Annotated in this window: 51 protein-coding genes (2 of these 51 running past the window's edge); 21 read left to right on the top strand and 30 right to left on the bottom strand. The window is 65.4% G+C overall.

Annotation, left to right across the window (positions count from 1 at the left end):
* Window positions 1-755, bottom strand: partial view of an ATP-binding protein gene (locus JQ617_RS11225; RefSeq protein WP_212026364.1) — the 5' end (the start) only. It extends 2,089 nt beyond the left edge of the window; only the first 755 of its 2,844 coding nucleotides appear in the window; the start codon lies at window positions 753-755; its stop codon lies off the left edge, out of view.
* Window positions 756-1,051: 296 nt separating this feature from the next.
* On the opposite strand from JQ617_RS11225, the gene JQ617_RS11220 reads away from it, so the two are divergent.
* Window positions 1,052-2,041 carry a Bug family tripartite tricarboxylate transporter substrate binding protein gene (locus tag JQ617_RS11220; protein ID WP_212026363.1) on the top strand — a complete coding sequence of 330 codons (990 nt, stop codon included), beginning with the start codon at window positions 1,052-1,054 and terminating at the stop codon, window positions 2,039-2,041.
* An 11-nt stretch (window positions 2,042-2,052) separates the two neighbouring features.
* Here the strand turns inward: JQ617_RS11220 and JQ617_RS11215 are convergent, their stop codons facing one another.
* From JQ617_RS11215 to JQ617_RS11205, 3 genes are all read right to left on the bottom strand, one after another.
* Window positions 2,053-3,192 (bottom strand): MFS transporter, encoded by a 1,140-nt coding sequence (locus tag JQ617_RS11215; protein WP_145661960.1) that lies wholly within the window; start codon window positions 3,190-3,192, stop codon window positions 2,053-2,055.
* Between the two features lie 1,401 nt (window positions 3,193-4,593).
* A complete protein-coding gene (locus tag JQ617_RS11210) occupies window positions 4,594-6,771 on the bottom strand; it encodes a TonB-dependent siderophore receptor (protein ID WP_249156948.1) in 2,178 nt (725 codons plus the stop codon).
* A 423-nt stretch (window positions 6,772-7,194) separates the two neighbouring features.
* Window positions 7,195-7,563, bottom strand: coding sequence for a hypothetical protein (locus tag JQ617_RS11205; protein ID WP_212026362.1), 369 nt, complete (start codon window positions 7,561-7,563; stop codon window positions 7,195-7,197).
* 333 nt (window positions 7,564-7,896) lie between these two features.
* On the opposite strand from JQ617_RS11205, the gene bamA reads away from it, so the two are divergent.
* Together bamA and JQ617_RS11195 are read left to right on the top strand one after the other, a co-directional pair.
* Window positions 7,897-10,371: an outer membrane protein assembly factor BamA gene (gene bamA, locus JQ617_RS11200; RefSeq protein ID WP_502754879.1), complete on the top strand. Its 2,475-nt coding sequence runs from the start codon at window positions 7,897-7,899 to the stop codon at window positions 10,369-10,371.
* 190 nt (window positions 10,372-10,561) lie between these two features.
* Entirely contained in the window at window positions 10,562-11,494 is a 933-nt protein-coding gene (locus JQ617_RS11195) for a helix-turn-helix domain-containing protein (protein ID WP_212026360.1), read from the top strand.
* Window positions 11,495-11,504: 10 nt separating this feature from the next.
* Here the strand turns inward: JQ617_RS11195 and JQ617_RS11190 are convergent, their stop codons facing one another.
* The 7 genes from JQ617_RS11190 to JQ617_RS11160 all read right to left on the bottom strand — a co-directional run bounded on the left by JQ617_RS11190 (window position 11,505) and on the right by JQ617_RS11160 (window position 18,554).
* Window positions 11,505-12,425 (bottom strand): catalase family peroxidase, encoded by a 921-nt coding sequence (locus JQ617_RS11190; RefSeq protein WP_212026359.1) that lies wholly within the window; start codon window positions 12,423-12,425, stop codon window positions 11,505-11,507.
* 144 nt (window positions 12,426-12,569) lie between these two features.
* The gene (locus JQ617_RS11185) at window positions 12,570-13,802 is read right to left on the bottom strand and encodes a Zn-dependent hydrolase (protein WP_212026358.1); all 1,233 of its coding nucleotides are present in this window, start codon (window positions 13,800-13,802) and stop codon (window positions 12,570-12,572) included.
* Window positions 13,795-14,580 (bottom strand): ABC transporter ATP-binding protein, encoded by a 786-nt coding sequence (locus JQ617_RS11180; RefSeq protein ID WP_212026357.1) that lies wholly within the window; start codon window positions 14,578-14,580, stop codon window positions 13,795-13,797. Before JQ617_RS11180 ends, JQ617_RS11185 begins: the two co-directional genes overlap by 8 nt.
* Window positions 14,577-15,350, bottom strand: coding sequence for an ABC transporter permease (locus tag JQ617_RS11175; protein WP_212026356.1), 774 nt, complete (start codon window positions 15,348-15,350; stop codon window positions 14,577-14,579). Before JQ617_RS11175 ends, JQ617_RS11180 begins: the two co-directional genes overlap by 4 nt.
* A gap of 72 nt (window positions 15,351-15,422) precedes the next feature.
* A complete protein-coding gene (locus tag JQ617_RS11170) occupies window positions 15,423-16,367 on the bottom strand; it encodes an ABC transporter substrate-binding protein (RefSeq protein ID WP_212026355.1) in 945 nt (314 codons plus the stop codon).
* Window positions 16,368-16,470: 103 nt separating this feature from the next.
* Window positions 16,471-17,199 (bottom strand): histidine utilization transcriptional repressor HutC, encoded by a 729-nt coding sequence (gene hutC / locus JQ617_RS11165; RefSeq protein ID WP_063688625.1) that lies wholly within the window; start codon window positions 17,197-17,199, stop codon window positions 16,471-16,473.
* Window positions 17,196-18,554, bottom strand: a complete 1,359-nt coding sequence (locus JQ617_RS11160; protein WP_212026354.1) for a formimidoylglutamate deiminase — start codon at window positions 18,552-18,554, stop codon at window positions 17,196-17,198. The genes hutC and JQ617_RS11160 overlap by 4 nt, the downstream gene beginning before the upstream one ends.
* Before the next feature lie 87 nt (window positions 18,555-18,641).
* On the opposite strand from JQ617_RS11160, the gene hutI reads away from it, so the two are divergent.
* The 3 genes from hutI to hutU are packed head-to-tail and all read left to right on the top strand — an operon-like array spanning window position 18,642 to window position 23,095.
* The gene (hutI, locus tag JQ617_RS11155; RefSeq protein ID WP_212026353.1) at window positions 18,642-19,856 is read left to right on the top strand and encodes an imidazolonepropionase; all 1,215 of its coding nucleotides are present in this window, start codon (window positions 18,642-18,644) and stop codon (window positions 19,854-19,856) included.
* Window positions 19,853-21,412 carry a histidine ammonia-lyase gene (gene hutH, locus JQ617_RS11150; RefSeq protein ID WP_212026352.1) on the top strand — a complete coding sequence of 520 codons (1,560 nt, stop codon included), beginning with the start codon at window positions 19,853-19,855 and terminating at the stop codon, window positions 21,410-21,412. The genes hutI and hutH overlap by 4 nt, the downstream gene beginning before the upstream one ends.
* 12 nt (window positions 21,413-21,424) lie before the next feature.
* Window positions 21,425-23,095: a urocanate hydratase gene (gene hutU / locus JQ617_RS11145; RefSeq protein WP_212026351.1), complete on the top strand. Its 1,671-nt coding sequence runs from the start codon at window positions 21,425-21,427 to the stop codon at window positions 23,093-23,095.
* Window positions 23,096-23,308: 213 nt separating this feature from the next.
* Here the strand turns inward: hutU and JQ617_RS11140 are convergent, their stop codons facing one another.
* Complete coding sequence (locus JQ617_RS11140; RefSeq protein WP_212026350.1) at window positions 23,309-23,929, bottom strand: TetR/AcrR family transcriptional regulator; 621 nt, start codon at window positions 23,927-23,929, stop codon at window positions 23,309-23,311.
* 254 nt (window positions 23,930-24,183) lie between these two features.
* Between JQ617_RS11140 and JQ617_RS11135 the strand changes: the two genes are divergently transcribed.
* Genes JQ617_RS11135 through JQ617_RS11100 form a run of 8 tightly spaced genes read left to right on the top strand, consistent with a single transcriptional unit; the run spans window position 24,184 to window position 32,547 of the window.
* Entirely contained in the window at window positions 24,184-25,044 is an 861-nt protein-coding gene (locus JQ617_RS11135) for an FAD binding domain-containing protein (RefSeq protein ID WP_212026349.1), read from the top strand.
* Window positions 25,041-25,565, top strand: a complete 525-nt coding sequence (locus JQ617_RS11130) for a (2Fe-2S)-binding protein (RefSeq protein ID WP_212026348.1) — start codon at window positions 25,041-25,043, stop codon at window positions 25,563-25,565. The genes JQ617_RS11135 and JQ617_RS11130 overlap by 4 nt, the downstream gene beginning before the upstream one ends.
* On the top strand, window positions 25,562-27,937 hold the full coding sequence (locus JQ617_RS11125; RefSeq protein WP_212026347.1) for a xanthine dehydrogenase family protein molybdopterin-binding subunit: 2,376 nt from the start codon (window positions 25,562-25,564) through the stop codon (window positions 27,935-27,937). Before JQ617_RS11130 ends, JQ617_RS11125 begins: the two co-directional genes overlap by 4 nt.
* Before the next feature lie 23 nt (window positions 27,938-27,960).
* Window positions 27,961-29,202 (top strand): ABC transporter substrate-binding protein, encoded by a 1,242-nt coding sequence (locus tag JQ617_RS11120; RefSeq protein WP_063690688.1) that lies wholly within the window; start codon window positions 27,961-27,963, stop codon window positions 29,200-29,202.
* A gap of 10 nt (window positions 29,203-29,212) precedes the next feature.
* The gene (locus tag JQ617_RS11115) at window positions 29,213-30,088 is read left to right on the top strand and encodes a branched-chain amino acid ABC transporter permease (protein ID WP_063688599.1); all 876 of its coding nucleotides are present in this window, start codon (window positions 29,213-29,215) and stop codon (window positions 30,086-30,088) included.
* A complete protein-coding gene (locus JQ617_RS11110) occupies window positions 30,085-31,083 on the top strand; it encodes a branched-chain amino acid ABC transporter permease (protein ID WP_212026346.1) in 999 nt (332 codons plus the stop codon). The genes JQ617_RS11115 and JQ617_RS11110 overlap by 4 nt, the downstream gene beginning before the upstream one ends.
* Window positions 31,080-31,835: an ABC transporter ATP-binding protein gene (locus JQ617_RS11105; protein WP_212026345.1), complete on the top strand. Its 756-nt coding sequence runs from the start codon at window positions 31,080-31,082 to the stop codon at window positions 31,833-31,835. The genes JQ617_RS11110 and JQ617_RS11105 overlap by 4 nt, the downstream gene beginning before the upstream one ends.
* Window positions 31,828-32,547 carry an ABC transporter ATP-binding protein gene (locus tag JQ617_RS11100; protein WP_212026344.1) on the top strand — a complete coding sequence of 240 codons (720 nt, stop codon included), beginning with the start codon at window positions 31,828-31,830 and terminating at the stop codon, window positions 32,545-32,547. Before JQ617_RS11105 ends, JQ617_RS11100 begins: the two co-directional genes overlap by 8 nt.
* A 7-nt stretch (window positions 32,548-32,554) precedes the next feature.
* Here JQ617_RS11100 and JQ617_RS11095 read toward each other — a convergent pair whose 3' ends face one another.
* The gene (locus JQ617_RS11095; protein ID WP_212026343.1) at window positions 32,555-34,564 is read right to left on the bottom strand and encodes a putative bifunctional diguanylate cyclase/phosphodiesterase; all 2,010 of its coding nucleotides are present in this window, start codon (window positions 34,562-34,564) and stop codon (window positions 32,555-32,557) included.
* Between the two features lie 296 nt (window positions 34,565-34,860).
* Window positions 34,861-35,748 carry a BJP family subclass B3 metallo-beta-lactamase gene (gene blaBJP / locus JQ617_RS11090; RefSeq protein ID WP_212026342.1) on the bottom strand — a complete coding sequence of 296 codons (888 nt, stop codon included), beginning with the start codon at window positions 35,746-35,748 and terminating at the stop codon, window positions 34,861-34,863.
* Window positions 35,749-36,016: 268 nt separating this feature from the next.
* Between blaBJP and JQ617_RS11085 the strand changes: the two genes are divergently transcribed.
* Window positions 36,017-37,330 carry an alpha/beta hydrolase gene (locus JQ617_RS11085; protein ID WP_212026341.1) on the top strand — a complete coding sequence of 438 codons (1,314 nt, stop codon included), beginning with the start codon at window positions 36,017-36,019 and terminating at the stop codon, window positions 37,328-37,330.
* A 14-nt stretch (window positions 37,331-37,344) separates the two neighbouring features.
* On the opposite strand, the gene JQ617_RS11080 is transcribed toward JQ617_RS11085, so the two are convergent.
* From JQ617_RS11080 to JQ617_RS11070, 3 genes are all read right to left on the bottom strand, one after another.
* Window positions 37,345-37,629, bottom strand: coding sequence for a TonB-dependent receptor plug domain-containing protein (locus tag JQ617_RS11080; RefSeq protein ID WP_212026340.1), 285 nt, complete (start codon window positions 37,627-37,629; stop codon window positions 37,345-37,347).
* Between the two features lie 60 nt (window positions 37,630-37,689).
* On the bottom strand, window positions 37,690-39,015 hold the full coding sequence (locus tag JQ617_RS11075) for a hypothetical protein (RefSeq protein WP_349630607.1): 1,326 nt from the start codon (window positions 39,013-39,015) through the stop codon (window positions 37,690-37,692).
* Window positions 39,016-39,191: 176 nt separating this feature from the next.
* Window positions 39,192-39,464 carry a hypothetical protein gene (locus JQ617_RS11070; RefSeq protein WP_212026339.1) on the bottom strand — a complete coding sequence of 91 codons (273 nt, stop codon included), beginning with the start codon at window positions 39,462-39,464 and terminating at the stop codon, window positions 39,192-39,194.
* Between the two features lie 176 nt (window positions 39,465-39,640).
* Between JQ617_RS11070 and JQ617_RS11065 the strand changes: the two genes are divergently transcribed.
* Entirely contained in the window at window positions 39,641-40,450 is an 810-nt protein-coding gene (locus JQ617_RS11065; RefSeq protein ID WP_212026338.1) for an ABC transporter substrate-binding protein, read from the top strand.
* Here JQ617_RS11065 and JQ617_RS11060 read toward each other — a convergent pair.
* The 8 genes from JQ617_RS11060 to hisC form a co-directional block, all read right to left on the bottom strand.
* Window positions 40,424-41,122, bottom strand: a complete 699-nt coding sequence (locus JQ617_RS11060; protein ID WP_212026337.1) for an ABC transporter permease — start codon at window positions 41,120-41,122, stop codon at window positions 40,424-40,426. The genes JQ617_RS11065 and JQ617_RS11060 overlap by 27 nt on opposite strands.
* 208 nt (window positions 41,123-41,330) lie before the next feature.
* Window positions 41,331-42,023, bottom strand: coding sequence for an aquaporin (locus JQ617_RS11055; protein WP_212026336.1), 693 nt, complete (start codon window positions 42,021-42,023; stop codon window positions 41,331-41,333).
* Window positions 42,023-42,433, bottom strand: coding sequence for an arsenate reductase (glutaredoxin) (arsC, locus tag JQ617_RS11050; RefSeq protein WP_212026335.1), 411 nt, complete (start codon window positions 42,431-42,433; stop codon window positions 42,023-42,025). Before arsC ends, JQ617_RS11055 begins: the two co-directional genes overlap by 1 nt.
* A gap of 10 nt (window positions 42,434-42,443) precedes the next feature.
* Window positions 42,444-42,926, bottom strand: a complete 483-nt coding sequence (locus JQ617_RS11045) for an ArsI/CadI family heavy metal resistance metalloenzyme (protein ID WP_212026334.1) — start codon at window positions 42,924-42,926, stop codon at window positions 42,444-42,446.
* 11 nt (window positions 42,927-42,937) lie between these two features.
* A complete protein-coding gene (locus JQ617_RS11040) occupies window positions 42,938-43,282 on the bottom strand; it encodes an ArsR/SmtB family transcription factor (protein ID WP_212026333.1) in 345 nt (114 codons plus the stop codon).
* Between the two features lie 91 nt (window positions 43,283-43,373).
* A complete protein-coding gene (gene pstS / locus JQ617_RS11035; protein ID WP_212026332.1) occupies window positions 43,374-44,426 on the bottom strand; it encodes a phosphate ABC transporter substrate-binding protein PstS in 1,053 nt (350 codons plus the stop codon).
* Between the two features lie 83 nt (window positions 44,427-44,509).
* Complete coding sequence (locus JQ617_RS11030; protein WP_063688546.1) at window positions 44,510-44,734, bottom strand: DUF3551 domain-containing protein; 225 nt, start codon at window positions 44,732-44,734, stop codon at window positions 44,510-44,512.
* Window positions 44,735-44,878: 144 nt separating this feature from the next.
* Window positions 44,879-45,931, bottom strand: a complete 1,053-nt coding sequence (gene hisC, locus JQ617_RS11025) for a histidinol-phosphate transaminase (RefSeq protein ID WP_212026331.1) — start codon at window positions 45,929-45,931, stop codon at window positions 44,879-44,881.
* Between the two features lie 232 nt (window positions 45,932-46,163).
* Here hisC and JQ617_RS11020 point away from each other — a divergent pair, with 232 nt between their 5' ends.
* The 5 genes from JQ617_RS11020 (at window position 46,164) to JQ617_RS11000 (ending at window position 52,243) form a co-directional block, all read left to right on the top strand.
* Window positions 46,164-47,642 carry an FAD-binding oxidoreductase gene (locus JQ617_RS11020; protein ID WP_212026330.1) on the top strand — a complete coding sequence of 493 codons (1,479 nt, stop codon included), beginning with the start codon at window positions 46,164-46,166 and terminating at the stop codon, window positions 47,640-47,642.
* Between the two features lie 260 nt (window positions 47,643-47,902).
* A complete protein-coding gene (locus JQ617_RS11015; RefSeq protein WP_145661887.1) occupies window positions 47,903-48,754 on the top strand; it encodes a 3-hydroxybutyryl-CoA dehydrogenase in 852 nt (283 codons plus the stop codon).
* A gap of 269 nt (window positions 48,755-49,023) precedes the next feature.
* A complete protein-coding gene (locus JQ617_RS11010) occupies window positions 49,024-49,488 on the top strand; it encodes a group III truncated hemoglobin (RefSeq protein WP_212026329.1) in 465 nt (154 codons plus the stop codon).
* Window positions 49,489-49,731: 243 nt separating this feature from the next.
* Window positions 49,732-50,385 carry a QcrA and Rieske domain-containing protein gene (locus JQ617_RS11005; protein WP_212026328.1) on the top strand — a complete coding sequence of 218 codons (654 nt, stop codon included), beginning with the start codon at window positions 49,732-49,734 and terminating at the stop codon, window positions 50,383-50,385.
* A gap of 130 nt (window positions 50,386-50,515) precedes the next feature.
* Complete coding sequence (locus JQ617_RS11000) at window positions 50,516-52,243, top strand: methanol/ethanol family PQQ-dependent dehydrogenase (RefSeq protein ID WP_212026805.1); 1,728 nt, start codon at window positions 50,516-50,518, stop codon at window positions 52,241-52,243.
* Between the two features lie 226 nt (window positions 52,244-52,469).
* Here JQ617_RS11000 and JQ617_RS10995 read toward each other — a convergent pair whose 3' ends face one another.
* The 5 genes from JQ617_RS10995 to JQ617_RS10975 all read right to left on the bottom strand — a co-directional run.
* Window positions 52,470-52,733: a hypothetical protein gene (locus JQ617_RS10995; protein ID WP_212026327.1), complete on the bottom strand. Its 264-nt coding sequence runs from the start codon at window positions 52,731-52,733 to the stop codon at window positions 52,470-52,472.
* A gap of 57 nt (window positions 52,734-52,790) precedes the next feature.
* Entirely contained in the window at window positions 52,791-55,103 is a 2,313-nt protein-coding gene (locus tag JQ617_RS10990; RefSeq protein ID WP_212026326.1) for a xanthine dehydrogenase family protein molybdopterin-binding subunit, read from the bottom strand.
* Window position 55,104: 1 nt separating this feature from the next.
* A complete protein-coding gene (locus JQ617_RS10985) occupies window positions 55,105-55,557 on the bottom strand; it encodes a (2Fe-2S)-binding protein (protein WP_085405661.1) in 453 nt (150 codons plus the stop codon).
* A gap of 647 nt (window positions 55,558-56,204) precedes the next feature.
* Window positions 56,205-56,768 carry an S-(hydroxymethyl)glutathione synthase gene (gfa, locus tag JQ617_RS10980; RefSeq protein ID WP_063688526.1) on the bottom strand — a complete coding sequence of 188 codons (564 nt, stop codon included), beginning with the start codon at window positions 56,766-56,768 and terminating at the stop codon, window positions 56,205-56,207.
* A 32-nt stretch (window positions 56,769-56,800) separates the two neighbouring features.
* Window positions 56,801-56,898, bottom strand: the 3' end of a protein-coding gene (locus JQ617_RS10975) for an S-(hydroxymethyl)glutathione dehydrogenase/class III alcohol dehydrogenase (RefSeq protein WP_063688523.1). Its footprint extends 1,012 nt past the window's final position; the window shows 98 of its 1,110 coding nt (coding positions 1,013-1,110); its start codon lies beyond the right edge, outside the window — the gene reads right to left on this strand; it ends in the stop codon at window positions 56,801-56,803.

Raw genomic sequence — 56,898 nt, 5'->3', positions numbered from 1 at the left:
TCGCGGACGATGCGCTCGACCAGCGGCGCCAGATGGTCGAGCACGTGCTCGCAGCTGTCGAAGATCAGCAGGGCCGGGCTGGCCTTCAGGAAGGTCAGCAGCGCCGGCGTCGGATCCTCCGCGCTGATGGTGAGCCCGAGCGCGGAGGCAATGGTGGTGGCGATGTGGCTGGCGTCCCGCAGCGGGCCGAAATCGACGAAGAACACGCGCCCGCCGAAATCCTGGGAGCGGCGATGGCCGACGGTAACGGCGACCGCGGTCTTGCCGATCCCGCCCGGGCCGACGATCGTCATGAAGCGGTGAAGCGAAAGTCCGTTCGATATCTTGTCGACGATCTCTTCCCGTCCGACCATCTTCGAGAGCGGAGCAGGAAGGGAGCGGGGCGGCAGGATGTCCACGGTCGGCTGCTGCGCGGCAGGCGCGGCCGGCTGGGCGAGCGAGGCGACGAAGCAATAGCCGCGGCCGGGCACGTTGACGACGTAGCGGGCCGACTTGCCGGTATCGCCGAGCGCCTTGCGGAGCGCCGCGACGTGGAAGCGCAGACTGCCCTCGTCGACATTGACGTCGGCCCAGATGCGCTTGACCAGCTCTCGCTTGTCGACGACCTCGCCGGGGCGCTCGGCGAGATAGATGAGAATATCCAGCGCACGGCCGCCGACATGGAGCGGCGCGCCCTCCTTCTGCAGGAGCCGGGACTTCGGGAAAAGTCGGAAGGGCCCGAACGAAATGGCCGAGTCTTCGCTACGATCTGGCACGCGCCATTGCCCCCGCAACGGGAGTCAAAAGGTATACGTTTTCTGCTCTATCAGAACGATACGTACAGTAAACTGGCCGAAAGCAGCATGGGTGGCAGACCTGCGCAGATCGCGTGGGTCGGTCTGGGCCTGCCGAAATATTCCTTCAAAAGGAACGAGTTAGGCGTTCATGACAGAACGATGACAAAGCCGCCTGGGGCGGACGGAGCATTGACGGTGGTCGCCCGTTGCTGCGATGGGATGCTTCGGGAGCCGGTCCCGCCGCCACATTGACTGCCGACTTCCGGAATCAGGACATGCTTTCCTCCTCGCGCCGACGTTTCGTCCTCGGATTATCGGGCGCAGCGGCACTGGCCGCTCTCCCGCGTAGCGGGCAAACCGCCGATTATCCAACCCGCCCGATCCGGCTGGTGCTGCCCTATGGGGCCGGCGGAGCGGGCGACCAGATCGGTCGTCCCTGGGTCGACAAGATGTCGTCGCTGCTCGGGCCGACCGTCGTCGACTATATCGGCGGCGCGGGCGGCGCGATCGGGGCTGCCTCGGTCGCGCGCGATGAGCCCGACGGCTATTCGCTGCTGCTCGGCAACGGCAGCACGCAGGTCATCATTCCCCTGACCGCGGCAAACCCCGGCTATTCCGTCGGCGATTTCCGCGCCATCTACCGCCTCATCAGCAGTGCGCTGGTCTTTGCCGTCCATCCCTCGGTGCCGGCGGCTAATCTGCGCGAGCTGATCGCCCATGCGAAGGCCAATCCGGGCAAGCTGTCCTACGGGACGCCCGGCATCGCCACCGGGAATCATCTGGTCGGCGAATCCTTCAAGCAGCAGGCGGGCGGGCTGGACATCGTGCATGTGCCGTATCGGGGCATCGCGCAGGCGACCAACGACCTCGTCAGCGGCCAGATATCGCTCGTCATCGGCGTGATGTCCGTTCAATTGCAGGAGCTGGGCCGGGCCGGGAAGGTGCGGCTGCTCGCGGTCACCCCGGAAAAGCGGCTGAGCGGCGCGCCCGAGATTCCGACCGCCGTCGAATCCGGCATGCCGGATCTCCGCTATGAGGGATGGTTCGGCATCTTTGCGCCCCGAGCCACCGACGATGCGATCATCGAGCGGATCGCGCAGGCGACGCGCCTTGCCATGGCCGATCCGGCGCTGCAGGCGGCCTATCGTGCCCAGGGCATGGAGCCGGATAGCGATTCCGGTCCCGACCAGTTCCAGCGCATCGTCGAAGCGACGACGGCAAGCCTCGCGCCCGTGATCAAGTCGATCGGGCTGAGCAATCTGTAAGGTAAGACCGCTCAGGCGGTCTTGCGCGTCACGACGCCCGCCGACAGGGTGACGAGCCCCATCAGCGCGGCGAGCAGCCAGAACGCCGCCGGCAGTCCACCGATCCGGGCGACGAAGCCGACGCCGGCGGGACCGATCAGGATGCCGGCATAGCCTGCGGTGGTGATCGCGGCGACGGCGAGGCCGGTCGGCATCACCGTCTGCCACGCCGCGCGGCGGAACAGCACCGGCACGAGGTTCGACGCGCCGAGGCCGATCAGCAGGAAGCCGGCGATCGCAACCGCCGCGACGGGCGCCGTGAGCAGCACCACGAAGCCCCCGATCGCAATCAGGCTGCCCCAGAGCAATGTCGCGCGATCTCCGATGCGCGCAACCACGGCGTCGCCGCCGAGCCGGCCGATCGTCATCGCGATCGAGAACACGATGTAGCCGGTGCCGCCCTGCGCCTCGGAGACGAGGCCCGCGCCGATCACCAGCAGTGCGCCCCAATCCAGCATCGCGCCTTCGACGAGGAACGTGATGGCGCCGAGCAGCGCCAGCAGCAGCACCGAGCCATGCGGCAGCACGAACAGCGGCCCGTCCTGCACCTGCACCGAGCGAAGCAGGCGCGGCGAGGTCACTGTCATTGCGGCCAGCATCAGGGCGGAGCAGATCAGCGTGCAGGCGAGTGCTCCTGTTTGCAGCGAGAGCAGCGCCGTCATCAGCGCCGCTCCAATGAAGCCGCCGATGCTGAACAAGGCGTGGAACCCGGACATCAGCGGAATCTTGGCCGCGCGCTCGACCTCCACCGCGTGGATGTTCATGGCGACGTCGATGGAGCCGAGCGCGGCGCCGAATGCGAACAGGGCCAGCGCCAGCGTCGCTGGCGTGCTCGCGACGGCGAGCAGCGGCAAGACCAGCGCGAGGCCGAGCCCGCCGGCAATGATGATCGGCCTGCTGCCGTAGCGCGCGCTCATGATGCCGGTCAGAAGCATCGCGACGACCGAGCCGATGCCGAGGCTGAGCAGCAGCAGCCCGAGCACGCCGTCGTCGACGCCGAGCCGCGCCTTCGCGAACGGCACCAGCGGCGCCCAGCATGCGATGCCGAAGCCCGCGACGAGAAAGGCAAGCCGCGTCGCAAGGCGTGTCGCCGGCCGGTCGGCAGAAGACATGGGAACTCCGGGAGGCTGGATGAAGGGCGAGGAGGCCGATAAGCCCGAGGATTGCCGCGACTTTATGTCAGCGACGCGCTCGAATTGTCGCGGCCGGATCTTGCGAGCGAGGTCGGCGCCGCGAAGGGCTTGCCTTGGAGCATTCGCGCCCTGTGTCGCCATCTGTCAATCGGCGGCGTCAAAAATATTCCACTTTACCGAAATTCGGAAACGGCGTATGTGTCGCCCATCCCGGCTCATCCTTGAGGGGCGATCATGAGGTCGTCGTTTTCGCGAGCCGGGCTTGCGGTGGACGCGGCAGCGTCGGGCGCGAATGGCCGGGGCAGGGCGGATTGCTCTCCGTGAGCTCCTGGGCATCGCGCGGACGAACGGCGCTGACAGGTTCGTCTCGCCTGCAGGTTTCCGGCTTTGTCGACAGGGCCAGGAAAACTGCGGCGAATAGGGCGAGCCGCGCGTACGGCAAAACCGTGTGGTCCTGGCCGTCGTTGCTACGGCCAAGCTCTTGCGGAGGCGGTGATCGCGTCAACCGGCGCGGTGCCGGTGAATTTCGCAAGGACGAGGGAGGCCAGAGGGAATTCGGCTCCCGGGAGAGCACGGCATAAGCCGTCCGACCATCGCGCAGGGAAGGCCGAGTGATTGGCTCCACCTGTATGCTGCTGTGCGGTTCTTCCTGCGCGTGCCTTTTGCGCAGCGGACCGCGGGTGCGAGGTCAGCACCCGGCCTTCCCTGCGCCCTCTTGGATCGAGAGGGTGGAGTGACCAGGCAAAGCTCGGGCGAATTGCGCCGCGGGGACGGGAACGCATGTCTGTGAGGCCGTAGGATGGGTAGAGCACTTGCGAAACCCATCGTGCATCGGCGCACAGAAAGCGATGGGTTTCGCTGCGCTCTACCCATCCTACGAGAGTCGTGCTGGGCGGGGAATGAGCGGTGTTTGGAGGACGACGCCATCGCCTCCTACTCCGTCATTGCGAGGAGCTCTTGCGACGAAGCAATCCAGAATCCTTCCGCGGAAAGACTCTGGATTGCTTCGCTGCGCTCGCAATGACGAGGAGGAAGCGGCTTGCCACAAACTCAGGCATCGTAGGGTGGGCAAAGCGAAGCGTGCCCACGACAATGCGCATCGTGACGGGATTCGTGGGCACGGCGCTTTGCGCCTTTGCCCACCCTACGGCACTGCCGCCGCGGAAAGACTCTGGATTGCTTCGCTACGCTCGCAATGACGAGGAGGAAAGTGTCGCGACCCATTCTGCTCTCGTGCCCCGGACGCAGCGCATCACGAAGTGGTGCGCTGCAGAGCCGGGGCCCACGTCTCCGCCTCATCCCGTGCCGCCGTGGGTCCCGGCTCTGCGCAGCAGCGTTACACGCCGCAGCGCGTCCGGGACACGTGAGCAGGCGATGGCGCTACCACCGATAGCTCAACGTTCCGATCACCTGGCGCCGCGCGCCGGCATAGCAATAACCGGCCTGGCACGTGTCGTACTTCCTGTCGAACAGGTTGGTGGCGTTCACGCGCATATAGGCGCCTCGAAAGTTGCGGTCGAGCTTGCCGAGATCGTAGTCGACCACGGCGTCGAACAGCGTCGTCGCCGCGTTCTCGAACGTATTCTGGTCATTGCCGAAGTTCGCGCCGATGTAGCGCACGCCGAGGCCCAGTCCGAGCCCTTCCACCGGCGTGCCCGACTGGAACGTGTACTTTCCGAACGCCGCGACCGAGTTCCTGGGAATGCCGGAATATTCGTTGCCGGTCGTATCGGCATTGCCCCGCGTGATCACGACGTCGAGGTGGGTATAGGCCGCCGTGAGGTCGAAGCCCGGGATCAGTCCCAGCTTGGCCTCGAGCTCCAGTCCCTTGGACTCGATCTGTCCGGTGGCGGCCTGGAATGCAATCGCACTGGGGTCGGTGCGCAGGACGTTGTCCTGCTTGATGTCGAACACGGCGCCGGTCAGCAGCAGCGGAACGTTCGGCATCTGATACTTGACGCCGACCTCCGTTTGCTCCCCGGTGGTCGGCTTGAACGTGGCTCCCGTCACGTCGACGCCGCTTTGCGGGCTGAACGAGGTGGCGTAGCTGACATAGGGCGCAACACCGTTGTCGAAGACGTAGCTGAGTCCCGCGCGGCCAGTGAAGGCCGAAGGCTTCGAGGTCACCGGCGTGCCGTCCAGCGTCGTGGTCGTGCTCTGCGAGACCCAGCTCTGGCGGCCGTTGAGCGTCAGGATGAACCCGCCGAGCCTCGCCTGCTCCTGCGCATAGACTCCCACCTCGTTGGTCGACTGCTTGGTGAAGATCGAGAATGCCGGCGTGGCGATCGCCTGCGTGCCGTAGTTCATGGTCGCAAGATTGAGGTTGGGCGCCGGCCCGAACCCGATCTTGTCGTCGTAATAGGAGTTGCCGTAGTCGACGCCGAACAGCACGGTGTTCTTGACTGCGCCGACCATGAATTTCGCTTCGGCCTGGTTGTCGAGGGTGGCGGTCTTGAAATTGTCCAGGATGCGCCAGGCCGAGCGCGTCGCGGTCTGGGTCGCGAAGTCGAGATTGTCGATCTGGGTGTACTTCGCGTCGGTGTTGACCTGATAGAACCGGAAATTCTGCCGGACGGTCCAGGTGTCGTTGACGTTGTGCTCGAACGCATAGCCGATGCGGAACTGCTTCTGGTCCATGGCGCTGAAGGCCGGATCGTTCGAATAGATGTTGGTCAGCTTGCCGTCGGCGGTACGGGCGTTTCCGATGCTCGCAGCCGTGCGGCTGGTCTGATACTCACTGAGGATCGTGAACGTGGTGTCGAGATCCGGCTTCCAGGTCAGGGCAGGCGCGATATAGGCGCGGTCGTCGTCATTGCCCGGAAACCAGGTCTTGGAATCGCGCAGCAAGCCCGTCAGCCGGTAGTACAATTGATCGCTGCCGGGTACCGGGCCGCCGACGTCGAAGCTGCCCTGGTAACGATCGTAATTGCCGGTCTGCAACTGCACCTCGCCGAACGCCGTCTGTGGCGGCCGCTTTGTGGTGACATCGACGATGCCGCCGGGAGAGCCGAGGCCATAGAGGCCCGAGGCCGGTCCGCGAAGGATCGCCACGCTCTCGAGACCATAGGGCTCGATCTTGGGAATGGCGAAATTGCCGCCGCCCTGCCGGAGGCCGTCGCGATAGATGCCCGTGTAGGTCACGTCGAAGCCGCGGATGGAAAAGGCGTCGAAACGCGGATCGTAGCCGAATGCCGTGGTCGTGACGCCGGGCGTGTAGTTGACGGCATCCTTGAGCGTCTGGACATTGCGGTCCTCCAGCTCCTTCCGCGTCACGATCGAGAGCGATTGCGGCGTCGCGATCAGCGGCGTGTTGGTCTTGGTGCCTGCCGTGCCGCTGGTCGCGACGTAACCGATTGTCGTGCCGCCGCTCGCGCCTGCGGCCGCCTGCGGCGTGCTGTTCTGGTTGGCTGCCGAATTGCCCCGGCGGTTCGCAATGGCTGTGCGTTGAGATCGCGTGCGTTGATTGGAGGCGGCGCTGCTGCGCGTCTTCGGCGCGCTCGGCGCTTCGACGGTGACCGGCGGCAGGTTGCTGCTCTGGGCCTCTGCCCGGGTGGCCATGACTTCAACAGATACGAATACGACCGAACCGAGCATCGTGGCGTTGATCGCAGCTGCGCTTGCGAACCAACGATGCTTCTTCTCCAACAAGGCAACGCCCACCGATCATGATCCCCAATTTCGCCGAACCGACATCGCTCGCGCGTTAGCTGTGTGCTGACGCGCGTCGAACGATGCGGACTCTTATTGGTGACGCGATCGGAATTCCACACGCGTAAAATAGAATTGCTTGAACGTGCGATGAGCGAATTTGGAATGGTTCAAGATCGATGTGGAGAACATCGGTTCGCGTGCGGCAGATGCGCGCACGCGAACATCATGTTCGCTCGCGCGCGATTGCGAGCGCATGAGCGGCGGATTATTGAATGCACATTGCCTGTCGTCTCGCTCAACGAAACAGTGCGCGGAGTTTCGGCGAGGCGGTCACCACGAGATCGGGATTCGCTGTGCGAATCCGCCGAGATCCGAGTCCGGGCTCAGCGGCTGGCGATCGAGCGGACGGTTGTTGTTCTCGCGCGCAAACGATGTGCCGGATGGCAATGCGTAGTCGCTGAACTTGCGCTCGCCGGGCAGCACCTCGGTCCCTCCATCGAGCCAGGAGCGTTTGCTGACATAGATGCGCGTATGCGTTCCGGACTGGTAGGACCGGTTGGGGCCGCGCGGACCGTACTCGTAGACGGCATCCTGCGTCGTCTGCTGCCGGTCGCGCTTGCCGGCGGTGGCGGCATGCGCGCCGGGCGTCGAGGCGAGGAGGGCGGCAACCATCGTTCCGGTCATGACGAGCGTCTTCATCGACGAATTCCCATGCGAGTTCCTGATCTCGTCGGCTCTCGCATCGGCTTAAACGTCTGTAAAGAATCCGGGCGTTGCGCAATGTTGCTGAGGGCGGGCAAGGGTGCGCCGTGCATGCGGCCGGCCTCATGCCGGCCAGTCTCCGCCGAAGGCATGCGCGATCGTCGGCCGCATCACGGTCGGATGGCTGATGCGCCAATCAAATTCAACGACCAGAAACAATGCAGAAATCACAAAGCCACACCGCGGCCACAGCCGTCTCGTTTCAGAGCAGGCTAGGTGCTCTTGAGGTGTGGAATGTCGTTTTTGCGGCCCTGGCTGATCGCGGTGGCGATGTGCGGTGTATCGATCGTGTGCTCACTTCCCGCAGTGCTGTGGCCGCGGCCGGCGATCGCGCAGGCGGCGGAGACGATCGTCGTCGAGGGCAATCGCCGCGTCGAGGCCGAGACGGTCCGATCCTATTTCAAGGCCGGTCCCGGCGGGCGGCTCGATCAGCCGGCGATCGACGACGGCCTCAAGGCGCTGATCGAGACCGGCCTGTTCCAGGATGTGAAGATCAACCGGGCCGGCGGCCGCATCGTCGTGTCGGTGGTGGAAAATGCCGTGATCGGCCGCATCGCCTTCGAGGGCAACAAGAAGATCAAGGACGAGCAACTCTCGGCCGAGATCCAGTCCAAGCCGCGCGGCACCTTCTCGCGCGCACTGGTGCAGTCCGACACGCTGCGGATCGCCGAGATCTATCGCCGTTCCGGCCGCTACGACGTGCGCGTCACACCCGAGATCATCGAGCAGCCCAGCAACCGGGTCGACCTCGTCTTCACGATCATTGAGGGCGCCAAGACCGGCGTGAAGTCGGTCGAGTTCGTCGGCAACAGCGCCTATTCGGCCGCGCGCCTGCGCGACGTGATCAAGACGCATGAGAGCAATCTGCTCAGCTTTCTCGGCAACAACGACATCTACGATCCCGACCGCGTCGAGGCCGACCGCGACCTGATCCGCCGCTTCTATCTCAAGAACGGCTTCGCCGACGTCCAGGTCGTCGCCGCGCTCACCGAATACGATCCGGAGAAGAAGGGGTTCAACGTCACCTTCAAGATCGAGGAGGGGCAGCAATACCGCGTCGGTTCGGTCGACTTCCGTTCCAGCATCGCCGGTTTCGATGCGAGCACGCTGCGCACCTATTCGCGTGTCGGTGCCGGCTCGCTCTACAACGTCGAATCGGTCGAGAAGTCGGTCGAGGAGATGCAGGTCGAGGCCTCGCGCCGCGGCTATGCCTTCGCGGTGGTGCGGCCGGGCGGCGACCGCAATTTCGAGGCACATACGGTGTCGATCGTGTTCAACGTCGACGAGGGGCCGCGTACCTATATCGAACGCATCAATCTGCGCGGCAACACCCGCACGCGCGACTACGTGATCCGCCGCGAGTTCGACCTCGCCGAGGGTGATGCCTATAACCGCGCGCTGGTCGACCGCGCGGAGCGGCGGCTGAAGAATCTCGACTACTTCAAGAGCGTCAAGATCACCACGGAGCCGGGTTCCTCGAGCGACCGCGTCATCCTGATCGTCGACATGGAGGAGAAGTCGACCGGTGATTTCTCGATCTCGGGCGGCTATTCCACCACCGACGGTGCGCTGGCCGAGGTGTCGATCTCCGAGCGAAACCTGCTTGGCAAAGGTCTCTATGCCAAGGCGTCGGTCAGCTATGGCCAGTATTCGCGCGGCATCTCGCTGTCCTTTGTCGAGCCGTATCTGCTCGACTACAGGGTCGCGCTCGGATTCGACACCTATTGGCGCCAGCAATTGTCGAACAGCTATACGAGCTACGGCGTGACGACGCTGGGCTTCTCGCCGCGCCTCGGCTTTGCGCTACGCGAGGACCTCTCGCTCCAGCTTCGCTACTCGCTCTATCAGCAGAGCATCACGCTCGCCAGCGCCTACAACAATTGCAACAACAACGCCGCGAACACCTCGCTGGCCTTCAACCCGACGCCGGCCTACATCAAGAACGTGCTGGGCGGCGTGGACCCGACCAACACGACGGATTCGGGTGTCTACGGCTATGGCTGCTACAGCGACGGCGAGTCGAGCCTGCCGGTCCGCAAGGAGCTGGCGAACGGCGCGACCTGGACCTCGGCGCTCGGCTATACCCTGAACTTCAACACGCTCGACAACACCAAGAACCCGACCGACGGATTGCTGGTCGACTTCCGCCAGGACTTCGCCGGCGTCGGTGGCGATGTCACCTATCTCAAGACGGCGGTGGACACCAAATTCTACACGCCGCTGGTGTCCGAGATCGTCAGCGTGATGCATCTGCAGGGCGGCATCCTGACCAAGATGGGCAGCGATCTGCGCATGCTCGATCACTTCCAGATGGGCCCGAACCTGGTGCGCGGCTTCGCGTCCAACGGCATCGGCCCGCGCGACATCACCTACTACAATTACGGCGCCAGCGGCGATGCGCTCGGCGGCACCAAATACTGGGGCGCATCCATGGAATTGCAGATGCCGTTCTGGTTCCTGCCGAAGGAAGTCGGCCTCAAGGGCGCGGTCTATGCCGATGCCGGCTCGCTCTGGGGCTACCAGGGGCCGACGTCATGGGCGGCCACGGGCGAGGTCAACACCAAGGCCTGTCCGACCTGCGGGCTGCAATATGACGACGGCAACGTGGTGCGTTCGTCGGTCGGTGTCGGCCTGATCTGGGCCTCGCCGTTTGGACCGCTGCGCTTCGACTACGCCGTGCCGATCACCAAGGGCAAATACGACGTGGTCCAGGAGTTCAGGTTCGGAGGCGGCACCTCATTCTAGGTTTCGCGCCGGCACGGCGGCCCCCGTGTGGCGTAAAGGACATAGGCAAGCCTGTCGTGCGTTTGTGAAAATGCGTGATGGGCCTCGCGTCCGCGCGTGTGGACAGGCATCGGCGAATATCGGATAATGCACGGCGGACTTTACAGGACTCTGTGGCCTGCACTTGGACTTCCACAGAAGGACGACATCGATGACACAGTCTGGCGCCTACGGGCAGAGGCTTGGGCAATTCCTGCGCTTGAAGGATGCGCCACCCGCGCTGGTGGCGCGCTCGCTGCACAGCGCCGAGCTTGCCGTCACCGAGACGCGGAACGACTGCCCGGTTCGTGGTCTGTCCGGCTCGCTCGCCGCCGAAGATGCCTTTCTGGTCAGCCTCAAGCTCCACGATTATCCCGATTGCGAGCTCTGGGAGCGCGGCAAATCCGTCATGAAGGCGGACGTCCACGCCGGGACGACCTACCTCTACGACCTCAAGCGCGATCCGCGCTACGTGATCGACAAGCCGTTCCATTCGCTGTTCTTCTATATTCCGCGCTCGGCGCTCGACGGCATCGCGCGCCAGTGCAATGCGCCGCAGGTCGACGAGCTCGACTGTCAGGTCGGCGTTGGCCATGACGACGGGATCGTGCGCCACATCGGCGCATCGCTGCAGCAGGGCCTGCAGAGGCCGGACGAGGCCAACCAGCTCTTCGTCGACCACATGATGCTCGCGCTGACCGCCCATGTCGCCCAGACCTATGGCGGACTTCAGCGCACGTCCGCCGCCGCGCGCGGCGGCCTTGCGCCGTGGCAGGCCAAGCGCGCCTGCGAGCGGCTGGAGTCGGACCTCGGCGGCAAGCTTTCGCTGCACAAGATCGCGGCCGAGCTCAATCTGTCGGTGAGCCATTTCTCGCGCGCGTTTCGAATCTCCGTCGGCATGCCGCCGCACCAATGGCTGCTGCATCAGCGCGTGAAGGCGGCCAAGCAGTTGATGGGTGTCCGCGACCTGCCGCTGTCGGAGATCGCGATCTCGGCCGGGTTCGCCAACCAGAGTCACTTCACGCGCGTGTTCTCCTCGATCGCCGGCGTCAGCCCCGCTGCATGGCGCCGCGAAGCGCTCGGCGCCTCCGGCAGCGAGACCTGAGGCGCGGCGCTCAGCGCCGTTTCGCGAGCGAGATGGTGTAGGCGGCGCGCCGGGCCGCAAAGATCTCGTCCGGCGGATGACCGATGCCCTCGGCGAGATTGGCCGGATTGAAGATGGAGGCATCGCAAGCCTCATCCGGCTCAAAACCCGTGATCACGATGGTGCCGAGGCGCACCTCGTCGCGGCGATCCTCGTCGGGCCAGCGGATGGTCACGTCCATGGTGGGATCGCCGGGCCGATCGAGCAGCGCCATCACATTGAAGCGGACGTTGCCCGTGGCCATCCGGCGGCCGAGCTCGTCGCGCAGGAAATCGGACGGTTTGGTTCTGGCCTCATCCTCGGTCAGCGTGATCTCGCCGCCGGCCGGTACGACCTTGAACTTGATGAAGCGCGTCTCGTTCTCCGCGTTGATCGCGGGAAAGGAATGCACACCCCAATAGGTCGTGCCGGCAAGGCTGCCGGGCAGCGGACGCGCGGCGATGTAGTTGGCCTGATTGAGCGTCTCGGGATTGGCCGCCGAGAACGCCTTGACTTTGGCCATATCAGGCTTGCCGTCCGGCCCGGGGATGCGCGCCCGAAGGAAGGCCAGCATCTGGTCGAGCGTCCGGGCAAAATGCACCGGCGCGCTCTCCACCAGGATGTCCGAGCGGTGATCGTCGTCGCCGAGCTTGAAGCTGAAGCCGCGCAGCACGAGATTGTTGGTATCGGCTACGGCGGGATTGCCGCTGCCGACCGAGAAGCGTGCGAGCACGCGCGATGGCTTCGTGAAGCTCTGCGATCGCGTGACTTCACCCGCCCGGTCCGACGGGGTGTAGGTGCCGCGAACGCACCAGCCCTTGGCAAAGCTGGCGCGGACCTTCGGCGGATTGCCGGCGACGGCCTTCAAGGCCTCGACGATGGAGGCGGGCGTTGCGGCAGGGATGTCGGACATCGTGAGCATTCTCGCGTGGGCGAGGCAGGCTAGATGTCGTCCGAACCGGTGTCTTTCCCGAACCGATCGCGCCTTGCACGATCCTGCTCAGGGTTCATGCGGAAATGCAATTTGGCGCCTTCCGGCGCCGGGTGCCGAACGATCCTAGGCGCTCAGGATCCGCCGGCAGGCGTCGACAAATACCTCCGCGCCGGTGACGATGTCGGCGTCGGCGGTATTTTCGGTCCAGTGATGGCTGATGCCGCCGATCGACGGCACGAACAGCATGCCGGCAGGCATGATCGTCGCGAGCATCTGCGCGTCGTGGCCGGCGCCGCTCGGCATGCGGATGGATCGGCCGCCGGCGAGGGCCTTGCTCGCAGCTTCGATCGCGTCCTGGATGCCTGAATTCATCATGGCTGGCGCGCCGGTGCGGATCTTCTCCACCTTGACGGAGCAGGGGCCCTTGGCATTGACCTCGTCGGCCATGGTGCGCAGCAGCTGCTCCAGCCGTGCTATCACGTCCGGATTGTCGTCGCGGATCTGGAACAGCATTTCGGCGCCGCCCGGGATGATGCTCGGTGCGCCCGGATCGAGGGTGATGCGGCCGGTGGTCCAGACCGTGCGCGGGCCGCAGGCGGCCGGGAAACGTTCGTCGATGGCGGTGCAGAACCTTGCCAGCGCGAGACCTGCGTCCTTGCGCACCGCCATGCGGGTGGTTCCCGCGTGGTTCTGCTCTCCGGTGAAATTGATGCGGTATTGCCAGATGCCGACGATGGAGGTGACGACGCCGATCGCGAGCTTGCCGCTTTCGAGCGTGTCGCCCTGCTCGATATGCGCCTCCAGATATCCGACGTGCCGTCCCGGCTCGGCGCCGATGCGTGCCCGCCCTGAAAGACCCATGTCGGCGAGCGCGTCGCGCATGGCGCGGCCGCCGGTGCGGTCGCGCGCGGCATCGATCTCGGCTTCGGTCACCTGTCCCACGTAGGAGCGCGAGCCCAGGAAGCTGCCGAAATGACCTTCCTCGTCGCACCAGGCGGCGACTTCGACGGCGCCCTTCACGGAAGGATCGCCATTGAGCACGCGTGCGGCCTCGAGCGCATAGACGACGCCGAGCGGGCCGTCGAGCCAACCGGCGTAGTTCTGGCTCTCCAGATGCGAGCCCGCCAGCAGCTTCGGCCCGGGCTTCGTGCTGGTGCCGAGGACATTGCCGATGCCGTCGATCGCCGCAGCGAGACCGGCGCCGGGCAGCTTCTGCACCAGCCAGTCCAGCGATTGCCGGTGCGGCTCGGAGAAGGTCGGCTTGTGCACGCCGGTCTTGTAGGCGCCGATGGCGCGCAGCGCATTGAGGTCGGCGAGAACGCGCTCACCATTGGCGCGCGGTGTGGTGTCAGGCATGTTCGGCAACCTTCAGCGCCTCGGTGCGGATTTCCTCGACCAGCCGTTCCTTGAGCTGGACGAATTCCGGCGTGGTCTTGATCTTGTAGGAGCGCGGATGCGGCAGGTCCACATTGATCTCGGCCTTGATGCGGCCGGGGCGCGCGCTCATGACGATGACGCGGCTGCCAAGGAAGATCGCTTCCTCGATGTCGTGCGTCACGAACAGCACGGTCTTCTGGTCGCGCTCCCAGATTCCGAGCAGCATCTCCTGCATCAGCGCGCGGGTCTGGTTGTCCAGCGCGCCGAAGGGCTCGTCGAGCAGCAGGATTTTCGGGTCATTGGCGAGCGCGCGCGCGATCGCCGTGCGCTGCTGCATGCCGCCGGAGAGCTGCTTCGGCCAGTGGTTCTCGAAGCCTGACAGCCCGACCTGGCGGATGAAGGCGTCCGCGATCTTGTTCCGCTCGGCCTCGGACACGCCGCGCTCGCGCAGGCCGAAGGCGATGTTCTCGCGCACGGTCAGCCAGGGGAACAATGTGTAGGACTGGAACACCATGCCGCGGTCGGCGCCGGGGCCGGTCACCTCGCGCCCGTCGAGCGTGACACGCCCGCTGGTTGGGCGGTCGAGCCCGGCGACGATGCGCAGCAGCGTGGACTTGCCGCAGCCGGAGGGGCCGAGGATGGTGACGAAGTCGTTGTTGCCGATGGTGAGGTCGGTCGGCTCCAGCGCCCTTGTCGGCGCATTGCCGTGGCGCGCGGGGAAGGTGCGCGAGACCTGTTCGACCTTGAGGATCGTCATGCGAGCCTCCACGGGAACAGCCAGGCGTTGAACGCCTTGAACATGAAGTCCGAGAGCAGGCCGATCAGCCCGATCACGATGATGCCGAAGATGATCTGGCCGGTGTTGAGCAGCGCCTGGCTGTCGGTGATCATGTGGCCGATACCAGAGGACGAGCCGATCAATTCGGCGACGATGACGTAGGTCCAGGCCCAGCCCAGCACCAGCCGCAGGATTTCCGCGATCTCCGGTGCGGAGGAGGGCAGCAGCACGCGGCGAATGATGCCGCGGTCGCTGGCGCCCAGCGTATAGGCCGCCTCGACCAGGTCGCGCCGCGTGGCGCCGACCGTGACGGCGACCATCAGGATGACCTGGAACACCGAGCCGATGAAGATGACGAGCAGCTTCTGCAATTCGCCGATGCCCGCCCACAGGATCAACAGCGGGATGAAGGCGGAGGCGGGCAGATAGCGCGCAAAGGAGACGAAAGGTTCGAGGAAGGCTTCGACCGGCTTGTAGGCGCCCATCAGCAGCCCGAGCGGGACCGCGATGATCGCGGCGAGCACAAAGCCGCCGACGACGCGCCAGATCGTCATGCCGATGTCGTACAGGAAGCCCTGCTTGGCGATCAGATCGACGCCCTCCTGCACCATAGTGAGCGGGTTGGCGAGGAACACTTTCGACACATGGCCGCCGAAGGTCGCCCACGACCACAAGGCAACGAACACGACGAAGAACGCAAGGCCGTAAGCCAGGCGCTGCTTCGATGTCACAGGATCAAGGGGACGCATCGACGATCTATCCGGGTCGTGAACGAAATTGCCGGCCCCGCGGCGAGGCGAGGCCGGCAGCTCCAAGGTGAGTTACTTGATATAGCTGGCGTCGAAGAGGTCCTCGACCTTCGGCGCAGCCTTGATGATGCCGATCTCGAGCAGCAGGTCGGCAGCCTCCTTGTTGAAGGTCAGGAAGTCGCCGGCGAAGAACTTCTGGTTCGCGGCCTTGTCCTGCCAGCGCAGGTACTTCGCCGAGTTGCCGAACTGCTCGCCGGTCTGCTTCACGTCGGCGCCCATGATCTCGTAGGCCTTGGTCTGGTCCTTGGCGATCATCTCGAGCGCCTCGAAATAGCTGTCGGCGAGCGCCTTGGCGGCCTTCGGGTTCTCGCTCAGGAATTTCGGTGTGCATCCGAACGTGTCCATGACCATGGGATAGTCGAGCGTGGTCGCGATGATCTTGCCCTTGTCGGGCGCGGCGCGAACGGTCGACAGATACGGTTCGTAGGTCATCGCGGCATCGTTCTGGCCGGAGACGAAGGCCTGCGCGGCCGCGGCCGGCTCGAGGTTCACGACGGTGACGTCCTTCACGGTCAGGCCGTTCTTCTTGAGCATCCAGGCCAGTGCGAAATAGGGCGAGGTGCCGGGCGCCGAAGCCGCAACCGTCTTGCCCTTGAGGTCCTTGATCGCGGCGACGTCGTTGCGCACGGCCATGCCGTCGGCACCAAAACTCTTGTCGAGCTGGAAGATCTGCTTGGTCGCAACGCCGTTGGCGTTCCAGGAGATCCAGGTCTCGACCGTGGTCGCCGCGCACTGGACGTCGCCGGAGGCGATCGCGAGGTGGCGATCCTTCTGCGGGATCTTCTTGATGGTGACGTCGAGACCGTTCTTCTTGAAGATGCCGGCCTCCTTCGCCAGCGTCAGCGGCGCAAAGCCGGTCCATCCGGAGATGCCGATGCCGACCTTGACGTCGTCGGCGAGCGCGGGAGTGGCGGCCGAAAGAGCAATGATTGTCGCGAAAATTGTCGAACTACGCATGATTGTCGTCCTCTTGCCCAGATGGATTGACGTCCTGTTGATCTCTGTCGGCCCGCATGGACCGTTGCCCGAAGCGTTGCACGAATTGTGCCGACATGTCCTCTCAGCCTCCCTTGAATCGGGCGACAAGGCGGTGAGAGTCACCGGGATAGAGCAGGCGCACCGCGGTGATGGTGCGCGCGCTGCGCCAGGTATAGCGGTCAATCACGAGGCAGGGTGCGCCGACGGCGATGTCGAGCGCTTCTGCCGTGCGATCGTCGGCAACGATGGCACTGATTGTATGCTCGGCCTCCGTCCATGGGACATGGTGAAGCAGCCAGGAACCCGGCGGCTCGCGCGAGAAATCGGCGGTCGCCGCATTCGGCACGGAGGCAAGATCGATCAACCTGTCTTCGACGGCAAATGGCACGTTGTCGGCGCTATGGCGGCAGGCGATCGCGACCACCTTGCCGGCCTTCTTGATGCCGAGACGCTCGCGGTCGGCCGCCGTTGCCGCGCGAAGCTTGCGGCCGATCAGCTCGTAGCCGTAGGACCGCCCGAGCGCGGTGATCTCGGCGCGGATGTCGGCGATCTTGAGCACCGCCGACTGATGCTGCGGCCGGCGCACGAACGAGCCGGCGCGCCGCCGCCGTTCGATCAGGTCGGCTTGCGCGAGCTCCGACAGTGCCTTGTTCACGGTCATGCGCGAGCAGCCGTAGCGCGCGACGAGCTCGTGCTCGAATGGAATGCGATGCCCCGGCGGCCATTCACCGGTCAGGATGCGCTGCTCGATGTCGGCGCGGATGCGCTTGTAGAGCGTTGGCTTGTCGGTCCCATCGGTGGCAAGGCTCATGCGACGAGCCTCCGCACCGACGCGTTGAAGCGTTCGCGCGCTGCCTGGCGCAGCCTGTGCCGCCCGCCCTCGACCACCTTGTGGCCGCCGGCCCAGACGCAATCGATCGCGTTGCCGCCTGCGGCAAAGATCCAGCCGTCGATGACCGCATCGTGCGTGCGTCCGGCCAGCGACGGATGCAGGGCGTCGAGCGTGACGATGTCGGCGCGTGCGCCGGGCGCAAGACCCGTGGCCGGTTGCGCCAGCGCCCGCGCGCCGCCCGCGAGCGCATCGTCGAACAGCGAACGTCCTGTCGAGCGGCCTGCGCCGCCGGAGAGGACGTTGCGTTGGCGGTGCTTGAGGCGCTGGCCATATTCGAGCTGGCGCAATTCGTCGGCAGCGCCGATCAGCACATTTGAATCGGTGCCGACACCGAAAAGGCCGCCGGCGTCGAGAAACTCGCGCGCGGAAAAAATGCCATCGCCGAGGCTCGCTTCCGTGATCGGGCAGAGGCCGGCGACTGCGCCGGTCCTCGCGAACGTCGTCACTTCCTCAGCCGTCATGTGCGTCGCGTGGATGAGGCACCAGCGCTGATCGACCGGGGCATGTTCCAGCAGCCATTGCACCGGACGCTTGCCCGACCAGGCCAGGCAGTCCTCGACTTCCTTGACCTGTTCGGCGGCATGAATGTGCACGGGGCCGCCCTGGCTAAGCGGAATGATCGCCGCGAGTTCGTCCGAGGTCACCGCGCGCAGACTATGCGGCGCGATGCCGATATTGGCGCCCGGCAAATTCGCGATCGCCTTGCGCGAGGCGGCCATCAGTGCGGCGAATTGATCGACCGAGCAGATAAAGCGGCGCTGGCCATCGTGCGGCGCTGCGCCGCCAAAGGAACCGTGCGCATAGAAGCTCGGCAGCAGCGTCAGTGCGATGCCCGACGCCTCGGCAGCCTGTGCTATTCGCGCTGCCATTTCGCCCAAGTCGGCGTAGTGCGAGCCGTTGCGGTCATGATGCAGATAGTGGAATTCGCCGACGCGGGTAAAACCCTGCTCCAGCATCTCGACATAAAGCAGCGTCGCGACAGACGCGACATCGTCGGGCGTCATCGCCAGCGCGAAGCGATACATCGTGTCGCGCCAGGTCCAGAACGTATCGGTACTGTCGCCGCGCAGTTCGGCCAGCCCGGCCATGCCGCGCTGGAAGGCGTGGCTGTGCAGGCTTGCAAGTCCCGGAAGCGCGATTTGATGACGTTCGTCGCCGGCAGCCGGCGCCACGCCCGGCGTCACCTCCGCGATCGCGCCGGCGGTAACGACCACCTGCACGTCATTGGCCCAGCCCGAGGGCAGGAGCGCGGAGGCAAAATGCAGTCGGGTCATGAATTTACACGCCGGCTGGACAGAACCGCCTTACGATTATATGTCTAGACATATAAGTCAAGCATCCGACAGCGAATGGATACCCGCATGGCAGAGCGCTTCGACCGGATCTGGCACAATGCCCGCCTCGCCACGATGCGGGCCGACCGTCCCGATCTCGGCGAGATCGAGCACGGTATCATCGCCGCGCGCGGTGGCCGCATCGTCTATGCGGGCGCGAAGGCGGACTTTCCTGTCGATGCGGACGCGATCGAGCGGATCGATTGCGAAGGGCGCTGGATCACGCCGGGCCTCGTCGACTGCCACACCCATCTCGTCTATGGCGGCAATCGTGCACATGAGTTCGAGCTGCGCCTGAAGGGCGCAAGCTACGAAGAGATTGCCCGCGCCGGTGGTGGCATCGTCTCCACGGTGGCGGCAACGCGCAGGGCGAGCGAATCCGAGCTCGTCGCGAGCGCGCTGCCGCGGCTCGATGCGCTGATCGGGGAGGGCGCCACCACGGTCGAGATCAAGTCCGGCTACGGCCTCGACACCGGGACCGAGATGCGGCAGCTCGCGGCGGCGCGGAGCCTCGGTCGCCAGCGGCCCGTCGCGATCCGCACCTCCTTCCTGGGCGCGCATGCGCTGCCGGTCGAAGCCGATGGCGACAAGGATCGCTACATCGACCTCGTCTGCAAGGAGATGCTGCCCGCGGTTGCCAAGGCCGGACTTGCCGACGCGGTCGATGCCTTCATGGAGGGAATTGCATTTTCGGCGGAGCAGACGGCACGCGTGTTCGAGGCGGCGAGGGCGCTCGGGCTGCCGGTCAAGCTCCATGCCGATCAGCTGTCGAACCTCGCTGGCGCTGCGCTCGCAGCAAAGTTCTCCGCGCTCTCGGCCGATCATCTGGAGCATACCGACGAGGCCGGCGCGGCCGCGATGGCAAAAGCCGGCACGGTCGCCGTGCTGCTCCCAGGCGCGTTCTACTTCATCCGCGAGACCCAGAAGCCGCCGGTCGAGGCGTTCCGCAAGCACGGCGTTGCCATGGCGCTCGCGACCGACTGCAATCCCGGCAGCTCGCCGCTGACCTCGCTGCTGCTCGCGATGAACATGGGCGCGACGCTGTTCCGGATGACTGTCGCCGAGTGTCTCGCGGGCGTCACGCGCGAAGGCGCGCGGGCGCTTGGCGTGCTCGACGAAGCCGGCACGCTGGTATCAGGCAAATGGTGCGACCTCGCGATCTGGGACATCGAGCGTCCTGCCGAGCTCGTCTATCGCATCGGTTTCAATCCGCTGCATCGCCGTATCTGGAGGGGCCAGTGACGGAGCAGGGCGCCGCGATCATCGTCAAGCCGGGAACGGTCAGCCTCGACGATCTCGCGCGCGTGCTGGAGGGCGCGTCCGTCGTCCTAGATCCCACGTTCTGGCCGCGCGTCGAAGCCGCAGCCGGGATCGTCGCAAGGGCGGCGCAAGCCGATCTCCCCGTCTATGGCATCAATACCGGCTTCGGCAAGCTGGCCTCTAAGCGCATTCCCCCCGACCAGACCGCGCTGCTCCAGCGCAATCTCATCGTATCGCATTGCTGCGGCGTCGGCCCGGCCACGCCCGAAGCGATCGTCCGCCTGATGATGGTGCTGAAGATCATCTCGCTCGGGCGCGGCGCCTCCGGCGTCCGCCGCGAGGTGATCGAGCAATTGCAGGCGATGCTGGCGCGCGGTGTCTATCCCCTGGTGCCGCAGCAGGGCTCGGTCGGCGCCTCCGGCGATCTCGCGCCGCTCGCGCATATGACCGCTGTGATGCTCGGCGAGGGGCAGGCGGTCGTCGGCGGCAAGATCGTGTCCGGCGGCGAGGCGCTCGCCGCCGCTGGCCTTGCGCCCTTGACGCTGGGCCCCAAGGAAGGGCTCGCTCTGATCAATGGCACGCAGTTCTCGACCGCCTACGCCATATCGGGCGTGCTGCGCGCATTTCGCCTCGCCACGGCCGCACTCGTGACCGGTGCGCTCTCGGTCGATGCGGCGATGGCGTCCACGGCGCCGTTCCGCCCCGAAATTCAGGCGTTGCGCGGCCATGCCGGTCAGATCGCAGCGGCCGCGACGCTGACCGCGCTGCTCGACGGCAGCGACATTCGCCTGTCGCATCTCGAAGGCGACGAGCGCGTGCAGGATCCCTATTGCCTGCGCTGCCAGCCGCAGGTCGCGGGCGCCGCGCTCGACCTGATCACGCAGGCCGCGCGGACGCTGATCGTCGAAGCCAATGCCGTGACCGATAATCCGTTGGTGCTGGTCGAAACCGGGGAGATTGTCTCCGGTGGCAATTTCCACGCTGAGCCCGTCGCATTCGCCGCCGATGCCATCGCGCTGGCGCTGTCGGAGATCGGCGCGATCAGCGAGCGGCGCATCGCGACGCTGGTCGATCCCGCGCTGAACTTCGGCCTGCCGCCGTTCCTCACCCCCGATCCCGGCATCAATTCGGGCTTCATGATCGCCGAGGTGACCGCGGCGGCGCTCTATGCCGAAAACAAGCAGCGCGCGCTCGCCTGCTCGATCGACTCGACGCCAACCAGTGCCAACCAGGAAGACCATGTCTCGATGGCCGCTCATGCCGCGCGACGACTGTCCGACATGGCAGACAATCTCGCCGCCATCTTGGGCATCGAGCTCCTGGTCGCGGCGCAAGGCATCACGCTGCGCGCGCCGCATGCGACCAGCGCGCCGCTGGTCGCGGTCATCGCCTTGCTTCGCGAGCAGGTGCCTGCGCTCGGCGCCGATCGCTACATGGCGGGCGATCTCGCCAAGGCCGCCGCGCTGATCGAAGCTGATGCATTGCCGGCCGTGGCGCTCTCCGCGCTTCCATCCGATCCGTTTCCGCGACTTGACTGAAGAGGTTTCCGCATGAATCGCCGACTGGACAACGACCGCACCATTCGTGCCCCGCGCGGCAGCGAGATCAGCGCCAGGAGCTGGTTGACGGAAGCGCCGCTGCGCATGCTGATGAACAATCTCGATCCTGATGTCGCCGAGCGCCCGAGCGAGCTCGTCGTCTATGGCGGCATCGGCCGCGCCGCGCGCGACTGGGAAAGCTTCGACCGGATCACGGCGGCGTTGCGCAAGCTCGAAAGCGACCAGACGCTGCTGGTGCAATCCGGCAAGCCGGTCGGCGTGTTCCGTACCCATGCGGATGCGCCGCGCGTGCTGATCGCGAACTCCAACATCGTGCCGCACTGGGCGACGCTCGATCATTTCAACGAGCTCGATCGTCAGGGCCTGATGATGTACGGCCAGATGACCGCGGGCTCGTGGATCTATATCGGCAGCCAGGGCATCGTGCAGGGCACCTACGAGACCTTCGTCGAGGTCGGCCGTCGCCATTACGGCGGCAGCCTCGCCGGCAAATGGATCCTCACGGCCGGCCTCGGTGGCATGGGCGGCGCGCAGCCGCTGGCCGCAACCATGGCCGGCGCCTCGATGCTCGCGGTCGAATGCCAGCCGAGCCGCATCGAGATGCGGCTGCGCACCGGCTATCTCGATCGCCAGGCTGCAACGCTCGACGAAGCGCTTGCGATCATGGCGGAGGCCGCAAAGACCAAGAAGGCGGTCTCGGTCGGCCTGCTCGGCAATGCCGCCGAGATTTTCCCGGAATTGGTGCGGCGTGGCGTCAAGCCCGATATCGTCACCGACCAGACCAGCGCGCATGATCCGATCAACGGCTATTTGCCGAAGGGCTGGTCGCTCGCCGATTGGGAAGCCAAGCGCGCGTCTGACCCGAAGTCCGTGGAGCGCGCCTCGAAGACATCGATGGTCGAGCATGTTCAGGCCATGCTGGATTTCCATGCGCAGGGCATTCCGACGCTCGACTACGGCAACAACATTCGCCAGATGGCGCAGGACATGGGGCTGAAGAACGCCTTCGATTTCCCCGGCTTTGTGCCCGCCTATATCCGTCCGCTGTTCTGCCGTGGCGTAGGCCCGTTCCGCTGGGCGGCGCTCTCGGGCGATCCCGAGGACATCTTCAAGACCGACGCCAAGGTCAAGGAGTTGATGCCCGACGACAAGCATCTGCACAATTGGCTCGACATGGCCAAGGAGCGCATCAAGTTCCAGGGCCTGCCGGCGCGGATCTGCTGGGTCGGCCTCGGCGATCGTCATCGCCTCGGCCTTGCCTTCAACGAGATGGTGGCGCGCGGCGAGCTGAAGGCGCCGATCGTGATCGGGCGCGATCATCTCGACAGCGGCTCGGTGGCAAGTCCGAACCGCGAGACCGAGGCGATGAAGGACGGCTCGGACGCGGTGTCCGACTGGCCGCTGCTCAATGCGCTGCTCAACTGCGCCAGCGGCGCGACCTGGGTCTCGCTGCATCACGGCGGCGGTGTCGGCATCGGCTATTCGCAGCATGCCGGCATGGTGATCGTCGCCGACGGCACGCCGGAAGCCGCCAAGCGGATCGAGCGCGTGCTCTGGAACGATCCCGCCAGCGGCGTCATGCGGCATGCGGATGCCGGCTACGACATCGCAATCGACTGCGCCCGCGAAAAAGGACTCGATCTGCCGAGCCTTGCGAAGTAGCGCGTTGGCCATTTCGAGCACGAAGAGTTTCGTGTGGCTCGGACGTCGCCGCGGACTCGGTCAACCTCTCCCGCTTGCGGGGGAGGTCGGCGCGGAGCGCCGGGTAGGGGCTCGTGCGACATTGGGAGTGCTCATTGTGGAGACACCCCCACCCCAGCCCTCCCCCGCAAGCGGGAGAGGGGGCGCACCTCGTTCGCGGCTGCGTTCGTCGTTCTAGCCGCTCACCAGCAGCTTCGGCATCGTCGTCTTGGCGCCGTCCATGAAGGTCTGGACGGCGTCGCGGACGATGGCGTCGAGATCGGACGGGATCGGCGTCCCGTAGATGAACTTGCGGATCGCAAGATAAAAGATGCGGCCGTGCAGGCCCCAGAACAGCTCGGTCTCGCGCTCGCTCAGCGGATGGGCCTTCGCATCGGGCAGCTTCAAATCGTGGCGTAGCTCGGCTGCCGCGGGCTCGATGATCTCGCGGCGGACGATGTCGAGATAGCGGCCGGTGATGCCGAACGACTTCATGCCGGAGAAGACGAAGATGCGCACCCAATTGTACTCGAACACGCGCTCGACATAGTCGAGGTAGAAGCGCGTCAGCCGCGCTTCGAGCGACAGCGAGCGGTCGCGGATCATCGGGCCCCAGTCGGGCGACCAGCGGCTGAGATAGACCTCCTGATAGACGCGCTCGATCAGCGCTTCCTTGCTGGGGAAGTGGCGATAGATCGCCGAATGCGTGATGCCCATGCGTTTTGCCAGCTCGCGGGTCTGGCCCTCGAAGCCATGCTCCGCGAAAAAGCGGATGGCCTCGTCCACGATCGCGCGCTCGCGGTCGGCCGCGCGCATGTTGCGGCGCTTTGGCGCGGACCTGTCTGTCTCGGTCCGCTTCCGGAGCGGTCGCTTCGCTGGTTTCTGCGCTTTTCGGGCCATTTCGTCGCTGTTTAGCAATCTCAAGCTGCCTTCTTAGCCTAAAGCTGCATTTGTGACCAAATGGTCATTTCCTGTTGACCGGCTTGCGGCCGCGTGTCAGGATTTTGAGACCAGATGGTTACAAATCTGGCATCCCGGCTGATGAGCCGACGGATTTCGAGGAAACGGCGGTGAAGGCGAGGGCTTTCAGCTATTTTCGTGCTGCGACGATCGACCAGGCGCTGGATGCTCACGCACGCGCCGGGGACGACGCGCGCTTCATTGCCGGGGGCCAGAGCCTCGTGCCGGCGCTGTCGCTGCGTCTGCAGGCGCCGCGGCTCCTGATCGACATCACCCATATCGACGAGCTGCGCGGCGTCAGGCGCGAGGGCGGCTATTTGCGCATCGGCGCGCTGACGCGGCATTGCGAGATGTTGAGCGAGCCGCTGATTGCGGAGTTCGCGCCGCTCTTGCATGCCGCTGCGCCCTTCGTCGCCCATCCCGCGATCCGCAATCGCGGCACGTTTGGCGGCAGCGTCGCGCTCGCCGACCCCGCGTCCGAATTTCCTGCGATGACGCTGGCGCTCGACGCCGAGATCGAGATTGCGGGTCCTTCCGGCAGCCGTCGCGTCAAGGCCGACGATTTCTTCCTTGATCTGTTCGAGACGGCCTTGCAGCCCGGCGAGCTGATCACCGCGGTCTACGTTCCCCTGTTCAAGGCCGACCAGCGCTTTGCGTTCGACGAGCTGGCGCGGCGGCGCGGCGATTATGCGCTGGTCGGTTGCGGCATGCTCGCAACTTTCAAGGGCGATCGTGTCGAAGACATCCGCATCTCCTTCTTCTCGGTCGGCAATACGCCGACGCGGGTGAAGGGCGCCGAGGCCACCCTGATCGGTTCGAGCCTGGATGCGGAACGCATCGCCGCTGCGCAAGCCGCGCTCGAAGGCGATCTCGCGCCGCCCGACAGCGACGAGGTGCCGCCGGCGATGCGACTGCATCTCGCCCGCGTGCTGCTCGGCCGTTTGCTCGGACGCTTGGGTGAGGGCGCATGAGCGGCTTTGATGAAACCTTGCTGGACGAAGCCGACGAGACCGTGCGGGTCCGCCTCATCGTCAACGGCCGCAAGGTCGCCTGCGAAGTCTCGCCGCGCGAGACGCTGGTCGATTGCCTGCGCAACGCGCTGGAGCTGACCGGCACCCATGCCGGCTGCGAGATGGGCGCCTGCGGCGCCTGCCTCGTGCAGCTCGATGGCCGCGCCGTGCACTCCTGCCTGATGTATGCGGTGCAGGCCGACGGCGCGACGATCAACACCATCGAAGGCCTCACCGAGAGCGGCGTGATCGCCGATCTCCAGGCTGAATTCCATCGCCGCAATGCGCTGCAGTGCGGCTTTTGCACGCCCGGCATGCTGGTCAATGCGCAAGAGCTGCTGTCGCAGGTGGCGCAGCCGAGCCGCGAAGAGATCCGCGACGCGCTGTCGGGCAATTACTGCCGTTGCACCGGCTATGAAGCGATTGTCGATGCCATCGATGCGGTGGCCAAGGCGCGCAGCCAGGGCGGAGGTGCCGCATGAGCGCGCCGCTGACCTCGCTCGATCGTCCCAATTCCTACATCGGCCGCTCGGTACCGCGGCCAAACGCCAAGCGGCTGCTGGCGGGGCGCGGACGCTATGTCAGCGACCTCAAGCTGCCGCGGATGCTCCACGCCGCGTTCCTGCGCAGTCCGCATGCGCATGCAAAGATCGTTGCGATCGATGTAGGGGCGGCACGCGCGCTCGAAGGCGTGCATCTCGTCGCGGCCGGCGAGGACCTGGCAAAGATCTGCACGCCCTGGACCGGGACGCTCGACCATTTCAAGGGCATGACCTCGGCACCGCAATTGCCGCTGCCGGTCGACCGCGTGGTCTGGGCGGGGCAGGCGGTGGTGGCCGTCGTTGCCGAGAGCCGGGCTATCGCGGAAGACGCGCTGGAACTGATCGAGGTCGACTACGAGGACCTTCCTCTCGTCGTCGACATTGACGGCGCGCGCGAGGCCGGCGGTCCCGTGATCAATCCCGGCAGCGCCAACAATACTTGCTTCCGCAGCCACCTCGACAGCGGCGCTGTCGACGACGCCTTTGCGCATGCCGCCCTTGTGGTCGAGGAGGAATTGACCTTCGGCCGCCACACCGCGGTGACGCTGGAGCCACGCGCAATTGTCGCCGACTACGATCCCGCCGCGGGCGCGCTCACGGTGCACCACGCGACGCAAACGCCGTATCAGTTCCAGGACCTCTATTCGCGCCACTACGGCATCCCCGAGGCCCGGGTTCGCGTGATCGCGACCGACATCGGCGGCTCGTTCGGGATGAAGCTGCATGTCTATCACGAGGACATGGCGGTGGTCGGCCTCTCGATCCTGCTGGGACGTCCGGTCAAATATGTCGCCGACCGCATCGAGTCCTTCGTCTCCGACATCCATGCCCGCGATCACCGCGTCCGCGCGCGCATGGCGCTGGATGCGAAGGGCGAAATCCTTGCGATGGACGTGCTGGACCTGACTGCGATCGGGGCGTTCTCGACCTATCCGCGCACCAGCGTGGTCGAGGGCAACCAGGTGATCCGCCTGATCGGCGCGCCCTACCGCTTCAAAAACTACCGCGCCACGCTGGAGGTGATCTTCCAGAACAAGGTGCAGACCAGCCAGTATCGCGCCGTCGGCCATCCCATCGCCTGCGCCGTCACCGAGCGGCTGGTCGATATGGCAGCAAGCAGGCTCGGCCTCGACCCCTTTGCCATCCGCGCGCAGAACGTGATCGCGGATGATGCCTATCCGCAGACCTCGCCGACCGGCTACCGCTTCGAGGCGCTGTCGCATCAGGCCTGTCTGAAGCGCCTGCACGAGTTGATGGACTATGACGGCTTGCGTGCCGAGCAGGCCGAGCTGCGCAAGCGCGGCGTCTATCGCGGTATCGGGATTGCGACCTTCGTCGAGATCACCAATCCGAGTCCCGCCTTCTATGGCGTCGGCGGTGCGCGCATCTCCTCGCAGGACGGCGCGATCCTCAGCCTGACGCCCTCGGGTGAGGTGCGATGCCTGATCTCGGTCACGGAGCAGGGGCAGGGTACCGAGGCGATCATCAGCCAGATCGTGGCTGATCAGCTCGGTATCGCGCAGGAGCACGTTAAGGTCATCACAGGCGATACCGAGGTGACGCCGCATGGCGGCGCCACCTGGGCCTGCCGCGGCGCCGGCATCGGCGGCGAGACCGCGCTGCAGGCCACGCGCGCGCTCAAGCGCAACATCCTGGAGATCGCCGCGCTGATTCTTCAGGAGCAGCCGGCGGCGCTCGACATCGTCGATGGCGAGGTCGTCGATGCCGGCACGCGGAACCAGCGGATGCCGATCGCCGAGATCGCGCGCATCGCCTATTTCCGCTCCGATACGCTGCCGCCGGGCACGCAGGCGCAGCTGACCGTCAGCCATCACTTTGCCCCGCAGGGTTATCCCTTTGCCTTCACCAACGGCATCCAGGGCTGCTCGCTGGAGGTCGACGTCGAGACCGGCTTCATCAGGGTGTTGAAGCACTTCGTCGTCGAGGATTGCGGCCGCGTCATCAACCCGATGCTGGTGGACGAGCAGCTTCGTGGCGGCATCGTGCAGGGTCTCGGCGCGGCACTGTTCGAGGAGTGCCGCTACAGCGAGACCGGCCAGCTCATGAACGGCTCGCTCGCCGACTACCTCGTGCCGATGCCGATGGAGATGCCCGACATCGTCATCGCCCATGTCGAGACGCCGACCGCCGACACCGTGCTCGGCGCCAAGGGCGTTGGCGAGGCCGGCACCGCGGCGGCGTCCGCCTGCGTTCTCAATGCCGTCAACGATGCGCTCGCCCCGTTCGATACGACGATCAATTCGATTCCGATCACGCCCGTGAAAGTCCTGAAAGCCCTGAAGCGTTTCTAGAAAAAAGACAGTTGGAGGACACCATGCCCAAATCCGGTTCGACGTCGAAAATAACCCGCCGTACCGCGCTCGCCGGCCTCTCGGCGGGCGCGGCCTTGCTCGCCATGCCCCGGCTCGGCCGCGCCGCGGACGAGACGATCCGCATCGGCTTTCCGACCCCGCTCACCGGACCGTTCGCGGCCGAGGCGCGCGACCAGGTCAAATGCGCCGAGCTCGCGGTCAAGCTCGTCAACGACAAGGGCGGCATCGGCGGCCGCAAGGTCGAGCTGCTGGTCCGTGACGACAAGCTCAATGCCGGCGAGGCCGCGACGCGGACGCTGGAGCTGATCGAGAAGGACAAGGTCCATGCCGTGGTCGGCGCGCTTTCCAGCGCGGTGCAGCTCGCGGTCAACGAGGTCACCCGTGCCCGCGGCGTGATCTACGTCTCGATCAGCCAGTCCGACACCATCAACGAGGCCAAGGATTTCAGCAAATACACCTTCCACGAGGCGCTGAACCCGCACATGACCACTGCCGCGGTGGCCCGGCAGACCCTGAAGAAGGGCATGAAGGTCGCGCATCTCGTGGCCGACTACGCCTACGGCCATGAGATGCTGCGTGGCTTCAAGCGCGCGCAGGCGGCGATCGGCGCGGACAATGTCGGCGAGATCCTGCATCCGTTCGGCGCGGCCGACTATTCCACCTTCATGCCGCGCCTGATGTCGATGCGGCCGGACGTGCTCTGCATCTCCAATTTCGGCCGCGACCAGGCCAATTCGATCAAGCAGGCCGTGGATTTCGGCGTCAAGCAGCAGATGAAGATCGTCGTGCCTGTCATCCTGCACAATCAGCGGCTCGCGGTCGGCCCCGACGTGTTCGAGGGCGTGGTCGGCGGCGCCAATTACTATTGGGGCCTGGAGGGGCAGAGCAAGTCGGCCGCCAGCTTCAACGCGGCGTTCAAGGCGGCCAATGGCGGCGCGATCCCGACCGATTACGGCGCCTATGGCTATTCCGGCGTCGGATCGCTGCTGGCCGCCATGCAGGCCGCCGGCGGCACCGACACCGACAAGGTGGTCGATGCCTTGGAGAAGCTGCAATATGATCTGACCAAGGGCCCGCAGCACTATCGCAAATGCGACCACCAGTCGGTGCAGTCGGTGCTGGTGCTGGAGTCCAAGAAGAAGTCGGCCATGGCGGGCGACAACGATCTGTTCGCGGTCCTCGCCAACGACGCCGGCTCCGACGACATGCTGCGCAGCTGCAGCGAGCTCGGCCACGCCACCTAAGATTTAGACGATGGACCTGTCGCTGATCATCATGCAGCTTCTCTCCGGGATCGCCCTTGGGGCGGTCCTGGTGATCACTGCGCTTGGGTTGACGATCGTGTTCGGCATGCTCGGGGTGGTGAATTTCGCCCACGGCGCGCTGTTCATGATCGGGGCCTATGCGGGGCTGTATCTGGCCTCGCTCACCGGAAGCTTCTGGTGGGGATTGCTGCTCGCTCCCATTTTGATCGGCGCCTTCGGGATGCTGATCGAGTTCGTCCTGATCCGCAGGCTCTATGGACGCTCGATCGACGATCCGCTGCTGCTCACCTTCGGCCTCAGCTACATCCTGGTCGAAGGCGTGCGCATCGTGTTCGGCAGCGACGGCATTCCGTTTCCGACCCCGCCGCAGCTGATCGGCGTGCTCGATCTCGGCATCGGCTTCTTCCCGCGCTACCGCCTGTTCGTGATCGCGCTGGTGGCCGTGGTGCTGCTCGTGCTCTGGCTGACGCTGGAGAAGACCCGGGTCGGACTGATCGTGCGCGCCGGCGCCCGCGATCCCACCATCATGCAGGTGCTTGGTGTCGATATCGGCCGGGTCTGGCTCGCGATCTTCGGCCTCGGCGTCGGCCTTGCCGCGCTCGGCGGCGTGCTGGCGGGCCCCATGCGCAGCGTCAATCCGGAGATGGGCTCCCTGGTGCTGGCGGAGGCCTTCGTGGTCACCGTGATCGGCGGCCTCGGCTCGATCGTCGGCGCGGTCGTTGCGGGTCTCATGGTCGGCATCTCCATCAGCATGGTGGCGCTGTTCGCACCTGAAATGGCGACCATCGTGATGTTCGCACTGATGGCAATCGTGCTGCTGATCCGCCCGCAAGGCCTTTTCGGTGTGAGAGGGAGGACCGCGTGACCGGACCATCGAGCGGCGAAGCGGTCGCCAAACCCTCGTCCGGCGGGCTCGGCTGGCTTCTCGAGCAGCGCGTGCTGCTGTCGGTCGCGGTGTTGGCGGTGCTGCCCTGGGTGCTGCCGTCGCAGGCGCTGGCTGTCAACGTCCTGATCTACGGCGTCGTGGTGATGGGTTACAATCTGCTGTTCGGCTACACCGGGCTGTTGTCGTTCGGGCAGGCGGCATTCTTCGGCGCCGGCGCCTATTTCACCGGCATCGCGATCGGGCGCTACGGCGTGCCGTGGTTCGCCGCGGTGCCGGTCGCGGTCCTGCTCAGCACCTGCCTTGCCGCGGCGATCGGCATCGTCTCGACGCGCACGCGCGGCATCTACTTCTCCATGGTGACGCTGGCGCTGGCCCAGCTGGTTTATTACGTCGCGCTGCAGGCTTCGTCCTTCACCGGCGGCGAGAATGGCCTGCGCGGATTCACCGTCGACCGCATCAACCTGTTCGGCCTGCAGCTCAATTTCCTCGACCCCATCAACAAATACTACGTGCTGATGGCGTTCGCTGCGCTGGCGATGTGGTTCCAGTCGCGCATCCTGAACTCGCCCTTCGGCGCCGTGATCGAGGCGATCCGCGAGAACGAGCAGCGGGCGCGGGCCTGCGGCTACGACGTCGAGCGCAGCAAGCTGATCGTGTTCATGCTGTCGGGCGCGATCTCCTCGCTCGGCGGCTGCATGCTGGCGCTGCATCTGTCGATCGTGCCGCTGGACATCCTGCACTACCAGACCTCGGGCATGATCGTGATGATGGTGCTGCTCGGCGGCGCCCGCAGCTTCTTCGGCCCGTTCGTCGGCGCGGCCAGCTTCCTGATCCTGGAAGACGTCATCTCGCTGTGGACGCCGCACTGGCAGATCTTCGTCGGCGCGATCTTCGTGCTGTTCGTGCTGTTCCTGCCCAAGGGCATCTGGGGCACGCTGCTCGATGCGCTTCGTGTCGGAAAGGCGCGGCCATGAACGGCGAATTGCTCCGCGTCGAAGGCATCGGCAAGCGCTTTGGCGGCTTCGTCGCGCTCGAAGACATCACCGTGTCCTTCGCGGCCGGACAGCTCACCTCGATCATCGGGCCGAATGGCGCCGGCAAGAGCACGTTCTTCAATATCCTCTCGGGTGCGCTGACCCCGAGCTCGGGCAAGCTGCACTTCAGAGGCAGCGAGCTGAATGGCCTGCCGCAGCACCGTTTCGTGCATCGGGGCATCTCGCGCTCCTACCAGATCACCAACATCTTCCCCGACCTCTCCGTGCACGAGAATGTGCGCGTGGCGGCGCAGGCGCTGACCGTGAGCTACGACATCTGGCGCAACCGGTCCCGGCTGACCGAGCTGCATGCGCGTGCCGACGCTGCGCTCGACTCGGTCGGGCTGCTCGCGAAGCGGAACGAGCTGGCGAAATTCCTCTCGCACGGTCAGCAACGTGCGCTGGAGATCGCGATCGCGCTGGTCTCCGAGCCGGAGCTGCTGCTGCTGGACGAGCCGACCGCCGGCATGGGGCCGGAGGAGACCAAGGAGATGGTTGCTCTGCTCGAACGGCTCGCCGAGAAGCGCACCGTGCTGCTGGTGGAGCACAAGATGAAGATGGTGCTGGGCCTGTCCAAGCGCGTCGTGGTGCTGCACCACGGGCGCCTGCTGGCGGACGGCGCGCCCGACGAGATCAGGAGCAATCCGGAAGTCCGCCGGGTCTATCTCGGACAGAGTGAAGGCTATGGCTGAGACCCCGCTGCTCGAAATCGACGATCTCCACGCCTGGTATGGCACGAGCCATATCCTTCACGGCATCTCGTGGCACGTGAATCCGGGCGAAGTGGTCGCGCTCGTTGGCCGCAACGGCGCCGGCAAGACCACGACCCTGCGGGCGATGATGGGACTGATGCCGAAGGCGACAGGCCGCGTACGCTTTGCGGGCAGGGAGCTGCTGCCGCTGCGTGCACACCAGCGCTTCCATCTCGGCCTTGCCTACGTGCCGGAGGAGCGCCGTATCGTCCCCGGCCTCTCAGTGCGGGAGAATTTGCGGCTTGGCCTGGTCGCGTCCGGCAGGGAAATCGAGGAGCGTGCCGCGATCGACGAGATTGCGGAAACGTTTCCGCGCCTGAAGGAACGTCTCGATCAGGAGGGTGTGACCCTTTCGGGCGGCGAGCAGCAGATGCTGGCGATCGCCCGGGCGCTGATCGCGGACCCCAAATTGATGCTGCTTGACGAGCCGTCGGAGGGCATCATGCCCGTTCTGGTCGAGGAGATGGGCGTGCTGTTCCGCCGCTTGCGCGACGAGGGCAAGACGCTGCTCCTGGTCGAGCAGAACGTCGAATGGGCCCTGCGGCTGGCCGATCGTGCCGTCATCATCGACCAGGGCGAGGTGGTGCATCAAAGCAGCGCCGCAGCACTGCTGGCCGACAAGGATATCCAGGAACGCTACTGCGCGGTCTGATCGGCCTTCAGGCCACGACCTTGGCCGCCGAACCGTCGAGGCGTTGCCGTTCGTTCGCGAGGTAGTCGTCGATCGCATCGTCGGGCATCGGCTTTGCGAAGTAATAGCCCTGGATGTAGTCGCAGCCGAGGCGGCGCAGGCTGTCGAGCTGGGCGCGGGTCTCGACACCCTCGACGACGCAGGCGATCTCCATGTCGTCGCACAGGCCCGCGAGCGACTTGATGATCTTGTGGCTGACCGGGTTCTCATTGATGTCGGCGACGAAGCTGCGGTCGACCTTGATCTTGTCGAGCGGCAGACGGTGCACGTGGCTGAGCGAGGAATAGCCGGTACCGAAATCGTCCAGCGAGATGCCGCAGCCCATCGCCTTCAGCGTCGCGATCGACTGCTGCGCGCGCACGAAGTCGAAGGTGACGGCGGTCTCGGTGATCTCGAAATCGATCCGGTGCGGCGGCAGGCCGCTTTTCTCGATGATCGAGATCAGGGGCAGGATGCCCTCGGCCGCACAGACGTCGTGGGCGGACAGGTTGAACGACAGGCGGATGTGATCGGGCCAGGTCCTGGCCGCCGCGAGCGCACGAACCAGCAGCGCCTGCGTCAGCGGCCGGATCAGGCCGATGCGTTCGGCGGCCGGGATGAAGTCGGCCGGCGACACCAGGCCGAGGCGGGAGCTGCGCCAGCGCGCGAGCACCTCGAAGCCGGCGGTGTGCTCGCTCATGGCGTCCACGATCGGCTGGAACACCAGGTCCATCTCGGTGCTGAAATCGGCGGTGCGCAGCAGGTTCTCGATCACGCCGCGGCTGCGGATCTCGGCCTCGAGCTCGCTCGAGAAGGTCACCGTGCGGCCGCGCAGATGGCGCTTGGCGTGATAGAGCGAATAGTCGGCACATTCATAGAGCGCTTCGGCGGTCGTTGCCGATTGCGGAAACAGCGCAAAGCCGATCGAGCAGGAGAGTCCCGTATGGGCGGTGTCGAGCTGGTAGGGCAGCTTGACCTGATCGCCGATGCGTTGGCCGAGCCGGAGCAGATCGGCATCATCGGGGTCGCCGCACACGACGAGGCCGAACTCGTCGCCGCCGAGCCGGGCAAACTCGACCCGTTGCGGGCCAAAGCCCTCGCAGACCTCGCGGATGCGCCGACCGGCCTCGATCAGGACGCGGTCGCCGACCGAGTGGCCGTAATTGTCGTTGATCGGCTTGAAGCCGTCGAGATCGATGATGCCGACGGCGACGCGAACGTTCCTGCGTTCGGCGTCAGTGAAGGCGCTCGACAGCTCGGCGAAGAAGCGGCGGCGGTTCGGCAGTTCGGTGAGGGAATCGAGATTGGCGAGGCGGAAGTTCTCGTCCGACAGCGCTTGCGTCGCCGCCTGCTGCGCCAGCAGCGACTTGCGGCTGGCGACCAGATCGGCGAAGTCGCGATAATAGATCACCAGCACCGTCACCATCGCACCCGAGACCAGGAGGTTGTTGACGGCGATCGCCTTCAACGTCGGCTCGCCGGTGGCCCAGAAGAACAGCACATAGGGCACGTCGACGACCAGCGTCACGATCAGCGCCGCCGAGCGCAGATGCATCAGCGAGAAGATGCAGCCGATCACGGTGACGGCCATGTAGAAGGCGACCTGGCTCTTGGCGAAAGGATCGCCGTAAGGGAACAGCGCGAAGGACCAGGCGGTGAAGCCGGCGCCGATCGGCAGCGTCATCCAGTTGGTGGCGCGCAGGTTGCGCAGGATGTCGGCGTCGGTGCGTACCAGATGGCGCTGCCGCAGCCACCAGAAGGTACGCAGCGCCGCCAGCACGGTGAGCACGCTCGGCACGATCAGCGTCAGCCAGTCCGGCGCCACGTTCACATAGGTGTAGGCGACCGCGATCGTGTTGCTCATCAGGATGAAGTAGAGCAGCGGGATCTGCTTGGAGAAGGCGTCGAACTGCGCGCGCATCAGGTCCGGGTTGTCGTCCGGTACGCGAAACAGCCGCACCGCGGCGGCGAGTTGAGACTTCAAATTGGCGGTCGGCATTGCAATAAGCGCCCCGTATCCCTTCAAAACGGAGGCGATCTTGCATGGCGGGGGTAAAGAGCGCGTTAGACGGGTTCCCTGTGAAAAGGCGAGCGCAGGTTGCACACGGCCGCGGAAATTTCCGGCCGCGTGCATTGGTGAGGTCCCGTTAAGCATAGAGGCCGCCAGGAGACCGTGCGGCGGCCCCGTCGGCCCGTTCGTGGTCACGTCCTGCTAACCATGCGCATGCCGCAGCTGTCGCCCGGCAGCGCCGGACGACGAGCGGCTCACCTCTCCGGGCGAGGTGAACGTCTCCGCTACTTCTTCTCCAGCGCCGCAGTCTGCTTGGCGAGTTGCTTGTCGAAATCCTCCGACAGGGTCGCCACGTAGGTTGCGTTCTCGCCCGGCTTGACGAACGGGTTGGGCGAGGCGTCCTTGATCTGCTGCGCGCGCTTGGCCTGCATGCCATAGACTTCCGGATGCGGTCCGAGCAGCACGTCGATCTTCATCGCCTTCACCTTCGCGTAAGTCGCGCGATAGTCGTCGACGATGCCGGCATGAGTCGGCTGGCCGACCAGCCGGTTCAGCGCCACCGTGCCGCTGCAGAAGAACAGCACCTCGCGGTCCTGGCCGCCGTCCTTGGCGGTCATCTCCCAGCTCGTGCAGCCCGGCGAATGGCCAGGCGTCGCATGCGCGATCAGCGTGGTGTCGCCGAGCGTGACCTTGTCGCCTTCCTTGACGGTGCGGTCGACCTTCACCGGGGGAAAGGTGAGGTCCTCGTTCTTCTCGTCGCCCGGATAGTAGCCGCCTTCGAGCAGCGGCTTGTCGCGCTCGCCGGCGATGAGCTGTGCGCCGGTCTCCTTCTTGATCTCGGCAAAGCCGCCGGTGTGATCGAGATGCGCGTGGGTGTTGAGGATGATCTTGATGTCGGCGACCTTGAGGCCGAGCTTGGCGATGTTGTCCTTGATCATGCCGGTCGACTGGGGCATCGCCGTGTCCATCAGGATCAGGCCCTGCGAGGTCTTGATGACGTAGACGGCAATGCCGTCGGTGCCGACATAGTAGATGTTGCCGATGAGCTGGAACGGCTCGAACGGCGCCGTCCATTTCTTCATGGCGATCGCCAGGAAATCCTTGATGGTCTGCGCTTGCGCGCCGGTCGAGAACAGGGCCAGTGCACACAGCGTGGCCGCGAGCTTTCTCATCGTTTGTCTCCCTTATTGTTCTTCATTTTTGATCGGACACGACTCTCGTACGGCTCGACCGGCGGTCAACTTACGTCGTGCTCGTTGCGGCAGCAACCGCTTCGCGCCGTCAAATAAGCGGTCGCATGCGCGGAATAAGCGCGCCTCTCCGGTTTGAGCATGGCGGGATTGCCGCAACGCCGCCGGTTGATGTTTGACCGCGCGAAAGGAGGCCGCCATACTTTGCGTCAAGACGGGCCGGAAAGACCCGTCAGCACGGGGAGCTGAAATGACAGGTTCATTATCCGTCCTTGCGGGGACGCTGATTGCTTTCGTCTCCGTCTCGGCAAGCCTGGCGCAGCCGGCCTGCGTCACCCAGAACATGGCCGTGCCGCCGGGCGCCAACACCACCGACAAGGCCGCGCCGTTCTTCATCGACACGACGGGGCTCGACTTCAAGACGGCGCCGCCAACGCGCGATCCCCTCAGTGCCAACTATCCGCGGGCGACCGAATTGCCGGACGGAACGCTGCCGCCGCCGGGCGCGGAAGGCAATTTCATCATCGGTCCCACCCACAATCCCGCGCCAGAGACGATCGCGAAGGAGGGCGTGCCGCGCGGAACGACGAAATCCTTCACGCTCTCCTCGAAGGAGAGCACGATCTACAATCCCGGCCTGATCCGCGACGACGTCGCCGGCTGCACCAATTCCTCGATCATGACGACCGTCACCGCACCTGACGACAAGTCGCATATGATCGTTACCACCAGCCATCCCGGAATCTGGTCGCGCACGATCGATGTCTACGTGCCCGCGCAATATGTACGCGGCAGCGAGGCGCCGTTCATCGTGGTCGGCGACGGCGGCTCCAACGCCTACAAGGATCTCGCCACCACGCTCGACAATCTGATCGCGCAGCGCCGGGTGCCGCCGATGATCGCGATCCAGATCGGCAATGGCGGCCAGGACGCGCAGGGCAGCCAGCGCGGCCGCGAATACGACGCGGTGTCAGGCGTCTACGCGCAATTCGTCGAACGCGAGGTGCTGCCGCTGGTCGAGAAGAACGCCGACGTCAAGCTGACCAGAAACCCCGACGGCCGCGCGACCATGGGGCTGAGCTCGAGCGGCGCTGCCGCCTTCACCATGGCGTGGTTCTATCCCGATCTCTATCACCGCGTGCTGGCCTTCTCGCCGACCATGGTCAACCAGCAATGGCCGCACGATCCGTCGCTGCGCGGCGGCGCCTGGGAATATCACAGCGCGTGGACGGGGCCGGCCGGTCCCAACCTCATCTGGAAAGCCGGCGTGCTGACGCCCTCCGATCCGCCCGGCGTGCCGCTGATCGTGGCTGCACCGACGAAGCCGATCCGCTTCTGGTTCTTCGGCGGCGATCAGGACCTGTTCTATCCGAACCCCACCATTCCCGACGGCATGCACGATTGGACGCTGTCGAACGCCCTGATGGCGAAGGTGTTGGCTGAGAAGGGCTACCACTACCAGTTCCTGTTCGTGCGCAACGCCAAGCACGTCGATCGTCCGACGATCGCGCAAACGCTGCCGTCGGCGCTGGAGTGGGTGTGGAAGGGCTATCCCCTTCCCTGAAGGGAGGCGCGCGCCTATCGCCCGATCGTCACGCCCGCGGTCGAGCGCATGGCGTCCCTCAGGCTCCGCGCGTTCATGTCGTCGAGGACCTGCCGCGTCAGCACGGTGGTCTGGCCCGGCGTGTCGAGGATCGTCTCGCCGCGCGAGGATGACAGCCGGTCGGCCCTGGAGGGTGCGGCGGAAGCGGTGGCGGGCGCCGTCGCATGCGCGTGGTGCGGCCGCTTACCGGACGCAGCATAGGCGCCTTGCGGGATACAGAGGGCGGCGATGAGGATCAGTCGCAAGGGTGTCACGGGCATGCGGCCTCCCATGTCCAGAGCGCCACTCTAGCACATGGGGAGCGTTCGCTGGGAAAAGGATCAGGCGAGGGCGGCCTGGCGTTCCCGCGCGGGTTCACGGCCCCGGTCCGGAACACGCGGCTCGGCGAGCCGGGTGAAGCTGCGATGGGCTGCCTGCGCGGGTGCCTCGACGATGACGCCCTCGCAGACGATCTGGCCGCCGAGCATCCTGAATTCCAGCTTGTCGTAGCGCGGCATGGTCTCGCCGTCCGCCGGCGGCAGCAGCCCGATACTGCCCTGGATGTTCAGCGTCGCATCGCCGGTGCCGTGAAGCCGCGGGTTCCACATCCTGATTCCGGTCTCGGCCCAGCGCTGCCGGATCAGTGCGGCGCGATCGGCCGGCTCCGGAGGTCTGGCGCGGACCTTCGGTGCGCTGCGGACCGCCGGTGCAGGAGATGCAGCGACCGGTTCCGGCGCGATCTCCGTGACGATGGTGGGCGAGGTCTCAGCAACGACCGCTTCAACGACAGGCTCAGGATCGTTTGCGGGAGCCGGTTCGATCTCGATTGCGACGCTGGAAGACGGAGCGATATCGCCCACGACGACATCCTCATTCGAGACGTCGCTGGCGGCCACCACGACGCTGGCCTCCTCGATGGCGACCGGCTCCGCATCCTCAGGGATGCCGGGGGAGTGAGCATCGCCGACGGTCAGATCGATGGCGTCAACCGGCGTGATCGCGACATCGGCGGACGAGACGGTTGTCTCTTCAGCAACGACAGGTTCGGCCTCACTCGGGAACTCGGCAATCGGATCGCTGGAGATGATGACGGGCGTGACGTCGACAGGTTCGCTTTCGACATCGATCGACGCGACCGTGGCCTGCTCGGTGTTGCCGGCCTCGACCTCGGTGGAAACGTCCGCCGGCGGATCGTCGTCGATGACGAGTTCGGGGATGACCGTTGGCTCGGCCGCGATGTCGACGGGCGAGGCTGCAGCTTCCGCCACGACAAGCGGCTCGGCCTCTGTCGCGGTCTCCACGGGCGCATCGTCAGCGACGCAGAGTTCAACTGGCGCTGCCGACAGGACCTCTGCGACGGCAGGGATCGCGGCGTCGTTGGCGGCGACCGTTTCGCTCGCCGGCGGCTCGGCCGCGACGCTGATGTCGGAAGGTGCGGTCTCGGCGGCGTCGGTGACGATGGCAGGCGAATCATCTGCCGCGATTGCGGCAACATCGACACTGCCGCCGTGCGGCGCGGGTCGAAGCCGGGAAAACGCCCATTTCACCGCAGGAATGCGGCTCAGCAACGATATCAGTCTCGAAAGCACAGGGAGTTGTCCAAGAGATACTCGGCGTGAGGCAATCGCTGATTCGCCAGCAATATGAAAAACTGCCCCGTCCGTCACATCGATGTCAATGTAGGCGGGACCAATTGCAGAACATCCGCACGCCCGCGCGCGGGTAGGCCCGACCTCGATTTGAATCTGCGGAAGCGATTTAATTTCTGCCGATCGATCTTGTCGTTCTGCGGGAGGGGAGAGTTGTTCCCCTCCCAAAATTTCCCCTCCCAAAGTTCGCGCAGCTACTTGCCGGAGCCTGCGCTGCCGCCGGCCTGGCTGCCCATGTTGTTGGTGTTGCTGCCGCCGGCTGAAGGTGTCTGCTTGCCCTTGCTGTCGGCAGCCTCGTTCTGCATGTTCGACGACTTGCCGGTGGTCATTCCCTTGGTGGCGGGACCTCGCGAGGATTGACCGACGTCGCCTTGACCCGATGCGCCCGGCGCGGGTTGTGTCTGCGCGAAGGCGCCGCCGGTTGCCAGCGCCATGATGCACGCCGATGTCAAAATGATCTTCTTCATCGCGTTTCTCCTGTTGCGTTCCGGAACAACCTCTGCGTGGAAAAGGCGTTCCTAACTCGGCGTGCAGCCCAGCTTGGCGCGCGTCATATCAACGCGCGTTGCGTCGCAAGTCGGGGTTCCCTGCGCTTCCCTTCGAGGGTACTTTGGAACTCCACGGCACCTGGGAAGGACGACGCATGAATAGGATAGTCGCCATCGGAGCAGCTCTGCTCTGGTCCACCATTGCGTTCGCGCAGGATCGCACCATCACTGTGGCCTCGACGACGTCGACCGAACAGTCGGGTTTGTTCGGCCATCTGCTGCCGCTGTTCACGAAGGCCGAGGGCATCAACGTCAAGGTCGTTGCCGTCGGCACCGGCCAGGCGCTCGACATCGGGCGCCGCGGGGATGCCGACGTGGTGTTCGTCCATGACAGGCTTGCCGAAGACAAGTTCATGTCCGAAGGGGAGGGCGTGAAGCGTTTTGACGTGATGTACAACGACTTCATCATCGTCGGTCCGAAAAGCGATCCGGCGCAGATTTCCGGCAGCAAGGACGTGACCGATGCGCTGCGCAAGATCGCTGCGGCAAAGGCCCCGTTCATCTCGCGCGGCGACAAGTCCGGCACGCACGCAGCCGAGCTCAGATTGTGGAAAGAAGCCGGCGTCGACCTCGGTGCCGGCAAGGACGGCTGGTATCGCGAGATCGGCCAGGGCATGGGGCCGGCCTTGAACATGGCCTCGTCGTCGAACGCCTATGTGCTGTCGGATCGCGGTACCTGGCTGTCGTTCAAGAATCGCGGCGAACTCGCCATCCTCACTGAAGGCGACAAGCGGCTCTTCAACCAGTACGGCGTCATGCTGGTCAACCCGGCGAAGCATTCGAATGTGAAGGCTCAGGACGGGCAGGCCTTCATTGACTGGCTGGTGTCACCGAAGGGGCAGCAGGCGATTGCCGGCTACAAGGTCGGCGGCGAGCAGCTATTTTTCCCCAACGCGGCCAACTAGCAGGAAGGCGACGGTCGATACCGCGACGCTGAGCGCGAGCAGGATCAGTCCGAGGCCGAGCGCCAGCGGCAGGTCGCCCTTGCTGGTTTCCAGCGCGATCGCGGTCGTCATGGTGCGCGTGAAGCCGCGGATGTTGCCGCCGACGACGATGATGGCGCCGACCTCCGCGATGGCGCGCCCGAACGCCGCGAGGAAGGCCGTCAGCAGCGAGGTGCGTCCCAGCGCGAGCAGGAGCGCCATGCTGCGGAGGGCCGACAGTCCGTCGATCCGCGCCAGATCGCCGTACTCCGCCCAGAGCAGGCTCGACGGCCGGTGCACCAGCGCGACCACGATCGGGGTGGCGAGCAGCGTCTGCGCGATCACCATCGCGGTGGGCGTGAACAATAGTCCTGCCGGTCCCAGCGGGCCAGATCGCGACAGCAGCAGATAGAGTGCGAGCCCGACCACGACCGGCGGCAGGCCGAGCAGCGCATTGGTCAGCACGATGATGACCTGCCGCCCGCGGAAGCGCGTGATTGCGAGGAAGGCGCCAAACGGCGCGCCGATCAGCAACGCAACGATGCTGGCGGTCAGGCTGACGCGAACCGACAAGGCCACGATGCCGAGCAGCTCGGCATCGGCCTCGCCGATCAGCGTGAAGGCGGCGGCAAAGGATTGCGCGAAGTCGTTCATCCGCGACTGAACTTCGGGGTTCGGCAGCGCGCCTGCGGGGTATCGATGTCGAGGTTGCGCAAGCGCGTCACGGGCGGGTCCCTGCGGTTCGTGGTCCGGAGCAAAGCTGCGAGCCGCAGCCGGCGATCGAAGCCGCTCACAGAATACCCGGCAGGATCGTTTTGAAAACCCGGTTCATCCGGCGAGGAATGCCGCAGCCGTCCCGGCGTCAGGACGCGCGCAGCCCTGCGTTTGGCTGCGCCGGGGCGCCGCCCCAAAGCCAGCTCGCAAGCGGGACGGCAAGTAGCGCGCCGGCGAGCTGCGCGGCGATGAAGGCCGGCACGCCCTGCGGGGCGATGCCCGCAAAGGTGTCGGACAGGGACCTTGCGATGGTGACCGCCGGATTGGCAAAGGAGGTCGAGGCCGTGAACCAGTATGCCGAAGTGATGTACAGGCCGACCGCGTAAGGCACGGCGGCTGGTGTTCGCGACGCGACGCCGAAGATCGTCAGCAGCAGGCCAAAGGTCGCTGCCGCTTCGGCGAGCCATTGCCCGGCTCCGCTGCGCTGCGTCAGGGAGAGCTGGAGCACCGGAAGCTCGAACATCAGATGTGCGATCCACACGCCGACGATCGCGCCTGAAATCTGCGCCGCGACATAGATCGCCGCGTCCCTCCAGGCGGTCTCGCCGCGCATGGCAAATGCCAGCGTCACCGCAGGATTGAAATGGGCGCCCGACACGGGAGCGAAGGTGAGGATCAGCGTGACCAGGATTGCGCCGGTGGCGATCGTGTTGCACAGGAGTGCCAGCGCGATATTTCCGCCCGAAAGCTTCTGCGCCATGATCCCCGAGCCGACCACCGCGGCGAGCAGGAACGCTGTCCCGAGCCATTCGGCGAAGGCGCGGCGCGCAAGTCCCGGCATCAGGCGCCGCGCTCCAGGCGAACCCGCTCGCCGTCTTCCTTGACGAACTCGCCCTGCTGCGCGGGCAGCAGGTCCAGCACCAGCTCGGAGGGCCGGCAGAGTCTTGCGCCTTGCGGCGTGACCACGATCGGCCTGTTGATGAGGATCGGGTGCGCCATCATCGCGTCGAGAAGCTGGTCGTCGGTCAGGGCGGGGTCGCCGAGCCCGAGCTCGGCATAGGGCGTGCCCTTTTCGCGGAGCAGCTCGCGCACGGAAAGTCCCATGCGCAAGGCGAGCTGCTGCAACATCACCCGCGACGGCGGCGTCTTCAGATATTCGATCACGTGCGGCTCGATGCCGGCGTGGCGGATCATCGCGAGCGTGTTGCGCGAGGTGCCGCAAGCGGGGTTGTGGTAGATGATGGCGTCCATAACTCGACCTTCAGCAACAGGCCGACGATGACTTCGGCGCTGCCTGAGGTGCGCAGCAGGCCGATTGCTGCTCTGCCGGCTTGGCATGCGCAACCCGTGCGCCGTTCTCGCCGGTGCCGTCGCCGTAGTCGGTGCTCTCGCCGGTGGTGTGGAATGTCTCCCAGGCGATGCCGGCGGGATCGTCGATCCAGGATTTCTCCGACTTCGCGTAGCAGCAGGTCGTCTCGCCCTGCTCGACGATGTTGCCGCCGGCCTGGCGCAGCCGCGCGTAGACCTCCTGCAGCTCGTCGCCGGTCTCGACCTGGATGCCGAGATGATCGAGGCCGGGCTCGCGCCCGCGCGTCGAGATCGCGAAGTTCACGCGAGGATCTTCGAGCATCCATTTGGCATAGTCGGATTTCACGACCGATGGCTCGCTCGCGAACAGGGCCGAATAGAACCGGATGGAGTGGGAGATATCCTCGACGGACACATGGACGTGCAGGCGCTTCATGCTCTGTCCTTTCAGACGGGCACTCGACTGCGCTTTCGCGCGGGCTTGCAGGCAGGAGCCGGCGCGCAAGCCGTTCCGCCGCAGCAATTCTCGGTCAGGAAGCCGACGAGCGCGTTCATGGTTTCGAACCGCGCCGCATAGATCATCGATCGCCCTTCGCGCCGCACGGTGGCAAGGCCCGCCATCCGCAGCCGGTCAAAGTGGAAGGTCAGCGTGTTGGGTGCGAGATCCAGTGCCTCGGCGATCGCGCCCGCCGCCATGCCGTCGGGACCGGCCTGCACCAGCAGGCGGAACACGTCGAGGCGGTTGTCCTGGGCAAGCGCGGCGAGCGCCGCGACGGCGTCCATCTTTTCCATATTTCAACGAGTATTGAAATAACGGCGCGCTGTCAATCGGGATCGAGCTATTCGTTCTCGATCCCGATGGCTGCCCGATCACGAGACAGCCTCAGCGTTTGGCGCTCGCCGACACCGAAATAGTCGAGGCGTCGAGGCTCTCCTGCCAGTAGCGTTCGATCAGGCCGATCAAGGTCGAGGGAAGAGGAACGTAGTTGAGCGTTGCGGCCTGGGTCTTGCCGTTCTCCAGCGACCAGCGGACGAAGTCGATGGTGGCTGCCGATCGTTCGCGCGATTTCGGCGCCTTCGGCATCAGCACGAAGGTGGTGGCCGTGATCGGGTAGGCGTCTTCGCCGGGTGCGTTGGTAAGCACGAGATTGAAGTCCTTCGCCGCTTTCCAGTCCGCACTCGAGGCTGCCGCCTGGAACGAGGCCGCATCGGGGACGACGAAATTGCCGGCGCTGTTCTGCACCATGCCGAACGAGATTCGATCCAGCCGTTGCAGCGCATAGGTGTATTCGAGATAACCGATCGCGCCGGGCACGAGAGCGACCAGCGAGGCGACGCCGTCATTGCCCCGACCGCCGAGGCCAAGCGGCCATTCCACCGAGGTGCCCTCGCCGACGCTTGCCTTCCACTGCGGGCTGACCTTCGAGAGATAGCTCGACCAGTTGAACGTCGTCCCGGATCCGTCGATGCGATGGACCACCGTGATCGCGGTATTCGGCAGCCTGATGTCTGGATTGATCGCGCGGATGGCCGGATCGTTCCAGGATCTGAGCTTGCCGAGATAGATGTCGGCGAGCATCTGGCCGGTGAAGCGGATCTGGCCGGGCTTGACGCCGTCGATGTTGACGACAGGCACGACGCCGCCGATCACGATCGGGAATTGCATCAGGCCGAGACGGTCCAGCTCCTCGGGTGCGAGCGGCATGTCGCTGGCGCCGAAATCGATGCTGTCCTTCTTGACCAGTGCGAGGCCGATGCTGGAGCCGACGGCCTGATAGCTGACGCTATTGGCGGTTGTCGCCTTGTACGCGTCGATCCATTTCGCCATCACGGGCGCAACGAAGGTCGAGCCGGCACCTCTGGTCTCGGCGGCGAAGCTTTGCGTGGCGAGAAGCAGCGCGGCGAGGATGATCGGCAGCTTGATGTGCTTGTTCATGTGCACGAGGCTAACAGGCCCGGCACGCGGCCGGTGTGGCCTATGTCACAAAAACGTCGCCAGGCATTTGTGGGCGGCAACGCTCAGCGGCTCTGCCCGCGCGGCTGATTGGCATAGCGCGGATTGATGCCGCAATGAGCCCGTGTGCCCGAGGCGGATGCCCGGCACTGGTCGCGTGTCGAGAAGGCACAATTGCCGGGATAGCCCCATCGATCGCCCTGCAGGCAGTAGCGGGCGGCGTGGGCGCCGGAGCTCGCTCCGACGGTGCACAGGATGAAGAGGATGGCGCCGATCATGCGGTGGGACATGAAGCCTCCCAGTCGATTTGATTCAACTTGCTGGATTGTACCGGATCTCGAAATCCGGCATGGCTCGCCGTGCGATGTTCGCACGGCTTTGCATCCTGTGATTGATCCAGATCAAGGAGATCACGCGCGCAAGGGATCGCGGGATCAGATCGACCTGCGCAGCTCCTCGATCAGCCGGCTGCACTGCGCGTCGGTTCCCACCGTGATGCGCAGGAAGTCCTCGATGCGCGGCTTCCTGAAATGCCGGACCAGAACGCCGCGCTGGCGCAGGGCGGCGGCGAGATCGGTTCCACTCCGGCTGCGATGCCGCGCGAACACGAAGTTGGCGAGTGACGGCAACACCTCGAAGCCGAGCTGTTCGAGATCCCGCGTCAGCACGTCGCGGCTCTTGGTGATGCGGTCGCGGGTTTCGATGAACCACGCTTCGTCCTCGATGGCGGCGACCGCACCGGCGATGGCGAGGCAATCGAGGGGATAGGAATTGAAGCTGTCCTTGACCCGCTCCAGCGCCTCGATCAGCGGTCGCTGGCCGATGGCAAAGCCGACCCGCAAGCCCGCGAGCGAGCGCGACTTCGAGAAGGTCTGGACGACGAGCAGATTGTCGTGCTGCGCGACGAGCGGCACGGCGCTCTCGGCGCCGAAATCGACATAGGCTTCGTCCACCACCACCAGGCGATCCGGGTTCTCCGCGAGCAATGCGGCGATGGCCTTGCGCGGCAGGGCAATGCCCGTGGGCGCATTGGGATTGCAGAGCAGGATCGCGCTCGATGGCCGTCGGTAGTCGGCGGCCTCGATCCTCATCGCGGCATCGAGCGGCACTTCCTCGTGCGCTATGCCATAGAGGCCGCAATAGACCGGGTAGAAGCTGTAGGTGACGTCGGGGAACAGAAGCGGCGCGTCGTGTTTCAGAAGCGCCTGGAAGGTATGGGCCAGAACCTCGTCCGATCCGTTGCCGACGAACACCTGCTCGGGTGCAACGCCGCTATAGGCCGCGATCGCCTCGCGCAGGCGCGTGGCGTGCGGGTCGGGATAGAGGCGCAGCCGCTCCGCGGCCGCTGCGATCGCCGTCAGCACGCGCGGCGAGGGGCCATAGGGATTCTCGTTGGTGTTGAGCTTGACGATGCCGTCCTGCTTCGGCTGCTCGCCCGGCACATAGGGCGAAAGCGTGTGGACGACGGGACTCCAGAAGCGGCTCATGATCTCCAATCCGAACTTGGCCCGGCACAGTAGGGGATGCGGGGTCTCGGCGGAAGTGCATCTGCCTTAGGCGTCTCCGGGCAGGTCCGCATGGACCTCATGGCACGTTCCCCGAACCGTGGCCTTCATGCTAGCCTCATCGTGCAAACGCAAGAGCTGAAAACAGCAACGAAGGCCGGCGCGGCCCAAATTCATTGGTGCCAGCGCAGAAGAGCCGCAAAGAGAGGAACACATGCCGGGTGCCGCCCTTGTCACCGCTCCCTCCATTCCGACCGCGCCCGTGACGCCGGCCGTTCTCGATGGCTTGCGCGCCATCGTCGGCGACAAGGGTCTTCTGCTGGAGGAGCACGACAAGCGGCCGTTCGTGAGCGATTGGCGCGGCGAGCTGCTGGGCCAGGCCGCGGCGGTCGTGCGTCCGGCCAGCACCGCGGAAGTCTCCGCTGTCGTCAAGCTGTGCCACGACAACGGCATCGCCATCGTCCCGCAGGGCGGCAACACCGGCCTGATGGGCGGTGCCACGCCCTGGCCCAGGCACCGCGGCATCCTGCTCTCGCTCGGCCGCATGAACCATGTGCTGTATGTCGATCCCGTCGGCTACACCATGACGGTCGAGGCGGGCTGCATTCTCCAGACGCTTCAGGACACGGCGGCGCGCCACGACCGCTTCTTCCCGCTCAGCCTCGGTGCGCAGGGCTCGTGCATGATCGGCGGCAATCTCTCCACCAATGCCGGTGGCGTGCAGGTGCTGCGCTATGGCAATGCGCGCAATCTGGTCTTGGGTCTCGAGGTCGTTCTGGCCAACGGCGATGTCTGGGACGGGCTGCGCGCGCTCAAGAAGGACAACACCGGCTACGATCTCAAGCACCTGTTCATGGGCGCGGAAGGCACGCTCGGCATCATCACCAAGGCGGTGCTGAAGCTGTGGCCGGCGCCGAAGGACGTCTGCACGGCATGGCTCGCGATCCGCGATCCCAGCGCGGCGATCGAGCTGCTGTCGGAGGCGCATGCGGCCTCCGACGACAATGTCAGCTCCTGCGAGCTGATGAGCCGCGCCTGCACCGACATGGTGCTGCGTCATATTCCCGGCACCCAGGATCCGCTCAAGGCGGATACCGAATGGTATCTCCTGCTCGAATGGTCGTCGGCCCGCCCGCGACAGGACGGCGGCGCCGGCATGTCGGACAGGATGGAGCAATTCCTGGCCGATCAGCTCGAGGCGGGCCGGGTGCTGGATGCGGTGATCGCGCAGACCGAAGCACAATCGCGCAACATGTGGCGCATTCGCGAGAGCGTCGCCGAGGCCTCCCGCGCCGAGGGGCCGGGCATCAGCTACGACGTGTCGGTCGCGATCTCCCGGATTCCGGAATTCATCGGCAAAGGTCTGAAGTCCGCGCTCGATATCCTGCCGACGATCCGGCCCTATCCGCTCGGCCACATCGGCGACGGCAATGTGCACTTCTCCTTCATGGGTCCGAAGGGCATGGATCGCGAAACGCTCGGCCAGTATTCCCCGGCGATCACGCGGGCGGTCAACGATCTCATCACGTCCATGGGCGGCTCGATCTCGGCCGAGCACGGTATCGGCATCGAGAAGCTCGACGAGCTCCAGCACTACCGCTCCAGGACCGAGCTCGACGTCATGCGCTCGATCAAGCGGGCGCTGGACCCCAAGAACATCATGAATCCGGGCAAGGTGCTCCGCCTCGACTGACCGGGGACCCGGGCCACCGGCCGGCCGTCCTCCGGCCCGCCGGAGGCGGTATATCCTGCAAACCCGGGGCAAAACGGGCCGCTGGAGCGCCAAATCACGCCCTTTCGCCGCGGACGGGCGGCTTTATTCCCGCCATGGATGCTTTAAGGAAGGGGCAGGATCAGGTCGCAGGCGCCCTTTGGCGGTGCTAGACCCTGATGCAGGAACAATTGGGCCAGGCCCGCAGCCGGCCGGCCCGCAAGGATGAAGGATATGAGGCAATGATCCAGACCGTTGGCATCATCGGGGCAGGGACCATGGGAAACGGCATCGCGCAGATCTGCGCGGCGGCCGGGCTCTCGGTCGTGATGGTCGACATCTCCGATGCGGCGGTGAACCGCGGCCTGGCGACCGTTGGCGGCAGCCTCGAGCGCCTGGTCAAGAAGGAGAAGATGTCGGCCGCCGACCGCGATGCGACGCTCAAGCGCATCACAGCAACGACGGACCGCGCGAAGCTGTCGGATTGTGACCTCGTCATCGAGGCCGCCACCGAGAACGAGGAGCTCAAGGTCAAGATCCTCAAGGATCTTTGCGCCACCCTGTCGCCGCGCACGCTGCTGGCGACCAACACCTCGTCGATCTCGATCACCAAGCTCGCCGCGGCGACCGACCGTCCCGACCGCTTTATCGGCATGCACTTCTTCAACCCGGTTCCGGTGATGGCGCTGCTGGAGCTGATCCGCGGCCTGCAGACCTCCGACGATACCCACGCCAAGGCGCTCGATTTCGCCAAGCGCGTCGGCAAGGTGGCGATCACGGCCAAGAACAGCCCGGGCTTTGCCGTCAACCGCATCCTCTGCCCGATGATCAACGAAGCGATCTTCGCGCTCCAGGAAGGGATCGCGACGGCGGAGGAGATCGATGCCGGCATGAAGCTCGGCTGCAACCACCCGATCGGACCGCTGGCGCTCGCCGATCTCGTCGGCCTCGACACCATGCTTTCGGTCATGGAGGTCTTTTACAAAGGCTTCAACGATCCCAAATATCGGCCAGCGCCGCTGCTGAAGGAGATGGTCGACGCCGGCCATCTCGGCCGCAAGACCGGGCAGGGCTTTTACAGCTACGGCGCGTAATGACGGAGCCGGGTGCCAAGGACCCGCAGTGCCGTAAGGTGGGCAAAGCGAAGCGTGCCCACCATTGTCGCGATTAGAGAGAGACGGTGGGCACGGCGCGAGTGCGCCTTTGCCCACCCTACGATTGTGATCAAGGTGCAGGCGCCGGGCTCGAAACGAGCCGCCGCCACATCCCGCAATTTGCGCTACGACAAAGACGCCGCGCGCGATTGGCCCGACAATGTCGAACGGGCGGCCTCGCGGGAACAACGGAACGGATAACAAAGGACATGTCGGATCGACTGAAGGCCGAGCGTGAAGCTGCGGCCGCACGGCGGAACCTGTTGACCCAGGATGCGATCGAGCGCACCGGGATCACCGAGGAGATGATCGGGGAACTCGTCACTCGCTTCTACGGGCGCGTGCGCGAGGACGCCCTGCTCGGACCCGTGTTCGCGATCGTAGAGAACTGGGACGAGCATCTCGCCAAGCTCAGGGATTTCTGGTCGTCGGTCGTGCTGATGAGCGGCCGCTATCATGGCTCGCCGATGCGGGCGCATATGCCGCTGAGTCTGGTCGGCGATCATTTCGATCGTTGGCTCGATCTGTTCGAACAGACCGCGCGCGAAGTCTGCCCGCCGCCGGCGGCCGCGCTCTTCATCGACAAGGCGCGGCGCATCGCCGACAGTTTTAAAATGGCGTCGGCAACTATCGCGGGCCGCATCGCGTCCCCGCGTCACGTGCTGAGGTCGTGAATACAAAATGCCTGCCTGAGAAACGTGCAGCTCGCATCGCGATAGCGCGTTGCACCAATTCCAACATCATCGGTCTGATCTGCAAAATCATCATGTCGCTCGCGCGGCGCGACGTAGAATTCGCGAAAACGCGTTCGAATGCGTTCAGTCTTGCTCAATCAACGCGAGCAAAGCCATATTGATGCACTGCGGCGCCAATTCTTCGCCTTGTTTTCGGCAGAGTTCCAGCGCCTGCTAGCGGGCATGGCGCGCGCATCGTTCAACATCACATCTTCATCCTCCGAGAGTGCTGCGGAACCTGCAGTCGACGCGGGCACGGAGCAGTCGCGGCGAACGCTGCTGCTCGGCGCACTCGCCACCACTGCATGCCTCGGCTGTTCGACGCAGTCGCGCGCGGGCGAGGATGCGCCCGGCTCCGACGAACGGCCACAGAAGGGCGACGTGCTGGTCTTTTCCGAAGGCGATCAGGAAGGAAAGCCGGTCACGGTAGCCGACCTGCCAGCCGGCGGTCCGCCGGTGCATGCCTGGCCGAAGGACCCCAAGACATCAGTGGTGCGCAGCGGTTCGCGGCTCAACGAAATCCTGATCATCCGTCTCGATCCCGCTGAGCTCGACGAGAAGACCCGTGAGCGCGCCGTCGAAGGCATTCTCGCCTATTCGGCGATCTGCTCGCATGCCGGCTGTCCCGTCACCGCCTGGGTGAAGAGCGATGTCGGCGACAAGGATGTGTTCAAGTGCATGTGCCACAACTCCGAATACGATCCTCGCGCGGGCGCGCAGGTCGTGTTCGGGCCGGCGCCGCGGCGCCTCGCGGCGCTGCCGCTCGCGATCGCTGACGGCTCGCTGAGCGTCGCCGGCAGCTTCATCGGAAAGGTAGGTGGCGTGCAGCCGGGATGATGGACGGTGCGGGGTATGCCCGCGTCACGAGAGGCCGCATCCGCCGAGGGGCGGACGACGGGACGAACGACAAGAATTCAACACAAGAATTCAAAACGGATGAAAAAGGGGAACGTCCATGAACACCTCGATGACCAGGAAGCAATGGTACCTGTCCGGCTTTGTCGCCTTCACCTGTCTTGCAGCGACGGCCGCGATGGCCGGACCGATCGAGAATTATTCACCGGTAACTGCGCAGCGGCTGGAAAATCCGGAACCCGCCAACTGGATGCTCTACCGGCGCACCTATGACGGGCAGGGCTATAGCCCGCTCGACCAGATCAACACCTCGAACGTGAAGAACCTCACGCCGGTCTGGACCTTTGCCACCGGTGTGGTCGAAGGCCACGAGGCGCCGCCCATCATCAACAACGGTGTGATGTTCGTGGCGACCCCGATGGGGCAGGTGATCGCGCTGAACGCGAAGACCGGCGACGAATATTGGCGCTACAAGCGGCAACTCCCCGACGATCTGTTCCAGTTGCATCCGACCAGCCGCGGCGTCGGCCTCTGGGAAGACAAGCTCTATCTCGCCACCACCGACGACCATGTCGTCGCGCTCGATGCCAAGACCGGCAAGGTGGTGTGGGACACCAAGGTGCAGGACTACAAGAAGGGCCAGTACATGACCCTGATGCCGCTCGTCGTCGACGGCAAGGTCATCGTCGGCGGCTCCGGCGGCGAGTTCGGCGTGCGCGGTTATGTTGCCGCCTTCGACGCCAAGGACGGCAAGGAGCTGTGGCGCACCTACACCATTCCCGGCGAGGGCGAGCCCGGTCACGATACCTGGCAGGGCGACGACTGGAAGAACGGCGGCGGCTCGGCCTGGATGACCGGCAATTACGACAAGGACACCAAGACGGTCTATTGGGGCGTCGGCAACGCCGCGCCCTGGCCCGGCGAGATGCATCCCGGCGACAATCTCTACACCTCGTCGGTGCTCGCGCTCGATCCGAACAACGGCAAGATCAAGACCTATCACCAGTACCATCAGAACGATTCATGGGACTGGGACGAGGTCGAGGCCCCGATGCTGATCGACCTGCAGCGCGACGGCCGCAACATCAAGAGCCTGGTCCATCCCGGCCGCGACGCGATCTTCTGGGTGCTCGAGCGCACGCCGACCAAGATCAACTACGTCGCCGGCTGGCCGTTCGTCTCCACCGACGTCTGGAAGGGCATCGACGCGGAGACCGGCAAGCCGATCGTCGATCCCGCGCACAAGCCCGTCGTCGGCAAGCGCGTCGAGTTCTGCCCGTCGCTGTGGGGCGGCAAGGACTGGCCGTCGGCGGCCTATAGCGAACGGACCAAGCTCGTCTACGTGCCCGCCAACGAGAATTTCTGCGGCGGTTTCACCGGAGAGAAGATCCCGCTCAAGCCCGGCGAGCTCTGGCTCGGCACCAAGCCGGAGGATATCGGCCTCAAGGCCAAGCCCGGCGCCGATCATTTCGGCGAGCTCCAGGCCTGGGATCCCGCGACGGGCAAGAAGGTGTGGCAGCACAACTTCCCGAAGTCGCAGCTGTTCGGCTCGGTGACGGCGACCGCAGGCGATCTCGTCTTCGCCGGCGGCACCAACGATCGCAACTTCCGCGCCTTCAACGCCAAGACCGGCGAGCTGCTGTGGGAGCAGAAGACCAACTCCGGCATCATGGGCATGCCGGTGTCCTACGAGATCGACGGCACGCAGTACATCGCGATCCAGTCGGGCTGGGGCGTGGACGCGCAGCGCATCCAGGATGCGCTCGCGACCAATAATATCGGCATCGAGTCCAACGTGCCTCAAGGCGGCGTGATCTGGGTGTTCGCGCTGAAGAAGTAAGCTCCGCGGCGGATCGACGAAGGCGGAGCAGCAGGGGGGTGGCGAATGCGGCGGACGGAAACGTCCGCCGCATTTTGCGTGGACGATGGGATCTCTGTCGTTGCTGCGCATTCGTCATGCCCGGGCTTGTCCCGGGCATCCACGTTCTCAGTGCTGCAGCCAAGCTCGTGGGTGGCCGGGACAAGCCCGGCCATGACGGAGAGAGCAGGTCAGTCTGCGAAGACCCCTACTTCCCCTGCCTGTCCACCTTGTCCTTTTCCTTCTGGTTCATCTCCTGAACCTTGGGGTCGGTGCTGGTCTGCCCCGTGGTCTGGCTGGTCGAAGGTGGCGGGGCGCTGGCATTGGGCAGCGAGTTCTGCTCCGGCGCGGTGGGGCGTGTCGCGGTGGTCGGGGGCGTCGTGTTGCCCTGGGCGTAGACGGTCACCGCGGCGGTCAAGGAAAAGGCGCCCGACAGCATGGAGACTGCGAGCGCCTTTGAGATGTTGGTCATCGATCTGCTCCTGTCAGATCGATGGAAACGGCGCGAGGCCGTCTCGGTTCCGTTCCCTTACGCTTCCAATTGCTTGCCGAGCGGAAGGTTTCGGATGCGTTTGCCGGTCGCCGCGAAGATCGCATTCATCAGCGCAGGCGCGAACGGGGGAACGCCGGGCTCGCCGACGCCGCTCGGCGGCGTGTCGGGTCCGGGCGGCACGATGTAGACGTTGGTCACCGTGGGCGACTCGTCCATCCTGATGACCTGGAAGTCGTCAAAGTTCTTCTGCTCCACCTTGCCGTCCTTGAAGGAGATCTCGCCGTATTTGGCGACGCTCAACCCCATGATCGCCGCGCCTTCTATCTGCGAGGCGATGCGCTCGGGGTTGACATAGGTGCCGCAGTCGATCGCGGTGTCGACCCGCGGCACCGTCAGCTTGCCCTTGTCGTCGACGGCCACCTCGACGATGGTCGCGATGTAGCTGACGAAGCTGCGGTGCACGGCGATGCCGAGGCCGTGGCCCTTGGCCACCTGGCGGCCCCATTCACCCTTCTCGGCGACCAGCTCGACCACCTTGCGCAGGCGCGCGGTGTCGATCGGATAGCTGTCGTAGGGCTCGCCGTAGTTCCACAGATCCTTCACCGCCGGCTTGACGATGCGCGGGCTGCCGATCAGCGCGAGCAGCGTCTCCTTCTGGTCGCGCCCGGTCGCAGCGGCGATCTCGCCGACCATCGACTGCACCGCGAAGGCACGCGGAATGTTCGAGACCGAGCGGAACCAGCCGATGCGGGTGAACGCCGCGGCTTCCGGATTCTCGCAGGAGATGTTGGCGATCTCGAACGGCATGTCGACGAGGCCCATGCCGAGCTCAAAGGGAGCGGCATGGTTGGCGCCTGCAGCGAAGGTCGAGGCGATGGTCGGCGCCACGCTGCGGTGGCGCCAGGCGATCACTTTGCCGCTCTTGTCGAGTCCGGCCTCGATGCGTTCGACCGAGACCGTGTGCAGGAAGTCGTGGCGGACGTCGTCCTCACGCGTCCATTGCACCTTCACCGGTGCGCCCAGCTCCCTCGAGAGCAGTGCGGCCTCGAGCGCGAAGTCGCATTTCGACTTGCGGCCGAAGCCGCCGCCGAGCAGCGTGACGTTGACGGTGACGTTGCCCTCGGGGATGCCGAGCGTCTTGGCGACGTCCTCGCGGGTGCCGCCGGGGCTCTGCACCGGGGCCCAGATCTCCGCCTTATCGCCCTTGACGTCGGCGACCGCCACCGGCGGCTCCATGCTGACATGGGCGAGATGGGGCAGGTAATATTCGCCGACGATGACCTTGTCGGCGGTCTTCAACGCGGCGTCGGCGTCGCCCTCCTGGCGCACGACGAGGCCCGGCTTGCGCGCGGCCTCCTCGAGCTCCTTGCGGTAGGCGACCGAGTCGTATTTGCCGTTGGCGCCGTCGTCCCAGGTCAGCTTCAGCGCGTCGCGGCCCTTGATCGCAGCGCCGGTGTTGCGGGCGATCACGGCCACGCCGCCGAGCGGCTGGAATTTCGACGGCCACGGCCAGCCCTGCACCTGCATCACCTTTTCGACGCCGGGCACCTTCAGCGCGGCCTCCGGCTCGAACTTGACCAGCTTGCCGCCGGTCACCGGCGGCCGCGCGATCACGGCGTACATCATGCCGGGCAGGCGGACGTCGGCGCCGTACTGCGCCTTGCCGGTGGTGATGTCGTGCAGGTCGACGATGCTGACCTGGCCCTTGCCGAGGTAGCGGAAGTCCTTGGGGTCCTTCAGCTTGAGGCCTTCGATGCTGGGCACCGATTCCTTTGCGGCGTCCGCGGCGAGCTCGCCGAAGCCGAGCTTGCGTCCGCTACCGCTGTGGACGACCTCGTGATTGACGGCCTTGACCTCGGTCGCCGGCACCTTCCAGCGCTTGGCCGCGGCCTGCTCCAGCATGGTGCGGGCGGAGGCGCCGATCTGGCGCATCGGGATCAGATAGTGCCGCGTGCTGCGCGAGCCGTCGGTGTCCTGGTTGCCGAACTTGACCTCGTCGCCATGGGCCTGCTGCACCTTCACCTTGGACCAGTCGGCCTCCATTTCCTCCGCCACGATCAACGGCAGGCTGGTGCGCACGCCGGTGCCCATCTCGGAGCGGTGGGCGAGGATGGTGACGGTGCCGTCGGCGGCGACCGCAACGAACACGCGCGGATCGACCACGACGCCGTGCGGCATCTTGCCGGCGCCGGTCTCATAGGCGAAGGCCTGACGCGACATCACGGGCGCGGCGAGCACGAAGCCGCCGGTGATGCCGAGCCCCTTCAGGATGCTGCGGCGCGAGACCTTCTCGACCTTGATGTTCTTCTCGAAGCCACGGAGCTTGCCGGGATTGTCGATGAAATTCATGTCACACTCCCGTCGATGCGAGGTGGACCGCGTTCTCGATGCGCTGATAGCAGCCACAGCGGCAGATGTTGCCGGCCATGGCCTCGCGGATCTGGTCGTGCGACGGCTTCGGGTTCTCCATCAGCAGCGCCGCGGCCTGCATGATCTGGCCGGCCTGGCAGAAGCCGCATTGGGGTACGTTGACCTGGCGCCAGGCCTTCTGCACCGGGTGATCGCCGTTCGGATGCAGTCCTTCGATCGTCGTGACCTCGCGTCCGGCGACGTCGTTGATCGACGTGATGCAGGCCCGCACGGCCTCCTTGTCCACGATGACGGTGCAGGCGCCGCACAGGGCCTGGCCGCAGCCGAACTTGGTGCCGGTCAGCCCGGCCTCGTCACGCAGAAACCAGAGTAGCGGGAGATCCGGGTCGCCGTCCCAGCTCTGTTCCTGGCCGTTGATCTTCACCTTGATCATGATCGTCCCTCGCTCTTCATAAGCATGCCAAATTCAAAGTCGCCGATGTCGGCTGTCGATGGTTCGTGGTTCGCCGCATGCCTGCCGTTATCCCGCGCGGGCAAATCCCGGAGGGAGGCAGAGACGCCAATGGCGATGTCTGGATGTGCTCGATACCTCCCCGTCTTGTTCTTAATTGATTGAACGTCGTCGGCATCGTGACGGCGCGAGCCTAGCAGAGATATCGCCGGCCCGGCGTTCACAGCCGAGTGTTCTCGGCGAGAAAAGATTGCATCGATGGTTTGTCAAAAGCAGGGCGCGGCATCTCGCCGCGTCCATTGCGCCCGCGAAGGCGAGGTGCACAAAAAAAGGCTTCGTCCGTCAGTGTGACTGCGCGGACGAAGCAGGATGCCTCAGTCGAGGGAGGGAGAAACGCGGGGCCGCTGACGTCAGGAAGGAGGATTGCGGCACTGCGCAGTCATTCAGAGACCAGGACTGAGGGAGCCGACGGTCTCGCCACGATATCGGCGGCGAGGAGGCGGCATCGCCGCGATCGTCCGGGGCCGGGCCCGTCCGGCTCGCTGGGTGGGGGAAGGGGACCAGCGATCGGACGGGAGCGGCGGGGTTGTGCTGCCTGGCTTCAGGCCGCTTCGTTCAAGCTGCCTTGTTCAAGCCGCTTTGGCTTTCGCCACGTGGGTCGCGATCGCGTCCATCAGCGGCGGCGACAGGCAGTCATAGGGCTCGAGCCCGATCTCCTTCAGGCGTGCGCGGATGGCGCCCATCTGCTCCGGCTTGACGCCGGATTCGATGATCGAGGAGACGAAGGCGGCGAATTGCGGCGCCTGCGAACCCTGCTCCTGGAACAGCTCGGGATGGATGAAATCGAGACCGTAGAACGGATGGTTCTTGTTCTCGATGCGGCCGTACATATGGGTGCCGCAGGCCTTGCAGGCGTAGCGCTGGATCACCGCCGAGGGATCGACGATCTGGAGCTTGTCGCCGTTCTCGAGCACGGTGACGTTCTGGCGCGGTACCACGGCGACGACCGAGAAGTTCGCGCCCTGCGGCTTCCAGCACTTGGTGCAGCCGCAGGCGTGGTTGTGGGCGACGTCGCCCTTGATGCCGACCTTGACCTGGTGGTCCTTGCATTTGCAGGCCAGGGTGCCGCCGGCGAAGCTGCCGCTGCCCTGTTTGACGCCGTTGTCGATCGATGGATGCAGTGCAACAGTCATGGGTCGATCCTCCTGGGTGTGATGTCTTAGGGCTAGTACACGACGACGGAACGGATGGATTTGCCCTCGTGCATGAGGTCAAAACCCTTGTTGATCTCTTCGAGCTTGAGCACGTGGGTGATCATCGGAT

Source organism: Bradyrhizobium sp. KB893862 SZCCT0404, from assembly GCF_018130885.1.
GTDB lineage: Bacteria > Pseudomonadota > Alphaproteobacteria > Rhizobiales > Xanthobacteraceae > Bradyrhizobium > Bradyrhizobium stylosanthis.
This window is presented reverse-complemented; position numbering and strand designations above follow the sequence as displayed.

Coding starts and splice junctions, on each gene's coding strand:
- JQ617_RS11005 (WP_212026328.1), top strand. CDS start 49,732: ATGGCGCGCGCATCGTTCAACATCACATCTTCATCCTCCGAGAGTGCT.
- JQ617_RS11030 (WP_063688546.1), bottom strand. CDS start 44,734: ATGTCCCACCGCATGATCGGCGCCATCCTCTTCATCCTGTGCACCGTC.
- hutU (WP_212026351.1), top strand. CDS start 21,425: ATGAATCGCCGACTGGACAACGACCGCACCATTCGTGCCCCGCGCGGC.
- JQ617_RS11020 (WP_212026330.1), top strand. CDS start 46,164: ATGCCGGGTGCCGCCCTTGTCACCGCTCCCTCCATTCCGACCGCGCCC.
- JQ617_RS11215 (WP_145661960.1), bottom strand. CDS start 3,192: ATGTCTTCTGCCGACCGGCCGGCGACACGCCTTGCGACGCGGCTTGCC.
- JQ617_RS11105 (WP_212026345.1), top strand. CDS start 31,080: ATGAACGGCGAATTGCTCCGCGTCGAAGGCATCGGCAAGCGCTTTGGC.
- JQ617_RS11175 (WP_212026356.1), bottom strand. CDS start 15,350: ATGCGTCCCCTTGATCCTGTGACATCGAAGCAGCGCCTGGCTTACGGC.
- JQ617_RS11010 (WP_212026329.1), top strand. CDS start 49,024: ATGTCGGATCGACTGAAGGCCGAGCGTGAAGCTGCGGCCGCACGGCGG.
- JQ617_RS11195 (WP_212026360.1), top strand. CDS start 10,562: ATGACACAGTCTGGCGCCTACGGGCAGAGGCTTGGGCAATTCCTGCGC.
- JQ617_RS11015 (WP_145661887.1), top strand. CDS start 47,903: ATGATCCAGACCGTTGGCATCATCGGGGCAGGGACCATGGGAAACGGC.
- JQ617_RS11095 (WP_212026343.1), bottom strand. CDS start 34,564: ATGCCGACCGCCAATTTGAAGTCTCAACTCGCCGCCGCGGTGCGGCTG.
- JQ617_RS11115 (WP_063688599.1), top strand. CDS start 29,213: ATGGACCTGTCGCTGATCATCATGCAGCTTCTCTCCGGGATCGCCCTT.
- JQ617_RS11125 (WP_212026347.1), top strand. CDS start 25,562: ATGAGCGCGCCGCTGACCTCGCTCGATCGTCCCAATTCCTACATCGGC.
- JQ617_RS11180 (WP_212026357.1), bottom strand. CDS start 14,580: ATGACGATCCTCAAGGTCGAACAGGTCTCGCGCACCTTCCCCGCGCGC.
- JQ617_RS11205 (WP_212026362.1), bottom strand. CDS start 7,563: ATGAAGACGCTCGTCATGACCGGAACGATGGTTGCCGCCCTCCTCGCC.
- JQ617_RS11070 (WP_212026339.1), bottom strand. CDS start 39,464: ATGAAGAAGATCATTTTGACATCGGCGTGCATCATGGCGCTGGCAACC.
- JQ617_RS11220 (WP_212026363.1), top strand. CDS start 1,052: ATGCTTTCCTCCTCGCGCCGACGTTTCGTCCTCGGATTATCGGGCGCA.
- JQ617_RS11140 (WP_212026350.1), bottom strand. CDS start 23,929: ATGCGCGCGGCCGACCGCGAGCGCGCGATCGTGGACGAGGCCATCCGC.
- hutC (WP_063688625.1), bottom strand. CDS start 17,199: ATGAGCCTTGCCACCGATGGGACCGACAAGCCAACGCTCTACAAGCGC.
- arsC (WP_212026335.1), bottom strand. CDS start 42,433: ATGGACGCCATCATCTACCACAACCCCGCTTGCGGCACCTCGCGCAAC.
- JQ617_RS11045 (WP_212026334.1), bottom strand. CDS start 42,926: ATGAAGCGCCTGCACGTCCATGTGTCCGTCGAGGATATCTCCCACTCC.
- gfa (WP_063688526.1), bottom strand. CDS start 56,768: ATGACTGTTGCACTGCATCCATCGATCGACAACGGCGTCAAACAGGGC.
- JQ617_RS11160 (WP_212026354.1), bottom strand. CDS start 18,554: ATGACCCGACTGCATTTTGCCTCCGCGCTCCTGCCCTCGGGCTGGGCC.
- JQ617_RS11100 (WP_212026344.1), top strand. CDS start 31,828: ATGGCTGAGACCCCGCTGCTCGAAATCGACGATCTCCACGCCTGGTAT.
- JQ617_RS10995 (WP_212026327.1), bottom strand. CDS start 52,733: ATGACCAACATCTCAAAGGCGCTCGCAGTCTCCATGCTGTCGGGCGCC.
- JQ617_RS11040 (WP_212026333.1), bottom strand. CDS start 43,282: ATGGAAAAGATGGACGCCGTCGCGGCGCTCGCCGCGCTTGCCCAGGAC.
- bamA (WP_502754879.1), top strand. CDS start 7,897: ATGTGCGGTGTATCGATCGTGTGCTCACTTCCCGCAGTGCTGTGGCCG.
- JQ617_RS10990 (WP_212026326.1), bottom strand. CDS start 55,103: ATGAATTTCATCGACAATCCCGGCAAGCTCCGTGGCTTCGAGAAGAAC.
- JQ617_RS11185 (WP_212026358.1), bottom strand. CDS start 13,802: ATGCCTGACACCACACCGCGCGCCAATGGTGAGCGCGTTCTCGCCGAC.
- JQ617_RS11210 (WP_249156948.1), bottom strand. CDS start 6,771: ATGGCCACCCGGGCAGAGGCCCAGAGCAGCAACCTGCCGCCGGTCACC.
- blaBJP (WP_212026342.1), bottom strand. CDS start 35,748: ATGAGAAAGCTCGCGGCCACGCTGTGTGCACTGGCCCTGTTCTCGACC.
- JQ617_RS11065 (WP_212026338.1), top strand. CDS start 39,641: ATGAATAGGATAGTCGCCATCGGAGCAGCTCTGCTCTGGTCCACCATT.
- hutI (WP_212026353.1), top strand. CDS start 18,642: ATGGCAGAGCGCTTCGACCGGATCTGGCACAATGCCCGCCTCGCCACG.
- JQ617_RS11055 (WP_212026336.1), bottom strand. CDS start 42,023: ATGCCGGGACTTGCGCGCCGCGCCTTCGCCGAATGGCTCGGGACAGCG.
- JQ617_RS11085 (WP_212026341.1), top strand. CDS start 36,017: ATGACAGGTTCATTATCCGTCCTTGCGGGGACGCTGATTGCTTTCGTC.
- JQ617_RS11080 (WP_212026340.1), bottom strand. CDS start 37,629: ATGCCCGTGACACCCTTGCGACTGATCCTCATCGCCGCCCTCTGTATC.
- JQ617_RS11120 (WP_063690688.1), top strand. CDS start 27,961: ATGCCCAAATCCGGTTCGACGTCGAAAATAACCCGCCGTACCGCGCTC.
- JQ617_RS10985 (WP_085405661.1), bottom strand. CDS start 55,557: ATGATCAAGGTGAAGATCAACGGCCAGGAACAGAGCTGGGACGGCGAC.
- JQ617_RS11130 (WP_212026348.1), top strand. CDS start 25,041: ATGAGCGGCTTTGATGAAACCTTGCTGGACGAAGCCGACGAGACCGTG.
- JQ617_RS11000 (WP_212026805.1), top strand. CDS start 50,516: ATGACCAGGAAGCAATGGTACCTGTCCGGCTTTGTCGCCTTCACCTGT.
- JQ617_RS11190 (WP_212026359.1), bottom strand. CDS start 12,425: ATGTCCGACATCCCTGCCGCAACGCCCGCCTCCATCGTCGAGGCCTTG.
- hisC (WP_212026331.1), bottom strand. CDS start 45,931: ATGAGCCGCTTCTGGAGTCCCGTCGTCCACACGCTTTCGCCCTATGTG.
- JQ617_RS11060 (WP_212026337.1), bottom strand. CDS start 41,122: ATGAACGACTTCGCGCAATCCTTTGCCGCCGCCTTCACGCTGATCGGC.
- JQ617_RS11170 (WP_212026355.1), bottom strand. CDS start 16,367: ATGCGTAGTTCGACAATTTTCGCGACAATCATTGCTCTTTCGGCCGCC.
- pstS (WP_212026332.1), bottom strand. CDS start 44,426: ATGAACAAGCACATCAAGCTGCCGATCATCCTCGCCGCGCTGCTTCTC.